The following is a 57,671-nucleotide window of genomic DNA, read 5'->3' as shown; positions in this document are numbered from 1 at the left end:
TAAAGATTTAACTTTTGAAGTGACTGGGGTAGATATCGATCCCCTTCATATGATTGTTTATTATAACATCAAGAATGAGAAGCGAGACATTGACATGAATAATAGCAGTGACTTTGATTTTTATGAGACTACTGCCGTGCGAATTGAAGACGAAGATGGGAATATTTATCCTGTAGAGGTATCACACCCTCTAACTGGTTTGTATAATGGTATGCGGCAGCCAACGGGAGATCAGAAGGAAGATGAAGCATTAAATCGTCCATCCTTTGCAGTTAAGGCGGTAAAGGAAGAAGAATTGCCGGACAGGTTTACGCTTCGATTTCAATTCAGAAGAATACAAAACACATCTGGTAATTGGGAAGTTGAAGTGCCGATTCGTTATGACAAAATAAATAAAAGTTTAGAAATAGTAGAACTAGATGAGGTAATGGTAATCGATGATAAGATTGAAATCGAATTCCTATCGATGGCTTACGGTAGCAATGGCAGTCGTTTGACTTATCAGGTGCGATTTAGAGAAGAAGAAAAGGAGAGGTTGGGCAAAATTCGGGAAGAAGCAGAAGAAGTAGAAGAACATCTTGCTGGATATTGGTCCCAGGGTAATTTTATTCATGCTGGGATTCTAGCTGTGAACCAGGATGGTGACTATATGATGCCAATTTACTATCAATCTTATATGATGGAGCCTGATTCAGAAAAACCGATCCACCAAGATTTTTCGAGGTATTATTTTGATTACCACTCCTATGAGCTGAAAGGAAAGGAAGAAGCGGTAGGAAAGTATAGTGCAGAGGTCAGAAATGTTCAATACGAAGAACCAACATTTATTTCTTTGAAGCTCCCTTTAGAAGAAACAGAAGATAAACTGCTCGATATGGATTTAGATGATATTAAGGAAGTTCGTTTAACTGTAGAAAAGCTAGATCACAGCAATGAAAATAAAAATAAGTACAAAGTGACAGTGAAAGGAACGAAAGTAGAGGGTCTTTCCCACAGACAGTACCATTGGAATGTGGTTGGCGAAAATGATGAGTATCTGGAAGTTAGCTATATGGGCCATATGGAAGAAAGCTCAAACGGAGAAGTTGAGATGGTGAATTTAGAAGTTGTTACGAGCTTGGACGAAACAAATATTTTATTACAATCATATGGTGCTTATAACTATTACGAATTTGAAGAGGGAGAAAAAGTTATTCCGTTGTTTGAGGAGGAGGAAGAATAGCATGCGATAAAGAGGTGTCATATCCGATAAGGTATGACACCTCTATTTATTTCGTTTCCATTTCCAGTACAAAAATATTCAAAGAAGCAAAAAAGTGGTTTAACAACAGCGGAAAGAAGGAATTCTACTATAATAAATAGACAATTTAGGAGGTTGTAAAATGCAGAAACTCACGATTTTCCTAGTAATCTCCTTTTTACTAGCTGCATGTGGTAATGAATCCAATAATACTACCCCATCTGTTCCGGAAGATCCTCATGTTACAAGTGATACTGATGAAGAAGACAAGAGCGGAATGGGTGAGGAAGATGAAAAACAAATTGATGATCTTGAAGTAGGGGAAGAACTTCATAGTGACTTAGAGTTAACAGATGATACGTTTGTATTTACAGTGGAAAGCAAGCAAGAAGGAAATGTTGAGCTATCCTTCACATCAGGATTCGAATACGATTATGTGGTATATGATGAAGAAGGAAATGTTGTGAAAAAATTGTCTGATGAGAGAGAGGAAGAAAATGAATCAAAGGAAATGACTTTACTTGAGGGAGAAACCGTCTCCTTTTCTGAAAACTATCAAGATGTAATTTCAGGACTTTCATCAGGAACGTATTCTATTGAGTTTGTTCTTCAGGACAATAGAAATCATGCGACAGCAGAAACGAAATTTGAGGTAGAGTAGTATTAAACATTATCATATCCACCACTTTTAATTATCGCTCTAAGGGATCCGAAGGGATAAGTGAGTCAACAGAGGTTTATTCTGCGGGCTTTATCACTTCGGTTTTCCCTTATGATTTTAATACTTGCACTCCAATTACAACTTAAGAGGTTATTTGTCCTTAATATCCTTTAACAGAAACTATTAATTGAAAGGCCCCACAGGAAAATGGGAATGTTGCATTATATATTTTACCTATTTCTCTTGTGGGATAAAGGAGAACCTCAAGATAACTTCAATTTTCCTCTGGAAAGTGAGAATAATCTATATATACTATGTATATTTATTTACGCCTGAGCGATAGTTGATAAACTATCAGAGGATGTTGCAATTTCTTCAAAAGCCTTACCTAATTCGTTGATGACTTTTACAAAGGAGACCAATTCATTGCTAATTTTATTATTCTGTTCCTTTGTTTCAACCATCACTTTAAGGATCTCGTCAAAATGAGAATTCGTTTCCGATATACTTTCAGTCCCCTCATCTACTTCAATTCGAATTTTATCTAGAGAAGTGCCAAGCTTTTCAACTTGTTTATTCGTATTTTTAATTAAATCAGCTACACTAGTTACGGATTTCTTTGTTTCTTCGGACAACTTTCTAACTTCCCCGGCTACTACTGCGAAACCTTTACCTTGTTCACCAGCTCTTGCAGCTTCTATGGCGGCATTTAAAGCTAACAGATTTGTTTGATCAGCAATACCAGTAACAATATTAACTATGTCATTCATCTGTTTAGATATTTCTAACAGGACTTTCACATCTTTTGAAATATCATTTACAGTTAGCCTAATATTAGACATGTTTTTTTCTTGATTATGTATCTGTATTTTCCCATTTTGTGAGCGTTCTTCTGCAAGGTTGGATAAATCGCTAGCAACATAAGCAATGGAAGTAATTTCATCTGACTGAGCAATTAATTCTTGAAAAGAAGCATTCGTCTCTTCTGAAACAGCAGCCAAGCGTTGTGATGCATCAGCTATTTCATAACTGATTTTAATTTTATGGTTTTCAATTTCTTGTTTTAATCTTACTGTCTCTTTATCATAGGCTTCCAGTACGACCTGTTGTTCAAGACTAAGAAGCTTTGATACAGCTCTCACGGCAGTAAATTGTTCATTAAAATTTAGATTCTGTTCAATAATTTTCATTAACGATAATAATAAATCTTGAAAGGCGCACATATACCATTTAGTTTGCAGTCCGATTTTTACATGAACATGTGCAATTCTGTTTCTCTTTTCGAAATAAGCCGAATCGATTACACCTTCAAACATTTCAATTATATGGATTTTTAGCGTCTTTTTTAGCCTTAGTATGGTACTTTGATCATTTATTATTTTCAATAGAGCAGGTTCATTTTCAAGATTTTTATAAAATTGATTCACTATGGTATCTAAGTTCTTTTCGACAAAAGGTTGAATTTGTTTTGCAATAGCCAAGTCTCCTACTGTTAAGCCAATCATTTTCAATTGCCTATCAATATCGCTGCCAGGTTTAAATTTAATTAGAGTTTCTACATTATTAGGTAATAAATTATTTTTAGTTGCAGGTAGCTTTTTCTTAAATAGCATCGTGTTCTCTCCCTTTATATCCCGATAATATCTCTATTGATGAAGACTCTTCTCCAAGTTTAATACTATAGTAATTATCTAGTATGGTATGTGATTAATGTCACATCAAGTTATCTGATGAAAGTGTATACTATAACATCCCATTTTCTTCAGCTAGGGCCAAAGATCCTCTCTTCTTTAGCTAGTTTTTAATCTATCGTTACAAAAGAAAATATAAGCTTTATAATAAATATTAAAGGCTGTTTTCGCATGGATTGTAGCTTAGATTAAACGATAATTATTTAGTAAGAAGGGAAAGAAAATGAATGAAAAATTTATTAATATTAATTGTTATTGGAATTACGATTGGAATTGTATTAGGCTTCATGAATCTTCAGTTTAATTTTTGGATATTTGTAATACTGCTCATCTTTGCCTTTTTTGTTTTCTCCTATAAAGACATAAGGTATATGTTCTTATCTAAAGATGTAGATAAGATTGAAAATTATTTGGTACATAAGAAGCATGAACCATACTATGGTTTTATTTTAGAACTAGCAAAAGGAAACATGCCTGAGGCAAAACGGCAGCTTGATGAACTCGAGAAGAAATGGAAAGGGAAAAAAACAGCCATTTTTCGAGCGCAATATTACTTAAGAGTGGACCTAGTTGAGAAGGCAAAAGAGGAAGTAGCTTTGATTGATCAGGAAGAGCTTAAGAATTATGTGTTGGCAGCTATTGCAACAATTGAAAAAGATGATAAAAGCGTAGAAGAGTTTAAGGTAAAATTAAAGAAAAAGTGGATGGTGCTTGCAATTGAAACAGAGCAGGCAAAACGAAAAAAAAATTATTCTTTAGCTCGGGAAAAGAAGGAGCAGGCTCTAGCTGCAACAAAAGGCATTCAATATTTTATGATCTATAAGGAATATGAAAAAATCTAGTGTTTTTCTTTCTTGACAGATAGGCATGTGCAAATTTAAACTTAAGATAGTTGATAGTTATTAGAAAATTTATATTATTGAGGAAAATGCGGATGGTATTAGCTGTAGAACGTCGAATTGGTAAGTTTGCCGTGCTGTTGGCAATGAGCAATGTACAGGATGAAATTACGTTTTCCCTGCCCGAACATTGGCAGACTTGTGTTGGTAAAGTTGGATCAATGGATTCTCAAAAAGTGGTGGCAGCAGTTGAAACAGCGGCCAAAAGAGAGAACATTATTAAGTCGGATGGATATCGGGAAACGCATGCATTGTATCATGCAATCATGGATGCAATGAGTGGAGTAACCCGTGGTCAGGTTCAGCTTGGCTCCTTAATGCGTACGGTAGGACTTCGGTTTGCTGTTGTCAGAGGCAATCCATACGAAGAGGTCGAAGAGGGCGACTGGATTGCAGTTGCACTTTATGGAACGATTGGAGCTCCAGTTCGGGGTTCTGAACATGAAACAATTGGACTGGGAATTAATCATATCTAAATATTGCAATGCCCATAGTTGCTGAATAATAGGGGGCTGTACTTTAATGAACGTTTGTTAAAGTATGGCCCTCTTTTGTTTTGATAATTTTCGTATAGATTGTTGCTTGGCGAAAGTCGGTATTAGCTGTCACAATCAGTGCTATTGTGCATTTTTCTATGAAATTTGAAAAAGTTGAATAGAGCAGTAAAAAGTGTTTTTTATCGGAGTTATAAGAGGAGAGGAAGGAATTTCATGATTATTCTTAATGGAGAGTCGTTAACCCTAGAGGAAATGGGTAAGATTTTATTTGATAATGTCAAAGTTACTTCTTGTAAAAAAGCAATGCAAAAAGTGACAGGTAGTCGTGCGGCCGTTGAGAATATTGTCTTGGAGGGTCAAGTGATTTATGGAATTACAACTGGTTTTGGAAAGTTTAGTGATGTATTAATTCCTGTGGAAGAAACAGAAATACTACAGCGTCATCTTATTCATTCCCACGCGTGCGGGGTGGGTGAACCTTTTTCAGAGACAATCAGTAAAGCAATGCTCGTTCTGAGGGCAAATGCATTATTAAAAGGATATTCGGGTGTTAGACCGATTATCATTGAGCGTCTTCTTGAATATGTCAATGAGGGAATCTATCCAGTCGTACCACAACAAGGTTCACTAGGAGCAAGTGGCGACCTTGCTCCGTTATCTCATTTAGCTTTAACGTTGCTTGGGGAGGGGGAAGTTTTTTATAGGGGAGACCTGGTTTCAACTGGTGTTGTCCTCGATAAGAAAGGGATATCACCGATTGAGTTAAAAGCAAAAGAAGGTTTAGCATTAATCAATGGTACTCAAGCAATGACAGCTGTTGGGGTAGTTGCCTACTTGGAAGCAGAAAAAATTGCTTATCAGGCCGAATCTATTGCAGCACTTACCTTTGAAGGCTTAGAGGGAGTTATAGATGCACTAGATGAGGATATCCACCTTGTTAGGGGTTATCCTGAACAGGTTGCAGTAGCACGGAGAGTCCGTAAGCTTCTTGAAGGAAGTAGGCTAGTGACTAAACAGGGTGAAAAAAGAGTGCAAGATGCCTATTCACTACGATGTGTTCCACAGGTGCATGGAGCTTCCTGGCAAGTTCTTGGGTACGTGAGGGAAAAGCTTGAGATTGAAATTAATGCGGCGACAGATAACCCATTAATATTTGGTGAAGGTGAAAAGGTGATTTCAGGAGGAAATTTTCATGGACAGCCGATTGCTTTTGCCATGGATTTCCTTAAGCTTGGCATGGCAGAGCTTGCTAATATATCAGAACGTAGAATTGAGCGATTAGTAAATCCTCAGTTGAACGATCTACCGCCCTTTCTAAGTTCTAAGCCAGGACTTCAATCCGGAGCGATGATTATGCAGTATTGTGCAGCTTCGCTGGTGTCAGAGAATAAAACCCTTGCTCATCCGGCGAGCGTTGACTCCATTCCATCCTCTGCAAATCAAGAAGATCATGTAAGTATGGGAACAATTGGAGCAAGGCATGCACACCAAATTATTGGAAATGTTAGAAGAGTGCTGGCAATAGAATGGATATGTGCGATGCAGGCAGTCGAATATCGTGGAATCATTCTCGCCTCACCACATATGCAAAAATGGCATCAAGAAGGTAGAAATGTTGTACCAAGCATCACCGAAGACCGCATCTTCTCCAAAGACATCGAAGCCCTAACATCATGGATGAAAGAAGGTAGTAGCATTCTGTGCAGAGCGTGATATTCCTGCTGGGGTCTGGCCCCAAAAATTAATTTAATATATCTGTAATAACTCTGTAACAATATGGTAGTCCGTTGTGGGATGAATTTATCTAATGAGGAGATGTTGAGGGATGGAAAAAGTGAATGTGATTCGAGCGCCTAGGGGCAGTAAGTTGAATACTAAGGGTTGGGTTCAAGAGGCTGCATTGCGTATGTTAATGAATAATCTGGATCCGGAGGTTGCGGAAAATCCGGAAGAACTTGTTGTGTATGGTGGAATCGGAAAAGCAGCAAGAAACTGGGAAAGCTATGATGCGATTATAGCTTCCTTGAAACAGTTAAACAATGACGAAACGCTGCTTATCCAATCAGGGAAACCTGTAGCGGTCTTTCGGAGTCATGAAGATGCTCCGCGAGTTCTGCTAGCCAATTCTAATTTAGTTCCTAAGTGGGCAAATTGGGAGCATTTCCATGAGTTGGATAAGAAAGGACTCATGATGTATGGCCAAATGACAGCGGGTAGCTGGATCTATATTGGAACACAGGGGATACTACAAGGCACATATGAAACCTTTGCAGAAGCAGCCAAACAACATTTCAACAATACACTAAAAGGGACAATTACAGTCACTGCTGGATTAGGCGGAATGGGTGGAGCACAACCACTTGCTGTCACGATGAATGGCGGAGTGTGTATTGCGATTGAAGTGGATGAGCATCATATTGACCGCAGGTTGGAAACAAAATATTGTGATATAAAAATGACTAGATTAGAAGAGGCAATCAACAAGGCTGAAGAATATAAAAAGCTAGGAAAACCTCTTTCTATCGGTCTATTAGGTAATGCTGCTGAAATCTTACCGCAGCTTGTAGATAGAGGGTTTATACCAGATCTTTTAACCGATCAAACTTCCGCACATGACCCATTAAATGGCTATATCCCGATAAATACAACTTTAAAAGAGGCTTCCTTTTTAAGAAAAAATGAACCTGAGCGCCTTATTAGTTTAGCGAAACAGAGCATGGCTGAGCATGTTAAAGCGATGCTTGCGCTCAAACAAAGAGGAGCAGTAACTTTTGATTATGGGAATAATATACGCCAAGTTGCCTTGGATGAGGGAGTAATCAATGCATTTGATTTTCCTGGATTTGTTCCAGCATTCATTCGTCCACAATTTTGTGAAGGTAAAGGTCCCTTCCGTTGGGTAGCATTATCCGGTGATCCTGAGGATATATACAAAACCGACAATGTAATTTTAAAGGAATTCGCAGACAACGAGCATCTTTGCAATTGGATTAGAATGGCACAGGAAAAGGTTACATTCCAGGGTCTTCCCTCCAGGATCTGCTGGTTAGGTTATGGAGAGAGAGCTCGTTTTGGGAAAATTATAAATCAAATGGTAGCAAGTGGAGAGCTTTCAGCTCCGATTGTGATTGGCCGGGATCATTTAGATTGCGGTTCCGTTGCATCTCCTAACAGAGAAACAGAAGCAATGCTTGACGGTAGTGACGCAGTGGCAGATTGGCCAATATTAAATGCGCTTATCAATGGAGTGAATGGAGCTAGCTGGGTATCTGTTCATCATGGTGGTGGAGTTGGTATGGGGTATTCGTTGCATGCAGGAATGGTTATTGTAGCAGACGGAACAGAAGCCGCGGGACGAAGAATAGAAAGAGTCTTAACTTCTGACCCTGGTATGGGTGTGGCCCGTCATGCGGATGCTGGATATGAGCTTGCTAGAAAAGTAGCAAAAGAAAAAGGAGTACAAATTCCATTACTAAAGGAGAGTGAGTAACTGATGCTACTAGATATCCTCTTAATTAATTGCAAGGAGCTTTTAACAATGGACCATGAAACAAAGATGGTCCGGGGGGAGCAAATGAACAGTTTGCCACATGTAAAAGATGGTGCGATAGGATGGAAGGATGGGGTAATTGCATTTGTAGGAACATCTACGGAAGCAAAAAGTATTAAAAGTAAGAAAATTATAGATTGTAATGGTAAGCTCGTATCACCAGGTTTGGTTGATCCACATACACATCTTGTATTCGGTGGTTCGAGAGAACATGAAATCGCATTAAAGCAACAAGGTACCCCATATCTGGAGATTCTTAAACAAGGCGGAGGCATCCATTCCACCGTGAAGGCAACACGGGAAGCTAGTTTTGAACAGCTGTATGCAAAAGCTCAATTTCATTTAAAGAGATTAATAAGCTATGGCATAACAACCATCGAAGCAAAAAGTGGCTATGGGTTAGAGAGGGAGACTGAATTGAAGCAGCTTCAAGTGGTAAAGGAGCTTGCAAAAAATATGGATATGACTATTGCCTCCACCTTTTTGGGGGCCCATGCCATACCAATGCAATATAAAGAAAATCCAGAGGTGTTTTTGGGAAACATGGCAGAGCTTTTTCAAGAAATTAAAGACCAGGAGTTAGCCGAATTTGTCGATATTTTCTGTGAGGAAGGCGTATTTTCCTTAGACCAATCTAAAGCGTACCTCTCACTAGCAAAAGAAGCTGGCTTTTCAGTTAAAATACATGCAGATGAAATTGTAACTCTTGGTGGAACTGAATTGGCCATACAAATTGGCGCGGCATCGGCAGATCATTTAATCGCTGCATCCGACTTGGCGGTTGATATGTTTGGTTCATCTAATACCGTTGCAGTTCTATTGCCAGGTACTACGTTTTACTTAAACAAAGAATTTTATGCGAAAGCGCGCAGCATTATTGATAAAGGGGGATCAGTCGCTTTGGCAACAGATTTTAACCCTGGTAGCTCTCCGACAGAAAATATACAATTTATTATGAATTTAGCAATGCTGAAGCTTAAAATGACATGCGAGGAAATATGGAATGCTGTCACAATTAACGCTGCAAAAGCAATTAAAAAAGAAAATACCTCTGGTAGATTGAAAGTGGGAAGACGTGCGGATGTTGTTATTTGGAACGCTCCAAACTATCAATATATTCCTTATCATTATGGAATAAACCATGTTCACACTGTATTTTTAAACGGTCAAGAAGTCGCAAAGGGAGGGGCATATATTGATGAATAACAAGCCAGAATACTTGCGAAAAGCAGGTGCCCCCTTATTTGTGGACCGTCATTATCCAAAAGCAGCTGAACTTTTATTAGAATGGAAGGAAGGTGAAAGGATAAATGGACCGGGTCTTATTGGAGTTCCACTTTCTAAACCATCGATCAGCCATTCTGGGGCGAGTTTTACACCAGGAGTAGTAAGGAAGCTTCTTCAATCCTATTCTACCTATGCAATTGAGGATGAAAAGGAATTATTAAATGGTACACCGATAATAGATATAGGGGATATATTTATGCACGCTACAGATATAGAAGAATCCTATATAAGAATCGAAGAAACGGTGTCTTCTCTCTTGAAAGAACAACCTTCATGCATTCCGCTTTTTATAGGCGGTGACCATTCTATCACTTACTCCACCTTAAAAGGAATGTGTAAGAGAAAAGGTCAGATCGGTGTCATCCAATTTGATGCACATCATGACCTGCGAAACACCGAAGATGGTGGACCAACGAATGGCACACCCTTTCGGAGATTATTGGAGGCAGATGTGCTAAAAGGAGAGAACTTGGTTCAAATTGGAATACGTAATTACACTAATAGTTCTTTCTACCACCAATATGCCAAAGATAAAGGGATTCGAATTTTCACAATGGGTGATGTGAAAAAACAGGGAATCGTTCCAATTGTTCAGCAAGCAATCCAATATCTAACAGATAAAGTGGACTTTATATATATTTCTCTAGATATAGATGTATTAGATCAATCCTTTGCACCAGGGTGTCCTGCTATAGGACCTGGTGGGATGACAAGTGATGATCTTTTAGAGGCGGTTCATTTACTAGGCGGGGAAAAGTCTGTATGCGGGTTAGATATAGTGGAGATTGATCCTTCCATAGATTTTCGCGATATGACAAGCAGAGTTGCTGTTTATTGTTTATTGGAATTTTTGCGGGGACGTAACGCAGTAAATTAAGTATCGGCCGCTTATATTTGAGCGGCCGATATCATTTTATAGTTGTGGATAATTTATTCTAAGGTAAGCAGCGTCCAGCTCCAGGCGTCAGAGACTATCAAACTTCCCTTGCCTCTGATGCGTAAGCTCAACATCGAATCGTTAGCGCTCTTCGTGTTTCCTTATTCTCTGGGCTCAGTCCAGTTTATACTTCTCTAAGCGGGCGCCTTGCGCTTTTGTTACTAGCAAGCTTTAATTCTCTTTCCACAGTTTATACAACGCCTGTGTTCCACTATTCTCTTCGCCGCCTTCAGCTAGTTTCACGTACATTTCCTTTGCAAGTGCCAATCCGGGAACGTTCAATGACATACGCTCAGCCTCATCAAGTGCGATGCTCATGTCCTTGATAAAATGCTTTACATAAAAACCAGGTTCAAAGTTATCTGCTATTATACGAGGTGCAAGGTTACTAAGAGACCAACTTCCTGCTGCACCACTCGAAATGCTCTTTAGCACCTGTTCAGGATCTAAACCTGCTGCATCTGCATATGCAAGTGCTTCGCATACCCCAATCATGTTAGTCGCAATCGCAATTTGATTACACATCTTCGTATGCTGTCCTGCTCCTGCATCACCTTGGTGAATGACGTTTGTCCCCAATGCTTGAAAGACTGGGAGGCAGGACTCAAAATCATTCTTCTCTGCACCAACCATTATCGTTAATTTTGCCTCTTTCGCTCCAATATCTCCACCAGAAACAGGAGCATCTAGACTATGTATATTTTTTTCTTTTGCTTTAAGATAAATCTGTTTTGCAAGGGTTGGCGTAGAAGTAGTCATGTCTATAACATAGCACCCCTCAGGAGCATTTGAAATAATGCCATTCTCCCCAAGATAAACTTCTTCTACATCCTTAGGATAACCCACCATTGTAATGACATAGTCAGCTTGTTTTACTGCCTCCCCTACACTATTCGCCCAACGAGCGCCCCGACCTAAAAGACCAGCAGCTTTTTCCTTGGAACGAGTAAAAACCACCACATCCCAACCCTTCTCCAACAAATGCTGTGCCATACTACTTCCCATCACACCAGTCCCAACAAACGCAACCGTTTTCTCTTCTACATTCATCATCGAATTCCTCCCGGGGTCTGGCCCCTAATCAAAATTTAATATTTGTTAATGATATTTTATAATTATAGCAAATCTTAGGGTAGTGGTTGGGTTGTGAATCTTATTTTGGCAAGAAAGTTTTTGTTAAATCTGTTTGCTGCAGGTTCAAAGTTGTGAGAAAGAAAGGTGTTTATATTATGGTATAATTGTTATAATATTTAGAAAATAAAAATGATAGAGAAGCAATGTAGGAGGGGAGGGAACTAAGGTATTGCAACTGAAGAACTGGAGTAGAATGAAGTGCAAATTAGTATAACAGACAGATGAGGGTCGGGGTATAACGGAAGAAATAATCGAAACATTAGGTGAGCCCTCTTTTCAACAAATCAACTGGAACCAGCTTAGGGTTGATGATTACATTCAATATTATTAAAAATAATCATGGGTAGGTTAGTGCAAAAAGTGAAGAGAATAGGGGAACGAAGATTATAGTGAAATTCCCGAAGGTCCTAGATAGTAAATAATACTTATGTACTAGTTCTTTATATCTTTATACTAATAGATTCTGATAGACACATTAGTTTATGATAGAAGAGTACTCACCTAAGGGTATGAAGAACTCCAGTTGGGAAGTGACTGTTCATTGTGCCAGCTGGGGTTCTTTTTGTCTACAGAAAGCTATTTTGGCATTGATTATTACTTTTAGGTCAGAGCTAAAACAAAAAATCACTCTTAATTTTGAGTGAATTGGACAGTAAAAAAAGAGCCTTACAAAAATAAAAACTATTCGGAATGGTATGATGGATATGATACATAAAACAACTGATTTTCACATATCTCAGATATATATGGTGTTTATCTCCGTAATTGGCTGGATTGTCGTTTTTTCTCAATTTTTTTCACTTGAAGGGTTTTCCTTTTCTTTAAATCTGTTCCTATTAGTAGTTTTTTTAGGAATATGTGAATACTACCCAATGCCTGTCCCAAGAGGACAAACTACACTTACCTTTCCAATCATTTATATGATTTATGTAGTTTTTGGAATTGACCAGGTAATTATTCTTTATGCCTTTATTGTATTAGGAGTAAATATATTACACCAACGGCCAAGTAGGATCATGTTTTTTAATCCTGCACAATTAGTGATCAGTTTTTACTTAGCTCACCTTATCCATTTGGCTGTAATGGAAAAGATATCAGATTCCTTAGTTTCACCTCTTTTTCTGGGAATGTTAGGATTTATCCTAATGATTTCACTTTTTTACTTTATTAATAATATTATTGTAGATATTGTCCTCTGGTTAAGGCCAGAAAACTATCCCTTCCGGTTCTGGTGGGGGAAAACACAAGGAGAACTGATTAGTTTTATTATCGCTTTTATTTATGGATGTTTGATACATATACTTGGAAGTCAGAATCGTGGAGAAATAGATTCCTTTTCTTTCTTTTTCTTTTTTTCACCTCTTGTAGGACTTTCTTTACTAAGCTCCATCATCGCAAGGCTTAAAACAGAGAAAAGTCGGATTCGCGCCTTATTCGATTTTTCATCTGAATTAAATAAATCTATACCTACAAGTGATTGGGTAAAGATAATCAGAAATCTCTTAAAGGAAGTAATGCAATATGAAGATTGCCTCCTTTTATTGAAAGAAAAGCATCAATGGGAAATCACTGTGGTTGAGGGAGAGTTGAATACTCCTATACTTGATAAACAGATGGTACTTGAGCTAGAAAGCTTAAAACAATTGCGTGTTTACGATGATAAAAAAACCGGTAAAGGGCCATTATTATCCTTACTAAGACAATCTACCCGTTCCGTAGTATATGCTCCCATGCTATTTGAAGACCAAGTAATTGGGTGCTTTGTGGTAACAAGAGCAAGAACTAAGGGCTTCACTATTGAAGACACCAGGGCAATCGCAACCATCTCCAACCAGCTGGCAGGTTTTTTCAAAACAAAACAACTTGTGAGTGAACAAGAGAGGCGAATCATTTTAGAAGAACGGAATCGAATTGCTCATGACATTCACGACGGAATTGCCCAAAGTTTGGCTGGTGCAGTTATGAAGCTCGACACCTCCTATAAAAAGCTTGATACAAATCCTGCAGATGCCAAACTACTTATTTCTGATAGTACTAAAAAACTTCGGGAAAGCTTGAAGGAAGTAAGAGATTCTATTTATGCTTTACGCCCATATCCAACAGAACAATTAGGATTTCATTTAGCTGTAGAAAGGAAGATAGCAGATTTGAAAAAGGATACATCCTTTCAAATTAACATACAGCTAGAAGAAAGAGGGAAACGTGGGCCGATAAGTCCTATGACTGAAAAAGTCATGTTCAGTGTATTTCAGGAAAGTATACAAAATTGCATAAAGCATGCCAAGGCAAGTGAGCTACAGATTTTAATTAGTTACCAGACCGATCATATTGTGCTGAAAATGACAGACAACGGGCAGGGGTTCTCGCTCTATCATGCGATGATAAAGGCAATGAACAATCCGCATTACGGTATCCTCCAAATGAACGAAGCCGCAGAGAAAATAGGGGCTGCCTTGCAGATTGAAAGTAAAACGAATAAAGGGACAGAGATTACTTTAACTGTTCCTAAATTAGGGTTAGAGGGGGAAGCGAACAATGATTAATGTGATGCTTGTCGACGACCATGCTATCCTGAGAGATGGTTTAAAATCCATTGTCTCTTTAGAAGATGATATGGACGTTATTGGAGAAGCAACAGGTGGGAAGGAAATGCTTGCCCTCTTAGGGAATACTATTCCAGATGTTATTGTAATGGATATTAACATGCCGGAACAAAATGGAATTGAACTTACTAAAATAGTTAAAAATGAACATCCGGACATCAAGGTTCTAATTCTTACCATGTATAAGCATGATGAATATTTTATGACTGCTTTAAAAGAAGGCGCAGATGGATATTTGCTGAAGGATTCCCCTTCAGAACACGTGATTGACGCAATAAGGACGGTTTTCAGAGGAGAATCAATCATCCATCCTGCTATGACGAAAAAATTAATAAGCTATCATCAGCAAGAATCGCAAATCAAAGAAGAATCCTCCCTAACGGAAAGGGAGAAAGAAGTATTAATCTGCCTCGTAGAAGGACTATCCAATAAAGAAATAGCTCAGCGACTCTTTATAAGTGATAAAACCGTTAAAATCCATGTTAGTAAAATTTTTAAGAAGCTAGACGTAAAAAGTCGATCGCAGGTGGTTATCTATGCGGTTCAAAATAGGCTGGTGCCTCTCCCATAGATTCGAATTTCATTAACATGCGATTTACAGAATATTCCCTATACAAAATATATAATCGATAGTAATATAGGAGATTAATCTTTGGAATAGGAGCATTTAAAAATGAAACAGCATGAGCAATGGACATCAAAACTTGGTTTTATTTTAGCAGCAGCAGGTTCTGCAATCGGTCTTGGAGCTATTTGGAAATTCCCTTATATGGCTGGGACCAACGGAGGCGGCATATTTTTGCTTCTTTTTATCTTATTTACTTTGCTCATTGGAGCGCCAATGATCTTAGCGGAGTTTATTATAGGGAGGTCTACCCAGAAGGATGCTATTACTTCCTATAAAGTTCTTGCGAAAAATTCGAAGTGGCATTACATAGGGGTTTTAGGTGTAGTGGCATCTTTTATCCTTTTGTCCTTTTATAGCGTTGTCGGAGGATGGATTGTGGCCTACCTTGGAAAAAGCTTTATAGGTGGACTCGCCCATTTATCTTTAGAAGAATATGGCGAGCTATTTGGACAGACAATCTCCAGTCCTTACCAGATTCTTCTCGCACAGTTTATTTTCCTGTTAATTACTGTCTATGTAGTCCAAGCAGGAGTTCAAAGTGGAATCGAAAAAGCTAGTAAGATTTTAATGCCATTATTATTTATCATATTTATGATCCTTTTAGCTCGGTCGATAACTTTGGAAGGAGCTGCCGAAGGAGTTCGCTTTTTTCTTCAGCCGAACTTTTCACTCATCACTCCTAACACTTTCTTAATGGCCTTGGGACAAGCTTTGTTCTCTTTAAGTGTCGGAATATCCATTATGGTCACTTATAGCTCCTATCTCTCCAAAGGGGAAAACTTAGTAAAATCTGCAGGGTCAGTAGTAGGGTTAAACATATTAATTTCCCTTTTATCGGGACTTGTAATTTTTCCTGCGGTTTTTGCATTGGGATTACAACCGGATGAAGGACCGGGGCTTGTGTTTGTTATTCTTCCAGCTGTCTTTGATCAATTGCCATTTGGTACGATTTTTTTAGCGATGTTTTTAATTCTCTTACTATTTGCGACACTCACCTCCGCATTTTCTATCCTTGAAATCATCGTGGCTGTTATAGTAAAGGATAATCAAGGGAAAAGAAGGAAAACGGCTTGGATTACCGGATTAATCATTTTCCTTCTGGGTATCCCGTCTGCCTTATCATTTGGTGTACTATCGAACATCAGAATTGCGGATTTGGGAATTTTTGATATGGCGGATTTTTTAGTCAGCAATATCGCCTTACCGCTAGGTGCATTTATGATATCCATCTTTGTTGGCTACCGAATACCGAAAAATATTTTACAGGATGAATTTTTCCAAGGATCCACTCTGAAAAAAAGTGTTTTCCAAGTTTGGTACTATCTTATAAGATACCTTATTCCAGTCGCAATTTTAATTGTGTTTATTCAGTCACTAGGGATTTTCAAGTGGATTCAGTCGTTAGGAAATCTATAGGATATAAAAGAATGCCGAAGAGAACTTCTCTTCGGTGTTTTTTTTTAACTATTCTAGGAGGATAAATATCTCTTTATGGTTGGTCACTCGCAAATTTTTTCATTTTCTACTACCAAAGTAGTAACAAGGATAGTACATATACTCTGTTTTTTATAACGTATGACTAATTGGTAGAGCTTAAAGGGTATGAGAAGATATAGTAAGTTAACTTACTATTCAAAAATTTTAGAAAGGGGAAATTTTATGAGAAAAAAGGTTTCATTATTATTTGTGGGGGTTCTTCTTTTCAGCATGCTCCTTTCATCTTTAGGGGTTCAAAATTACAAAACAACAGCTGCAACTAGTAAAACTGCATTACTGGATAAGGTTTTGGAAAATGTTCTTCAAGCTGTAAACGGACCTGTGGAGGTTATTATCACATTTGACCATGATGGTGGTGTAGAGGAAGCGGAAGTCAATCTTCTAAAGGCCATCGGAATTAATAAAGCTATTACCTTTCAGAGCTTACCAATTGTTGGTGCATTAGCTACGAAACAACAGGTGGAGCAACTCTTAGAGATGGAGAGTGTAGTCTCCGTTTATTATAATCAAAAACTTCAATATGAAAACGAAGGATCTACCTCTATTACAGGAGTTGACAGAGTAAGGACGGATGAAAACCTACGTTCTAAAAATGGCGGCTTTCCGATAAGTGGAAAAGGAATTGGTGTGGTAATTAATGATAGTGGAGTGGATGGAACTCATAACGATATTAAACTGGGGCGAAATTTAATCCAAAACGTATTTGCCAGCTCTAACTTAAATGCATTAACTGGAATCTTGCCTATTACTTACTTAGAAAATGTACCAAACACGGATAGTGATTCAGGACATGGAACACATGTTGCAGGAACAGTCGGTGGCACAGGTGCAATGTCTGGAGGGAAGTATGAAGGTGTAGCTCCAGGTGCTAACTTAATCGGGTACGGATCAGGAGCAGTTGTTGCCATGCTTGATACTATTGGTGGCTTTGATTACGCCTTAACACATCAGCAAGAATATAACATTCGCATTATCACGAATTCCTGGGGAGCTACAAGTGATGCAGGTACAGACTTTGATCCGAACGATCCAATTAATATCGCAACAAAAAAGCTTTATGACCGCGGTATTATAACTGTATTTTCAGCGGGTAACTCGGGTTCAGCAGAAGCAACCATTTCAGGTAACTATAAAAAAGCACCTTGGGTTGTTACAGTAGCAGCAGGGTCAAAAGAAGGAGATTTAGCAGACTTTTCTTCCAGAGGAGTGAAAGGGAAGGGAGGAAGTGTGGAGGTAGATGGTGCTACTTTCACCTGGCAGGACAGTCCCACCATAACGGCACCGGGAGTGGATATTATATCGACAAGAGTTTTCTCCCCTCTTTCAGCATTAAGTACGCAGAAGGATTTAGAATTTATATCTCCGGCACACCTTCCATATTATACAACGTTTAGTGGTACTTCCATGGCAGCGCCACATGTTGCCGGTATTATAGCGTTACTTTTGGAAGTAAATCCACAACTCGATTCTATGGAAGTAAAAGAGATTTTACAAAATACAGCTACAGAAATGAAGGGCTACGAAGACTGGGAAGTAGGAGCAGGCTACGTTAATGCCTATGAAGCTGTAAAACTAGCTTATAGTTATTAAAAAACTATTATATTTTGTGAATAAAGGATTTGTTGTATCCAGTTGTTTCTTGCCGGTGATTGGAGCCGGTGGTGTTTAATAGTGCTTATATGTAAAGGAAAATAAAAAAACGGAAAGAGGTTACTAAATGAAAAAAGTGTTTGCTATTTTCTGTGCGATGTCCCTGATCCTATCGATGTTTTCTGTGGTTGGTGCCCAATCCCTACAGTCGACTGTTTCTGTCGTAAATGAGAAGGTTTGGTCTGAATTAGAGAATGCTACTAGCACTGCCCAAGTTATCATCACTTTTAAAGGGGAAGAAAAACCAACGGATGTTCAGCTCGGTCTTCTTAATGAATTGGGTATTACCTCAGCTGTCACCATGAACTCTTTACCCATAGTAGGGGTGCTTGCGACAAAGAGGCAAATAGAAGCTTTAGAAAGCTCTCCTGAAGTTTTATCCATTTATTTAAATGAAGAAGTAGAATACTATAATGCAGAATCTACTGATGTTACAGGTGTAACTAAACTGCGTACCGATAATGAGTTTAGAAAATTGAATGAAGGTCTACCTGTTTCTGGTAAAGGGGTAGGGGTTGTAGTGAACGATAGTGGTGTAGATGGTACACATAAAGACCATGAATTAGGCCGCAATTTAGTTCAAAATGTATTAGGCTCTACTAACCTGCAAAGTATCACTGGGATTGTCCCGATTTCCTATACCGAAAACATTCCAAATACTGATTCTAATTCGGGACATGGTACGCATGTAGCGGGAACAGTAGGAGGAACTGGTGCAATGTCTAGTGGTAAATACGAAGGAGCAGCTCCTGGAGCAAGCTTGATTGGCTATGGATCTGGGGGAGCACTCTTTGTTTTGGATGGAATTGGTGGCTTTGATTATGCCATAACCCATCAGCAGGAATATGATATCCGAGTTATAACAAATTCTTGGGGCTCTAGTGGAGATTTTGATCCAAACCACCCTATTAATATTGCCAGTAAAAAAGCATATGATCGAGGAATTGTCGTTTTATTTGCCGCTGGTAATGAAGGTCCTGCAGAAAATACACATAATCCTTATGCGAAAGCTCCTTGGGTTATTTCGGTTGCAGCGGGTGTAAAGGATGGAACGTTGGCTGACTTTTCTTCACGGGGAACGAAAGGTGTCGGTGGAACTTTTACAATGGAAGGAAAAGAGTATACATGGGAAGACCGCCCGACTTTAACTGCACCGGGTGTAGACATTGTTTCTACGAAAGTGGTATCACCATTAACTGCACTTTCAGCTGAAAAAGATTTGGAGCTTATTGAAACAGCACACCTCCCATACTATACAACAATGAGTGGTACTTCCATGGCAACTCCACATGTAGCAGGAATTGTGGCACTTATGCTTGAAGCAAATCAAAGTTTGTCACCAGACGATGTGAAAAACATACTGCAGGCTACTTCGACAAATATGCCTGGATACGAAGCGTGGGAAGCAGGAGCTGGCTATGTTAATGCTTATGCAGCAGTGGACGCAGCATTTCAAAATAAAAACTATGGCTCCACATTAAATAAGAACCAAACATTCAACTCGAGCGTTGAAACAGCCACTTCTAGAGAAGATTTTGAGATTAACAGTTCTCTTTTAACAGAGGGTTACTATGAGTTTCAAGTAGAAAGTGATTTGACTAGCTTACTAGCAAGGGTTGATGGAAAAGGTCTTCTTGAATTGACAGGAAATCCAATAAACCTTGTTTTAGTTGGTCCCGATGGAACAGAATACAGCTCGGGAGTAAGTTTATTGTTTCCCCTTTATACAGATCGGGTAGTTATGGTGGATAATCCGATACCAGGACAGTGGAAGGCAGAGATTCGCGGATTAAAAGGGGACCCATTGAATCCAATTGGAATCTCCCTCCCGGAAAGCGTAAAAGGATCTCTTGCCTTTACAAAAATTAGTGGATTTTCGGGTCTGAACGATTTAAGTGGCCACCCAGCAGAAGCGGCAATCCAGCTAGGTATCCAAGAGCGTTTATTTGACGGTAATAAAGATGGACGCTTTAAACCGGATTCTAAATTGAGCAGATTAGATCTTGCGAAATCTTTATTAATGGGAGCAGAAATTCGCCAAAGTCTACCAAACCAGGCAAGTTTCGAGGATGTTTCTGAAGAAGCGTTCCCTTTTGTTGAAGCAGTAATAGCTAAAGGAGCAGCATTCCGTGATCAGTCACACCAGTTTAGGGGCGTGATGCTTCCATTGGCATCCGGAAAATTCTCTCCAAAAGGGGATGTATCAAAAGCAGAACTTGCTTACTCCCTTGTTCAAAGCCTAGGATTGGAAAAAGAAGCAATGGCACACAGTGGTGATGTAAAAGTTACTTACAAGGATGAGCGGATAACATTAAAGGATCAAGCGAGCATCCCTCAGGAGCTTAAAGGTTATGTTCAAGTTGCCCTTGATTTGAATATCTTAAATGCGAAATTTTCTGTTACACAGGGAAAATACGATTTGAAACCGAAAGTAGAAGCGGAATTTGGACCTGGTGAAACGGTCACAAGAGGCGACTTTGCCGTAGCATTTACAAGATACTACCACGCATTTTTTAATTAGAATTTTACAGGAGGAAGAGTGGGAAACCCTCTTCCTTTTTTGAAGGCGAAACTTTTATAGTATTACTCGGAAAAAATTTCTTTTAAATTATAGTATTACAATTTTTTCTATTGGGAAAGCGCATCTATAATTTGAGTTTTTAACACGCAATTCGTAACCAACTTTCCCAATATAAAATTCATAAAGTGAGTGGTAGACTTATGTTAATAATTCTTAATATTAGGAATTATAAAAAAACAAAAGGAGTGGAGTTTATTGAAAAAGTGGTTAAAAGGTTTTTCTGTAATCATTGTAGCAATCATGGCTTTCACATTAGCATTCGGTTCTGCCGAAGCTGGTGCGTATGGATCTAGTGCAAATGAAAAGAAGGAATACTTAATCGGCTTTAACAATAAAGCTAGTGCAACATCTTCCAAGAATCTGGTTACGGCTGCTGGTGGCGATGTCGAACATGAATTTCAATATATGAAAGTTCTGCACGTTACCTTACCAGAGAAAGCTGCAGAGGCACTAAAGAAAAATCCCAACATCGCTTTTGTTGAAGAAAACCTTGTTTACCAAGCTACAGCTCAAACTACTCCATGGGGAGTAACACATATTAAGGCAGACAAAGCCCATGCTTCAAATATTACAGGAACTGGTGTGAAGGTAGCCATTTTGGATACTGGAATTGATGCGAGTCATTCTGATTTAAATGTAAAAGGGGGAGCTAGTTTTGTATCGGGTGAACCTAATGCTCTAACCGATGGTAATGGGCATGGAACACATGTGGCTGGAACGGTAGCCGCCTTAAATAATACAACAGGTGTATTAGGGGTTGCTTACAACGCAGACCTTTATGCAGTAAAAGTATTAAGTGAATCTGGCAGTGGTACATTAAGTGGAATCGCACAAGGAATTGAATGGTCCATTGCTAATAACATGGATGTTATTAATATGAGTTTAGGCGGAAGCTCAGGTTCAACAGCGCTGCAACAGGCTTGTGATAATGCTTATGCAAATGGAATTGTGGTAGTTGCGGCTGCAGGAAATTCGGGTTCACGCGGAAAAAGAAACACTATTGGTTACCCTGCTAAGTACAGTTCCGTTATAGCAGTGGGTGCTGTTGATTCGAATAACAATAGAGCATCTTTCTCTAGTGTAGGTGGAGAGCTGGAAGTAATGGCTCCAGGTGTAAGTATTTTAAGTACAACTCCTGGTAATACCTATTCGTCTTTTAATGGTACATCAATGGCATCTCCTCATGTTGCAGGAGCAGCAGCATTAATTAAAGCGAAATATCCTAGCTTATCAAATGTACAAATTCGTGAGCGCTTAAAAAACACAACAACATACTTAGGTGATTCCTTCTATTACGGTAGTGGTGTCATTAATGTAGAAAAGGCTTTGCAATAATCCAAGAATGATATAAACACCCCACTTGCAGTCTTTAGGCATGTAGGGTGTTTGGTTATCTTTCCTATCGGCTTTTTAAACTTTGTTAGATTAGCTTAATAGAGTTTAAATTTCCGCTTTCAAAAAGGTAGGCTGGAGACCTCGTAGCAGAGGCTCCAGCACCGCCCCATGGAACGAGTAGCCTATTTCGGAAATCAATAGCAGCGTTTAACACAGCCCCCAAAAAAAGAAAGGATTGATTCTAAAATGAAAAAGTTTTTATCAGTTTTATTAGCAATTGCACTAGTGCTCTCGTTTTCTTTTTCACCTGGAGAGGCAAATGCAACTAACAAACCTTTATTCAAAGATTACCTTATTGGTCTAAAAAGTCCTGCTTCTAAACAAACCAACAAAATAGTGTCCACTCTCGGGGGATCGGTTAATCATCAATTTAAGCATATGAATGTACTTCAAGTATCCTTGCCAGAAGCAGCAGTAACTGCATTAAAGAAAAATCCTTTAGTGTCTTATATTGAAGAAGACATCGAGTATCATATTGACGCTCAAACAGTCCCTTACGGAATACCTCACATTAAAGCGGATACCGCTCACGCTCAAAATGTTACAGGTTCTGGGGTGAAGGTGGCGGTGTTGGACACAGGAATTGATGCAAGTCATGAGGACTTAAATGTTGTAGGAGGAGCAAGCTTTGTTGCAGAGGAGCCCGATGCACTTTCAGATGGAAACGGGCATGGTACACATGTTGCAGGAACAATTGCAGCTCTTAACAATAACTTAGGTGTATTAGGTGTTTCCTATGATGTTGATTTATATGCAGTGAAAGTTTTAAGCGGTGGTGGAAGCGGAACATTAAGCGGTATTGCTCAAGGAATCGAATGGGCGATTGATAACGATATGGATGTTATCAATATGAGTTTAGGTGGGAGCACGGGTTCAACGACTCTAAAACAAGCAAGCGATAACGCCTACAATAGTGGAATTGTTGTCGTGGCAGCCGCAGGTAATAGTGGGTCCTTCTTTGGACTAATCAATACTATCGGCTATCCTGCACGTTATGACTCTGTCATCGCGGTAGGTGCAGTAGATTCCAATAACAATCGTGCTTCCTTTTCTAGTGTTGGCAGTCAATTAGAAGTGATGGCTCCAGGGGTAGACATCAATAGTACATTGCCTGGAAACCAATATGGATCCCTTAATGGGACATCCATGGCATCCCCTCATGTAGCAGGTGCAGCAGCGTTGATCCTTGCAAAGAATCCTGGCTTATCAAATGTAGAGGTAAGACAAAAACTGCGCGATACAGCTACAAATTTAGGTTCTGCCTTTAATTACGGTCATGGAGTTATTAATGTGGAAGCTGCATTACAATAAAGTAAAGCGATGAAATCTTCTTTTAATATGAGGATAGTAGTAGATGATTGATGAAAACAGAACTTCGTTAGTTGATAATTGAAGCAAAAGACGTATACTACGGTGTTCGCCCGCGGTAGGCTGGAGACCACGCAGGCTAGTCGAGGAGGCTCCAGCACCCCCGTGAAACACGTAGCCTTTTGCGGAAATCAACAGCGGCGTTTAACAAAACCTAATTTAAAAGAAAAAGAGCACGACAGCAACGATTGTAATGAGCGGGACCCGCTTACGTAAAAGCAACAATCGATGCAAAATGAAAATTACGTTTTTTTATATAGGTGTTTGCCCCGATTAATCGGGGCGGATGTCTATTTTTTTCCCATTTAAGTCAAAATGCTCGTGATTATGAGGATTATAGCTAATATATTCAGGTTAGAGGCTTATTTAGGGTGAAAATTCGATAGCTGGGCAAATTTTTTAGTTAATCTGATATGATTTGTGGTTTCATCTAACACATATTTGTCTATCATCTAACAATTTTTGTAATTCATCTAACAACTTATGAAATTCATCTAACAACTTTCAATACCCTTCTAACAAATTTCCAAATGTATCTAACAAACCCTGTAATTTATCTACCTTTAAAGTTAACCTAAAAACTCCACAGGCTAACACAAACTAAACAATAGCAACAATCTATGGGAAAACTGCCATTAAGAAAGAATAAGTTTCTGTACTTTGCAGATATCAAGTTCTAGAGCTATTATTTTTGACTTCACTCGTATAGCAAATCGAGAACTGCCGGACAGCTCTTCGACGTAAAGTAGGTGTTATTATCCATTTATCGGGTGAAGGGGCAGGGGAGATAAATAAAAGTATAAGGATAGAGCAGGATGATGTACCAGAAAAAGTTAGCTCGGTTTAATGTTCTGAACAATTTTGTAATAAAAAAAGCGACATACTCTGTATGTCGCTCTTCCTCTTTTAATAGGACAAATCTTTCAAATACTTCTCCATCCGATCCATCGCTTTTTCTAAAGTTTCCATATTATAAGCATAAGAAATTCTTACATACCCTTCTCCAAGAGTAGAAAAGGCACTACCAGGTACCACAGCGACCCCTGCTTGTTCAACCATTTTAAGTGCAAATTCGAAAGAGGATATCTTATATTTTTTTATAGAAGGAAACAAGTAAAAGGCTCCGTTAGGTTTTACAACGTCCAATCCCATCTTTACTAGTCGACCATAAACATATTCCATCCTATGCTGGTATTGAATTTTCATTTCATTTGCATCATCTTTTCCGTGTGTTAATGCTTCAAGTGCAGCATGCTGGGAAATGGAAGTGGCACATGAAACATTGTATTGATGCACTTTTAACATTTGCTTCATGAGGTATTCTGGTCCAAAAACCAGACCAATTCTCCAGCCTGTCATCGAGTGAGATTTAGAAACACCGTTTACCACAATGGTTTTGTCTCTCATCCCAGGTAAGTTAGCAATGGAAGTATGCTCACCATTAAAAACAAGTTCACTGTATATTTCATCTGACAGGACAAAAATATCCTTATCATTCAAAAGATTAGCGATTTTTTGCAACTCTTCCTTAGAAAGTGAAACTCCAGTAGGGTTGGAAGGGTAGGGGAGGACTATACACCGCGTTTTTGATGTTAGATGTTTTTCCAATAAGTCTGCTGTAAGCAAGAAATTCGTCTCACAAGTGTCGATATGTATGGGAGTAGCACCACAAAGCTTTATAATAGGCTCATATCCAGGGTAAACGGGCCCTGGTAGGATAACCTCTGAACCTGGTTCTAAAATCGTGCGAAAAGTAATATCGATCCCTTGGCTTGCACCTACAGATACAATAACCTCGGACTCCGGATGATAGGTTAAGCCGTATTTTTCGAATACAAATTCGGTAGCTGCTTCTCGTAGTTCTATAATACCAGCGTTTTGTGTATAAGTAGTTTGATTTACTTGAATTGCTCTAACTCCAACTTCTTTTACATGAGCAGGAGTAGGAAAATCAGGTTGTCCTATTGTTAAGCTAATAACATCTTCATATTTTGCCACTAAATTAAAAAATTTACGAATCCCTGATATTTCTATACCTCGGACATTTTTATTGATTAAGTGTTCCATAATTGGCTCCTTTTTTTCCGGATAGTCTATGTACAGAATAGTATAAGCCAGTTTATTTGTCCTGTCCAAAGGATTATTTAAGTTAGGTGTTGTATATGTAATAATAGTTATTATTTGTCTGGGGGAGTGACATTGATTAAAATTTGGTTTGTTCTTCTTGCATTTTTTGGTGGTATCTTAGGGGGAATACAGGCACCAATAAACAGTCAGCTTGGTAAAAGAATTGGCAGTCTAGAAGCATCATTTGTTTCTTTTTTTATTGGTACTTTATTTTTATTATTGTTAACTGCCTTTTTTGGAAAAGGCAATTTACTTCATTTACCTACTGTTCCTAAATGGCAGTTAGCTGGTGGGTTCCTTGGTGCATGCTTTGTCACTTTTGTCATTATAGCCGTTCCTAAAATTGGTGTAGCGTTGACGATTATTTCTCTTATAGTTGGCCAGATGATTGTCAGTACCGTTATTGATCACTTTGGACTATTTGGAGGGGCGAAAATTCCAATGAATAGCCAGCGGTTGATTGGAATCTCTTTAATGGTTATCGCTCTACTTTTTATTTATAGGGGAACCATGCCTGTAAAATAACTTTAACGAGACTAGGTATCTAGAGGGGCTCCTTGTTACCTAGTTAAAGGCATAGAGCGCTTATTGTTTACATGTTTACGAGGGAAGTCCTATAAAAATATGTAACAAGTAGGATAGGAAAAAAATAACATGTAAGTTAAAATAATATTAATCACAGAATATTCACACAAATGTAAAAATCGTTGCCTCCATTGCCTTTCATACAGTTACTCCTTTCATCTTAGTTTTGCTGAGATTTTGGTGTCTGTTGGAATCCGTCTGAGAGGGGATAGTGTAATGGAAATTGTATTTGAGATTTGGTTAAGGCTGTTTGAAGTTTATGCCGGAGAAATGTTTTTTCAAGAATCAACATCGGGGGTCTTTTCTTTTATGATTATTGGAGTGCTAGCGTATTTGTACAAGCAAGAGAAGAGTGGGAAGAAGGAAAGATGCTCTTGTTGCCGCATGAGAGAATTGGAAAGAGAAAAACAAGACAAACTTGGATGAACCCCAATAATCAGAGAGAAGCGGAGTATCATTTCCGCTTCTCTTCATTGTCTACGGTTTTAACATTTTTTAAAAGGCTGTTCCTGCATTCATTATTCCTTTTACGTAAGAGAGCCTTAAAGAAATCTTAACTGGCAAATGCATGTCCAGTGTAACCATTATTTTCTCAATACTAACTTAATCTCTAATGAAGATGGGCGAATCTGTCAACTAATTCATTATATTGTGTAGAAAACTTGGTGAATTTTTCCTTATTTCTTGTGCTCAAAGCGTGATCTATTTCGCTCATAAGCCTTTTTTTGTGAAATTGAAGTACAGAGGAATCGACGATGATTTGGGCCATTTTCTCCTCGTCTGTCATATCTAAGCTTTGAAGATTGGATACGGAATGTTCAGGTTGAAAAGCAAAATGTTTATTCATAATTTCTACCCCCTGTGTGCAATTTGATTTCGGAAAAGGCTTATTTTGAAAGATATAGTGAAAAAATCCCTCATCCTTTTTCTTATTATCTGATACTTTGTGGAATTTGTGAAGTGTTATTATCGGAAAATTTAGATATATCAGAAAAAATAATGGTGTTTTTACCAAAAACTATCTTTTATATTAACGATTTAATTTATGTATACCCAAAAGTAGAGAGGAAAAAACAGGTTAGATATAAACGGAGTTGTACAAAAATAAAGCAGGTACTGATGTATTTGGAAGAAGAACTGAATAGGGAAATTCGTAATTATTCCTTTTAATATCAACTTATACGATTTTTACACTTGAATTAATCTGTAAAAACGAATAGTATTATAAAGGTTTCATAATTACATTCGTCTTTGGAGGATTAAATACTAATGGAAAACTTTTTTAAATTTAAGGAACATAGAACTACTTTTAAAACCGAAGTGTTAGCTGGTGTTACTACCTTTTTGACAATGGTCTACATAGTAATTGTAAATCCAGCCATTCTTTCAGCTGCTGGAATACCTTTTGACCAGGTTTTCATGGCTACTATTATTGCCGCAGTTATTGGTACTCTAATTATGGGCGTATTTGCAAAATACCCAATAGCTGTTGCACCAGGGATGGGGCTTAATGCATATTTTACAAGTATAGTAGCGACACAGGGTTTAACGTACCAGGCTGTTCTTGGTACAGTTTTTTTAGCAGGTTTAATTATCATTCTATTAAGTTTAACAAGCTTGCGTAGAAGGTTAATTGAAGCCATACCTGCTCCACTTAAATTCGGAATTACTGCAGGTATAGGGTTATTTATTGCTTTTCTCGGCTTGAAAATGGCTGGAATTGTGCAACCAAATACTGACACCTTAGTAACAATGGGGGATCTCACTCAACCGGTAACGGCACTTGCAATTGGAGGACTGGTTATTACTCTGGTTTTAATGGCGAGAAAAGTAACTGGTGCTTTATTTTTTGGAATGGTTATAACTGCAGTTGGCGGGATTTTCTTTGAATTATTACATTTTGAGTCTATATTTTCGGCTCCACCTGTTCCGACCCTCATTGATTTAGGGGAGTCTGTTAGGGGCGTTGTTGGAAACAGTTTATATACCGTAGTATTTGCTTTTATCCTTGTAACAATCTTTGATTCTACTGGAACACTTGTTGGGGTATCAGAACAAGGTGGCTTCATGAAACAAGGGAAGCTTGCACGAACCAAATCAGCTACCCTCTCGGATGCTTTTGCTACAACGATTGGTGCAACATTAGGTACAAGTCCTTCTTGTGCTTATATTGAATCATCAGCTGGTGTTGCTGCAGGAGGAAGAACAGGTTTAACTTCTGTTGTAGTGGCTTTTTTATTTTTAGTTTCAATGTTCTTTTCTCCAGCAATCGGTGCAATAGCTTCCTTGCCAGCAATAACAGCCCCGATTCTTATCATAGTCGGGTGCTTTATGATGGAAGGTCTAGCAAAAATAAATTGGCGAAACTTTGATGATGCTTTCCCGGCGTTTATCATTATTTTAACCATGCCACTAACATCAAGTATAGCGACAGGAATTGCATTAGGGTTTATCTCCTATCCAATCTTAAAAATAGCAACAGGTAAATGGAAAGAAGTACATCCTCTAATTTTTATATTTGCGGTTATCTTTCTGGTTCAAATAATCTTTTTCCCGATGCATTAAAAATAAAAAGAACCTGGGAAAATATTATAGGCGCTTTTCTTAAAGATTGTTGCTATAAGCCCGAAAAAAATCGGCAATTGGATTTTTTTCTGTCCGATTCACTCAAAATAAAGAGTAATTTCTTAATTTAAAAGGAAAAGAGCACGATAGCAATGTTTGTAATGAGTGGTATGAGTGGTATCAAATTACACAAAAGCAACAATCAATATGAAACAGCCTTTAAATAGAAAGTGGCTGAGACAAGAGTGTTTTAGCTTAAGAAAAACCCGAACTAATTTGAGTTATAAGATCAAATTAGTTTGGGTTTTTAATGTGTTCAAATATACGTTAGTTTTAAGGTTACTCAAGCGGTTGATTGGAGTGCAAGACGAAGACTCCTGCGGGAGAAGTGGCCAATGTGAGACCCCGCAGGCGAAGCCGAGGAGGCTCACGGGTCACCCGCGGAAAGCGAAGTCTTGCACGGAAATCAATAGCGTCTGTTAGAGTAGGCACTAAAATTGTTCGTCTTTTGTAAGAGTTATTTCAGTTTTGTCCCAACCTCTTTCCACACAAAAAAATCCTATTGTCCCAACCACTTTTTATTTATCTAGTTTCCTTGCGAATAATCCTTTTTTTGCATCTTCATAGAGCTGTTTGAGCCATTTTAGTTCAACTTCGCATAGTTCATGGGCATTTTCCATGATTGCAACAGAGCCATGGGAGGCACCTTTGCCGTAAAGGTTATACACTCTTTTAAGCATTTCCAACTGATATTTAGTGTGTTCAATACGAGCACTTAATAACTCAAGAATTGAAGATGATTCACCATGGTGGATAAATGCTAATGCAGTATAGAGAGGGTGGTAATAAGTGGTTTCTGATTTAAATTGTTTTTTTAGCAGATCGTGAAATGCAGCTTTTCCTTCTTCTGTAATATAGTATATGGTCTTATCTGGTCGTGTTTGATCTTTAATAACCTCTCGAATGGCTATATGTTCAAGCTCCACCAGCTTATCTACAGCGTAGTATAAAGAACCCTTTGCAAGTTTAATATAATGCTCCATATGACGTTCCTGTATTATTTGCTGTATTTCATAGGGGTGTTTATCCCCCTCCATTAATAATCCCAGTATGACAAGTTTAGTAGCCAATTTACTATCCACCTTCTTGAGAAATCTGTTCTATAACGTTTTCTCTTTTTTACTATTATATAGGAAAAGCAGAAAAGATTCATTTTGTAAGGTAAGCCCAAATGGAAGTCATGAAAGTATACAATTTAAACATAGTGTAGTATGGGAAGGGTTTATATTATTTATGGAAGAAAAAATGGTTCAAGGGGGCTTATAGTATGTCTTACATTATGTATCCGCATCACCAAGGAACGTACCCTGCATACCCTAGTAATTATTTTCGGCAAGCGCAGCAACCCTATTATTACACATCATCTTACTATCCAAGAAACCAGCAAGGTTCATTTAATTCCTCGTTTGAAAAGACCTGGAGAGCGATGCAAGAAGATCTTGAACCTATATATGCTAAGCTAGAAGAATTTAATATGAATCGGGCAACTTCCATGTTTCTTGTTCAAAGACTGGCGGTATATACGACTAATAATAGCACTGGAGTTACAGGATCCTTCAGTCAAAAGGTTAACCAGTTATGGGATCTATTTGTTCAACAAAATATTTGGATCATGAATTTAGTAGCCGCGTATCGAATTCCATTATCGGAAGCGGAAAGACTAGGGAAGAAGGTTATACGTATTACTTTGGAAACTTCAGGTTTTTCTCCAAGTCTAGAATGGAATGGCTGGGGGAATCTTGGGGGACAATTATCATCCGGGCCAAGTGTAGCTTTTTGGGATCGTAATCGATTAGACGTTTTTGCTCGCGGGAGTAACCGAGAACTTATTCATACATTCTGGAATGGTACTAAATGGAGTGAGTGGGAATCGCATGAAGGTAATATTTCATCATCCCCAGCTGCTGTTTCATGGGGCCCTAACAGAATAGATGTGTTCGCACGTGGTGAGAATCAAGAACTTATTCATAAATGGTGGGATGGTTCTAAGTGGAATGAGTGGGAAAATATGGGTGGTGTGCTAACATCATCCCCCTCGGTAACCTCTAGAGGAGCTGAGAGACTTGATGTTTTTGTAAGAGGGACTGATCGTGCATTGTATCAAAAATATTGGAATGGTCAAAAATGGAGTGAGTGGATTAACCTTAATGGAAATTTAACATCTGCTCCAGGAGTAGTATCGTACGGACCTGATAGAATTGATGTCTTTTCAAGAGGGGAACGACAACAATTGATTCATAAATATTGGAATGGGCAACAGTGGAGTGATTGGGAAAACCTAGGTGGGATATTAACTTCTAGCCCTACAGCAGCATCTTTTGGTCCCAATAGGTTATACGTATTTGCCCGAGGAGACAAATTTCAATTAGTTAATAAATATTGGAACGGTAGACGGTGGAGTGATTGGGAGGAAGTTCATGGTCAGATAACCTCAGAGCCTTCAGCGGTATCATGTGGAAGGAATCGCATCGATGTGTTTGCTCGTGGCGAAAACAATCAACTGCTGCACCTATGGAAAGGATAAATTCTATATTATCATGTATGTCATTTAAGCCGATTCATTATATCGGCTTTTTGCTGTCACTTATTATCAGTAGACACGATTAAAGTAGGGCACCTATAATGGATAAGGATGCATTTATAATTTGTAAAGTGATTTTTGGAGGAAACAACAACAATGATTTATTTGATAAAGCCCTTAATTGTTAACATAACCATAATCTTTTCCTTACTTTTTAACCTGAATATGTTTTTTCCCTTTAGGAAAAGGAAGCCATTAAGCAAGAAAGAACAGACAATTTTTGCTCTTTTCGGAGCATTTGCTGCATTGTTATGTATGCTCTACCCAATTGAAACCCTTAAAGATACTCATTTTGATTTACGCACGATCCCTATTTTAGTTGTCACTCTTTATGGAGGTCTTTATCCAGGCCTACTATGTACTGTGATAGTAGCGACTGTTCGTTATTTCATAGGAGGCGAATTTTTATATGTTGGAATCGTTATTTCAGTTTTAGCATTAATAATTGCTCTAACTTTTCGGACTATATTCTTAAAGAGTAATAATAAGATTGTAATAGGTCTAATAATTCTTGCTTTTTACTACTTAGGTTATATTTTTCTTTTATATCATACTGTTCCGTTTTTAGATATACAATTTTATATAGTTTATTTTTTATCTTTTTTCGTTACTTTTATAAGTATCATCATAGTAGTGGAACGACTAATCGTTGCTAACAGACAATTTGATGAAACTTTATATTTGGAAAAATTATCAACTATCGGTCAAATGGCGGCTGCCTTTGCACATGAAATTAGAAACCCAATAACTACAGTACGCGGTTTTATACAGTTTATCTCCACAGAAACCAAAGATGAAAAGTTAAAGCAATTCGCTCCTCTTATTTTAGAGGAATTAGATCGGACGAATAAGATTATCACCAATTACCTTACAGTGGCAAAGCCAACACCTTTTTCCTTGGAATATGTAGATGTTAACAAAGTACTAATGGATTCGATAGAGTTGTTGCGACCTTTCGGCTCTTACCGGAATGTCTCACTTGATCTTGATCTTGTGGGAACACACTATATATACAGTGACGAACAACATCTTAAGCAAGCACTAATGAATATTTTGAAGAATGGAATAGAGTCGATAAAAGTGGAAAATGGCGGATATGTAAAAATAAAAAAGCAAGAGGGAGCAGTGAAGGGAACGATTGAAATCACCTTCGTAGATAATGGGATTGGAATGACAAAACAAGAGCTCGAAAAAATAGGACTGCCCTTTTACACAACTAAAACAAAAGGAACAGGACTTGGAAGCATGATTACAAATAGATTGATTCACGAGATGAAAGGCAGAATTTATTATGAGAGCAAAGAAAATAAAGGCACAAATGTCACTGTTATATTACCGATAGCTAGCAAATATTTATAAACCTAAGATTAAAAGGCAGGCTTTAGACAAGTGTCATAAAGCTTGCCTTTGTTATAGATCCGCTTGATTAATTGTTAATATTAAAAGAAATCCAAAACTTTAAGAATCTTTTTTTACAGCAGAAATTTTCCCGCTTTCTGGACTTACCCTATACCACCCACGGGTTAATTTTTCAGGCTTATTATTAAAATGCACTAGATCATAAACACGGAATAGGTAGTGATTATCTTTGAATCCTTCAAAAGAAATAGTGGAGCTATCATTTTTTTGTCGGTTTAAATGTTTTTCTACCAATAGTTTAGCTTCTTCTTTAGAGTAATACTCTTTGTCCTCAAGTTGGTCTTCGAGATTAAGTGTGATCTGGTTCCTTGCTCCAATAATCATATCCTCATCTGATGGAATTTCTTCATTAAAATGTGTTTGTGTAAGGGTTGGTGGATTTTCTCTAGATTCGGTTTCTTGGCCATTTGTTCCACAGCCACTTAAAACCATTATTACCGATAAAGTAAATAAAAGTTTTGTCACTCTGTACTACTCCCCCCTTCAGAATTATTATTTTCCTTAGTATGAAGCACGCTGTATGCAACTATTCAATTTTTTAAGTAAAGCAATATTAAAAGCCTACATTCACACTATTAAGGAGTTATATTTTGTATCCTATTTCTTCCGGTTAGATCTCAGGAATGACTAAGTAAGGAAACTGTATAAAAACACTTTATTAAGGTTTTGTTAAATGTAGGTGAATTAGCAGGATTAGGGAAAATGTTGAAGAATATTTAATTTTATATTATTTATACTGGAGGGAAAGTTAATGGCTAAGATAGAAAATAGGGTAGAACCAGCTGCTTACCGTAACAATAAACCCAGATCCCCCTGGAAACTGTATTTTTCACTACCGATTCTCTCGTGGGCACTATATGATTTTGCCAACACTATTTTCTCTTCTAATATTATTACGATTTTTTTCCCGTTTTACTTACAAGAAGTTATTGGGACTAATGAACAAATGGATCAGATTGCAAGCACTTTCCTCTCCTACGCGAATGCTACAGCGAGTCTTTTCTTAGTTTTATTTTCTCCGTTGTTTGGTGTATTAATTGATCGAACTGGTAAAAGAAAGGGCTTTATAATTCCTTTTACTCTCCTGGCAGTTTTGTGTACTATCTTAATGGGTGTGTTTGCTTCTTTAGGTTCAAGTCAACAATTATTTGGACTACCGTTAACTTTTATAGCGGTTTTAATTTTATTTGTTGTGGCAAAGTTCTTTTTCCATTCCTCATTGATTTTTTACGATACAATGATGCCTGATTTAGGTTCGAAAAAAGAATTACCTCTGATTTCAGGCTTTGGAATTGCAGTTGGTTATTTAGGCACTTTGGTTGGTTTGACAGTTTATTTATATGTAGGAAACAGCGATTTTCACCGAGCATTTATTCCAACTGGCATCTTATTTTTTCTATTCTCGCTGCCGTTATTCTTCGTTTTCAAAGATAAGCCTAAAGAAATAATAGAGAAAAAATCGTTTGTTAGTGGATATAAAGAGATCCTCCAGACTTTTAAAGAAATGCGTTCATACCGACCGGTTTTTCTATTTATGATTGCTTATTTTTTTATTAATGATGCAATTGCCACGGCAATTGCGATGATGGCTATTTATGCCCGTGCAATTGGAGGCTTTACAGCTTCGGAGTTTATCTTGCTTTACTTGGTTTCAACCGTTTCAAGTATTATTGGTTCTTTTATCTATGGTTATATTTCCAAAGCAATTGGATCCAAATATGCTGTTGCTTCTGTCGCAGCACTCTTAATTGTTGCACTGCTTTTTGCAGTTTTCGCTATGGCGCCGTGGATGCTTTGGACCGCAGGCAGTTTGTTTGGAATAGCATTGGGAGCAACGTGGGTGACTTCGCGAACATTTATCATTGAATTGACACCTGAAGGTAAGAGGGGGCAGTTTTTCGGTTTATTTGCTTTTTCAGGGAAGGTTTCTTCTATAGTAGGACCATTAATCTACGGAACCATTACCCTGTTATTAGCTAGTTACGGAAACATCGCAAGCCGTACAGCCTTGGGCTCTTTAATTATTTTAGCCTTTATTGGACTAATCATTACTCTCAAAGTACCGTATAAAAAAGAAGTTTAAATAGGAACTAAGAAAAAAGCTGTCATATTGGCAGCTTTTTTGGGGCAAACAAACTCTCGGGAAATTGAATATTTAATACGATTGATGATAATTGGTTTGATTATTTTTTTATAATTACTATAATCTGTTGACAAGCTATAATAGAATCAATATAATATAAAACATATTATATAGTAATTATTATAAAGAAGTAATAAATTTAATTACTTAAAAAGGGGAGTATTTAATATGAGGTTAAGAGAGCAAATGCCTGAGTTAACAGGAGCAACCGAATGGATAAATGAAGCAGTAACGAAAGAAGAACTTCTTGGTAAACCAACACTTATACATTTTTGGTCAGTTAGCTGCCATTTATGTAAAGAGGCTATGCCAGAAGTCAATGAATTGCGTGACGAATATGATGATGAACTAAATGTAATAGCAGTTCACATGCCTCGTTCAGAGGACGACTTGGATCTAGGTGTAATCCGCTCTATGGCAATGGGACATGACATCACACAACCTGTTTATGTAGATAGTGACCACAAATTAACAGAAGCCTTTGAAAATAAATATGTTCCTGCCTACTATGTTTTCGATGAAGAAGGTAACCTTCGCCACTTTCAAGCGGGTGGTAGCGGGATGAACATGCTAAAAAAACGTATCAACAGAGTGTTGGGAGTAGAAAGCAAATAATGGAAAATGGGGCCAGGCCCCTCTTTAACACAGTAAAGTAGCAGGGCTAATTCGCCCTGCTACTTTCTTTTTAAATACTATTATTCCGCTTTATTGAGAATTACCATAATACTTGAATAATTTCCTGCTTTGTTCTCATATACATGTTGTAATATAGGTTTTGATTTGGAGGAGAAGGGAGATGAAAAAAAACCATAAGCATGCTAACCCCTGGGGGAATATGAATGAGAAGATTGACGAGGTATTAGGGGAGAAGTTTTGGAAGGACGTACTGCCGGTAATACCTAGAAGAGTTCCTCTAGTTGATATAGTTGAAACTAAAACACATGGCATCATCATGCTTGAACTTCCCGGGTTACGTTCTACAGAAGATGTTCAGATAATGGTAAAGAACAATTTACTTAATATAAAGGGCATTATACCTTATTCTTATCCGGTGGAAAAAGAGAACCTGATACAACTAGAAAGGTTCTTTGGAACTTTTCAACGAACCATTCAAATTCCATTTCCTTTTCATCCTCAAAAATTGGTGGCTCAATATAAACAAGGGATTCTTTCTTTGACTTTTCAAAAAGCAGAACTAGAGAACTTTAATGTAGAGATCGACTTTGAGGATTAATAATAAATGCTTTTAAGGTGGAGGTTGTGAGGTGAAGTTTGAATTTAAATCATTTAAAATTGATGTTTTTATGAATTCCTCGTCCTTAAATAAAGGAGAAAATTTTATAATGAATGTAAACTCTAAAAAAAGCGAAAATGAGGGAATGGGTACGATTGCAGGTGACGGAAATCAAATTAAAGAAAATACGAATCTGGTAAAAAACCAAAGTAAGGATGATTAAAAAATAATGGTAGCTGGTTGTGATGGTCAATGATAGAACATAATCATCTCGAGAAGCGGATAGAAAAATTAGAAAATCAACTTATTATTATGACTAGATTGCTCGAAAAATCCTACATGAAAGAAATCATTCATTATCATATTAAGCACTTGGAGATTAAGGAAGCTTCGATTGAGCAACTGCATTATCATTTGGATTCAATTGATATTGAGCAGTTAACGGGCACTTTGAATATTGGAAATAACTTTGGACCAAAAGAAGGGAGGAAGGCAACAGAAAAGAGTAGCGCTGGACTTTCAAAGGTCGCCTCTAAACTAGACGAAGTGAAACCTTCTGAAAAAAACGAAAAAACTCCTCTTATTCCTGAAAGATTAAAAGAAGAAAGAAGGCATAACCATTCTCCTATTACTACTATGAAGTCAAATCCAAAAGGATATACGATAAGTCTTAACAAAAAGGAGGAAGAAAGATGACCTCACCATATTCCCCCAATTTTTTTATCGGTAGCATAAGGATTGGTGTAGTAGAAAGTGCTTCTTGCATAAATATGGGAAACAATTACCCAACCCAATTTCAAAGTAACAAAAAACACAATCAAGGGCTAGGCAACATAAGTGGAGATGATAATGATATACATGAAACTAAAAGCATGGTGAGTGATTCTTCCTTTATTGATATGCTTAATCAACTCGAGGATCAAGAATTGCCGCAGTGGCTACAGGATGTCTTAAAGAGAAAACAAACTGATCAGAGAGAAGAGGAGCAGGAACAGGAAGAGCACCATGAATCGAATCTTTAATTACTAGAAGCTGTCTTGATAGGCATATCCATTACATCAGGGTCATAAACAATATTCATATTAGAAGAAGAATGATTATCGGTACCTACAATCAGCCCTAACCCCATATTAACTTTCTGGTTGGTGCTCCAATTCGATTGTGTATTTTCCCCCGTAAATACCCCAGAGTTATTCATTATAGAATTAATTTCAATACGATCAAGTAGGAAATGGATAGGTGAGGTTTTTGACATGAATAGCACCCTTTCTAGAATTGAGCATTTGGTTGAGGATTTATTAGTTCTGGATTTGAAATAGTTGTGTCGACACCATCTGCGTCAATTACTACATTAAATAGCCCTGTAACAGCAACCACTCCAATTTCAATACCATTGCCCATATTTATTTTTCCTTGAGTAGACCAGTCGGGCTGATTGTTCTGACCAGTAATTATAGCTGAAGTTTTACTCAAGGAATTAACATTTATTTGGTTGAAAATAATCGAAACCGGCATAATGTTTCCTCCTTCAAATTCCCGTGCATCTATCTTTCTTTGTTACAGTATTCATGGAAACATTAGAAGGTGAGAGGACTAGTTGCTACTAGCGAAGCTTCGGTAAAGTGATTGAAAATGGAATGACAAGTCAGGGATTCTTCGGGTTTTTTCGGGATAATTTTCATCTTCCGTTGAAGGTGTAAAAAATTGTGGATTATATCAAGTGACCTTAATCTCAATCAGATATTTAAGATTGCCTTGGGCTATCTAACTATTTTATGAAAGTTCTTCATGTTTTTAATTCCTAAACATACAGTATATAAATTACAATGGATAGGTTGGAGGAATAAAAATTGGTAACAAAACAAATAGTTGTTATGCTTAAAAATGGTCTTCACTCCAAAACAGCACAAGATTTTATTAAAAAAGCAAGTTGTTTTACATCAGAAATAAATGTTATTAGACATAATAAAATAGTAGATGGTAAGAGTCTTTTAGGGTTACTTTCGTTAGGAATTGTGAATGGAAGTGTTGTCGCGGTGAGTGCTGAAGGCTCCGATGAAAAGGAGGCAGTAGAGCTCCTTACATCATATTTAAAAAGTAAAGATAGTTAATTGATTTATAGATACGAAGAAAAAAACGGCCTGGGGTAAGTGGAAGCAACCCTTGAGGTGATATAGATTGCCTCCTAGAATGATGAAGCAACACCTCTTTCTGATAGGCTTGAAAGAATTCCCCTTCCAAACGGACAAGTTTCTTTTCTATTATGCGAATATATATGTTGCTTAGGTTTATCATGTTTATAAATCTGGGTAATGACTTCGTGTAATAAAGAATGGGGGAAATACATCATGAATATTCGCGATTCCTTTTTTGATAATGCGAAGTTTATTTTAATCTTTCTAGTCGTGTTTGGGCATATCATCTCCCCATATCGAACAGATCATGAGTGGTTAGTATCTATTTACCACTTCATTTTTATTTTTCATATGCCTGCATTTATTTTATTGGCAGGTCACTTTAGTACGAATTTCAATAAAAAAGGATACTATGTAAAGATTTTTACAAGATTATTAGTTCCATATATTATTTTGCAAACTATCTATACATTGTTTTATAGTCAGCTTTATCTTTCTTCCAATTATACTTTGCAATATTTCACGCCAAGGTGGGCTATGTGGTTCCTCTTGAGTATGATTGCTTGGAAAATCTTGTTGCCGATATTTGCAAAGTTAAAAGCGATCCATAGTATTCCCTTAGCCATCGCTCTTGGAATTGGTATTGGGTTTATTGAAATACCTGAACGTTTTTTAAGCCTGGATCGAACATTTTACTTTTTTCCATTCTTTTTAATTGGGTACTATTTAACGAAAACCGATTTCTTTGAAAGAATTAAAATTGGAACACATCGCACTTTAGCAGCTTCCTTTTTGGTCCTTCTGTTTATTGGGATTCATTTATTATTAGGAGGAATAGATGCATCAAGTATTTTATATGGCACTTATACTTTTTCCTCCGCTCTAGATATACTAAGCCGTACTGGAATTTATATAGGTAGCTTTCTTGTAACTATTGCGTTCTTTTCCCTTGTACCAAAGCAGAAATATATATTCACAGGAATTGGAAAAAGGTCCTTTTATGTATATATTTTACACGGGTTTATTATAAAATGGTTTTTTGAAACGAGCTTAAGTCAAGCTGTTAATTCTCCTTCTGGTTATATTCTACTTGTACTACTCAGTGGGTTAGTCACTGTGATTACTGGAAATAGGTATGTTGTTAAAGCGATTCAAACTCCTTTTGGATATATGAAAGAAGGTTTATCATTTAGGCTCTTTTCGTAAATTATGTTGTAAGCTGTTAAAAATAAAGGGAAAGAGCACGGTAGCAACGATTTAAACGGGTTATCTGTGCTTAGGTTATAGACGAATTAATCCAAAAACTATCTCCATTAAAGAATAGGGATTGAAGAACCGCCTGAGATTTTAGTCTCTGGCGGTTTTTTATAGGCAACTTATTCTAATCTGTTGTTTGATTTGAAGGCCAAGTGGGTGCGGGTCTCCATCCTAGGGATTTAGTATTTTATTTTAAGGTTTGTACGTCCTTTCAAAAGGGAAAATCAATCATAGAGTAAAAGAAACAGAGGTGTTTTAATGTTTTTTAATGGTTTCGAGACCATCGGGAGAACTTTATTGGTTGGGTTTATGGCATATATAGGATTAATTCTAGTTTTAAGAATCTCCGGAAAGAGAACTCTTACTAAAATGAACGCATTTGATCTTGTTGTTACAGTTGCAATCGGTTCTACCTTGGCAACAATTCTTCTTAGTAAGGACGTAGCCTTAGCGGAAGGTATGACTGCATTCATTCTTTTAATTGGAATGCAATATATCATAACATGGTTGTCAGTACGATCTGACTTTTTTAGTAGCATGATAAAATCAAGTCCAGAACTTTTGTACTATAATGGAATATTTCTAAAAAAAGTTATGAAAAAAGCAAGAGTATTGGAGGAAGAGGTGCTACAGGCAGCAAGATCTAGTGGTATTTATTCAATGAATGATGTAGAAGCAGTAGTACTAGAAACAGACGGAAGAATATCGGTTATTAAGAAGTCTGAAGAAAACGAACATACAACATTGACGAATCTGAAAAGAGATAATTGACATTCCGACCCCCTTTTAAGATTTTTCGAAAGCATTATATTTATTTAAAATTCACTTGGTTATCGTTTTAACGTTTAGAAAACTGAGTTGATTGGAGTGGAAGGCACGTAGACTCCTGCGGGAGGAAGGTGAGGCCACTGAAGAAGTACATAATTTTAAGTTTGGGTTAAACACCGCTGTTACTTTCCGCAAATGGCTTCGCTTTCCGCGGGGCGACCTTGAGCCTCCTCGGGCTATGCCCTGCGGGGTCTCAAGTTTGTCGCTCCTCCCCCGCTGGAGTCTACGCCAGGTGCTCCAATCCACAGCTAGAAGCCACCAAAAACTATATGTTTTCAGTTTTTCAGTGGCCTCGAGGAAGGTACAAGGGAGACCCCGCATACGCGCAGCGTCCAGAAGGCTTCCGGACCGCCTAAGGATAACCGAAGTGCCGGAACGGAAATCAACGGGCTTTATTAAACAAGTACGCAAAAAAACTGTAGACAACCTCGAAATACCTCGAGTTTGTCTACAGTCTGATAGATAATAGAATTTTATTATTTCTTAAAATCAGGAAAATATCTGGAACCCAGTGATATTAAACCATATATTCTCTAACAATACCAGAACAATAAAAGCGCTAATAAAGGCAGTTATAGAAAGTGCTATTTTGATCTTCAGATTGATTGAAGTATAAGTTTTATACAACTTATTTATCAGAATGAAAACACCAATGAATATAGGAGCACTAATTAACACCGCAGTAAGATCTACTAGTGTAAACGGTCTGCCAAGGTATTTATCAGTAAAAACGTTTGTTACTAGAATCACACAAAACAATATAACTTGAAAAATAAAAAACTTCATATAGGACATAGTCGTAAAGCTCCATTCTAAATAGATAGGCAAAGTAATTAAGTGGCTGCGATATTATTTCGAGCATTCTGTCTTTTTTTCATTTCATTCATTCCCATCACAACCGCAACGAGCTCTTCAATACTTAACTCTGAACAAAGGTAAACCAATTCAAATGCTGCCGATAAGTTCCGAAATTTATCAATTATGAGAAGACAAAAATTAATAGAGGCACGAAGAAATCGACGTATTATACCACGTCACAATCACTGCTTTCGTGCCCTTTTCTCCAAATTTGTAAAATTTCCTGTTCTTTTTCTTTAAGTAAGCCAGCTTTTGGCTTCTCATTTACTCTTGAGCTAGCCCAATCTAAAGTGTCTTTAATAGTTTCTTCGATAGGCCTTACAGTAAGTCTGTTATCCACCGCTTTTTTAATATTGATTGAACTGGCTCCTTTCCATGGCTCTCCGTCTTCAGTCAATGGAAAACTTTCCGGTATCCACAAAGGCATTTCTGACCATGGAGCAATATTATGTTGGAGTAGAAAACTTTCATCTGCCCATATAAGTTCTGCATCTGAATCTGATATTCTTTTGCACGCTAATAAAAAGTCCTCCATTGTTAAAGGAGTGTTTGGTCCTGTTACATTGAAAGTACCTGTCATTCTTTCATCCGCCATTTTTAAAATCCATAGTGCCATATCCCTGGCATCTATTAATTGGATAGTGCGGTTCCTTCTTCCTGGAGCTAAAACCTCCCCACCTTCCGCTATTCTTGAAACCCAATAAGAAAATCTATCAGAATAATCGTGTGGGCCAACAAGTAATCCTGATCGAACATGCAACACTTTACCAGGCATTATTTGTTCTGCAGCTTTCTCACTTAAAGCTTTTAAAGCACCATAATTAGCATTTATTTCCTCAGAGGTACCGTATCCGATTTTTTCGACTTCTTCATCCGATAGTGAAAGGACAGGATAGTTTTCTTTAATACCATATGGGATCCAATCCTTGTAAACGGAAATACTGGAAATGAAAGTATAGTGTTCTACTTTGTCCGCTAATATTTTGGTTGTTTCACTCAATGCAAGGGGAGTAAATCCACAAGTGTCAATTGCTACATCCCATTTACCTGTTTCAAGTAGAGCTAAATCTTTATGGCGATCTCCCACAATACACTCTACTTGAGGGAAAAGTTCATTATGATTTCCTCGGTTGAACAGTGTTATTTCATGGCCTTGCTTTAACGCTTCTTCCACAATAAATCTACCTAAAAACCGTGTGCCGCCAATCACTAGAATTTTCATAATATGCCTCCAGAAATAGTTTATCCTTATTAAATTCTATTAACCTATACTGTATTCCTGTTATAGGTGAAAAAATAAGATGATTGCCACCTTATACTCATTAAAAAGACTCGGACAACGATGTCCGAGTCAATCTACTGACTTATTAAGCGGTATTTGCTTTTAACTTTCTACCAAAATACCATTTCAGTACTGGAGGGACAACAATAATGATGAAAAGCAATCGTACTAATTGAAGAGCACTTACGACTGCTGGGTCCCCCCCAACAGAAGTTGCAGTTAGTACCATTTCAATCAATCCTCCTGGCGCTACGCTTAATATTGCAGTAGGAAGACTAAGGGAGGTGAAGGCAGCTAATGCCACTCCCAATCCAAAGGAAACAAAGATAAGCGCGACAGTCAGTCCGAAATATACGAAGCAGTATTTACCACCCAACTTTAAGTCAGCAAAGGAGATTCCTTTACCCATCCCAATTCCGACTGTTATCTGAGCTGCAATAAGCAACAATGGAGGGAGTGTCGGCATAGGGACAAACATGATATTTAAAATTGCTGTAAAGACGAGAGGGATGATGACAATTCCGGCTGGGATTCTTTTGCGTAATAGAACACCAAAAATTGCAGGAATGATAAACCATATGTACTGGAAGCCCCCAAATATAAAGCTGGAATCACTAATAGAAGATCCTACACCTGTCCCAGTGTTGGTAAAGGTTTGAATAACAATAAAAGGTACTAAAAACAAAACAGTTAATAAACGTACTGTTTGAAAAATGACAACAAGAGAAGACCTGGCGTTTAAAGCTTCACTGGCTATTACCATTTCCGAGAGCCCGCCTGGAATTGAACCAAAAACACTGGTAATTTTATCAACAGGTATCCACCTTGTAACTAGCATACTATTAAGAATACTAACAATAATTAAAACAACCGTTGCAAGTACATAAGGGATAACATAGGGTGCAACTGTCGCCAAAGTGTCAGCAGTAAAATACAACCCAAAAAACATGCCTAATATAAGAAATCCACTCTGCTTAATGGGATCTGGGCAATACATAAACCGCTTTGTAGTTCCTTGATAAACCATTACAAAGGTCAATGCACCTAGTACCCAGGGCAAGGGTAAACTTAATAGAAAGAATAAATAGCCTCCAATAGTACCTACCAAATATGTTTCAGCTAATCTGCCGAAAGGAATATTTCGCATATCTAAACACTCCTTTACTTCAATGAAGTAATTGTAGCATAAACTTCTCCAAAAGATGTGTTTTTTTCGGAAGACGAAGTAAAATATACATAATCCAATCTAATTAAGAGAGTTGTTGTCTTTCCAAAGATATAAATGTATCGTATGGTAAGAAAGGTGCACAACTAATTTCACGTGTTCTCCTACACTTTTATGATTTGGAACTATAATATAACAAAGCAATATAAGGAAAGTTGGATACAAAAATGGATAAATATAAAAATAAATTACTTTTAAATATAAAAGAACAGTTTAATACATGGTTAGAGGAAGAAGGTCAAATACCTTTCGAAGAGGTTTATCGGTTTGTACACTCCTTGGCTGGTACTGCTCACACGCTTGGAATTACTGAATTAGGTGATATAGCTTCTACACTGTATGAGAAAATAAAAAAAATGGAAAAAACGGACTGGTCAAAAAAAGAAATACAGGTTTTTTTTATTGATATTATTCAATATTGCTACAGAGACGAATGGGAGGACAATACAGAAAATCTTGAATTTAGCCCCGAAGATGGACAATCTATTATCCTGATTTTGGATGATGATACATCCATGTTAATCTTTTTAAAAGAGATGCTTGAAAGAGAAGGGTTCCAAGTGTTAGTGGCTTCGTCTGTGCAAAAAGCAATATCTATTTTTTATGAAGTTAAGCCGGATTGTTTTATTCTTGGGGTTCACATGCAAAGAGAAGAGGGTTTGGAAGTATTAGAATTTTTGAGTGAGAACTTGCATCAGTTGTTTATCCCTACTATTATGATGAGTTTAGCTGATACAAAAGCGATACGTATAAAGTCTTACCAGCTTGGGGCAGATGACTTTATTAAAAAGCCTTTTGACATAGAAGAATTTATTGTTAGAGTGAAACGCCAATTGGAAAGAAAAAAGCAGATTGAGAATGTCCTTCTCCTAGATGAGCTGACCCAGGTTTACAATCGGAGGTTTTTTCGGAAATCTTTTACCCAACAGATGGGTGAAATAGGTCGCTCAGGCGAAGTTTTTTGCATCGCAATGCTTGACCTCGATTTTTTTAAGAAAGTGAATGATACATATGGTCATGTAATAGGTGATCAAGTGTTAAAAGGTTTTGCCACCTTTATGAAAAACAATCTACGATCTGGGGATGTTTTTGCAAGGTATGGGGGAGAAGAATTTGCAGTTATACTTCCTAAAACAGATCGCGCTCAAAGCGTTACTTTATTAAATAGAATTCTGAAAGGGTTTTCTTCTATGGTCTTTAATGTGGAATCAGAGGAATTTTCCTGTACCTTTTCAGGTGGTGTAGTTGAAGTATCTGAGGACACTTTTCCGCTTGAGTACTGGTTAGAAAAAGCGGATCAAGCTTTATATGAAGCTAAAGATAAAGGAAGAGCGCGAGTGGTGGAGGCTTCTCTAAACTTAACTTCACAAAAGAAATTGTTGAAGTTAGCTATTGTCGATGATGATCCCATTATACGTACAATGCTTCAAGAGGTATTATCAAAGCTTCCAAATGCTAATATTCTTATAGAGGTGAAAACATTTCCTGATGGTTTGAGTTTCCTTCAATCGGAATGGCTAAAACAAGATGGTCCAATTTTGGTTGTTTTAGACGGTATGATGCCTAAAATGGATGGATTGGAGGTCTTGCAACGTCTGCGGAAAAATAAACGCTACGATCAAGTGAAAGTGATTATGTTAACTTCTAGAAAAAGCGAGCAAGATATTCAGAAAGCATTAGAGTTTGGTGCAGATGATTATATAACAAAACCTTTTAAACTTTTAGAATTGGAAGCTAGAGTTCGCCACTTGATGAAGAGGGTGAAATAAGTGTTTGCTAATGAGGTTACCGCTTTATGGACGATTATAATAGGCTTCTTTATCCTGTTGAGCATTTTGTTCTTATATTTAGTCTTTTCAAAATTAATCTACAACTCAAGACGTATTTCAATTGAAAATTATAAAGATGAATTAAGAGATAAACTCTTTCAGTATCTGTATAAGGGAGATAACACTTTAGATAATTTATTCTTGAATGCAAATAAATACCTTGCTATGGAAGAACTTTTAAGTAACTTTACGGATGTAGTAGATGGAGAAGAGATAAAGGGACGCATAGAGGAAATTGCTGAAAAATATTTCGCAGGAAAGTATCGTAAAGCGTTAAAACATCGTCGCTGGAGTATACGAATGAATGCTTTGTATGCTATCAAAGATTTCAGAATGACTTCTATGCTGCCGGATATTTTTGCATACTATAAAAAACGCAACTTGTCACCAGCAGAAGAAAGCCAAATTCTAAAAATTTTCATTATCTTCCAAATCCCGGGAGTAGTAGAATATATGACGAAAAGAAATAAACCACTTTCAGAATTTGTCTATCGGTCATTGATAGGTACAATGAGTGAAACACAATTTGAAAATTTCATTATTAAATATGAAGAACTACCAAACTATTTACAACTCCCAATCCTTGACATGATAGGGATAAAACAAAAAAGAGAGTATGACAGCTTTTTAATCGCACAGTTATCTTCCATTTCGAAAGAGATAAGAATCCGGACACTAAAAGCCTTGAATGAATTAGGTCAACCATTAGCACTTGAGATACTTTCACCACATATTATAGCTGTTGCTTGGCAAGAGAGAATGATGGCAGCCAAGCTACTGGGAAATACAAAAGATGAAAGTGCTTTAGTTAAACTGGCTACTTTGCTTCAAGACGATCACTTCTCAGTACGGTCTAATGCTGCTCAAGCGATATTGAAAATTCGGTCTGGTAAAGAGTTCTTATGGAATTTCTACCAAACTACTGAGGACCGTTATGCAAAAGACATGGCACGAGAATGGTTAGAAAGAGGAGGAAAGAAGCTTGTGGAATAATGAGGTGTGGCAATCAGTCATCCAAGGGATTGGATGGATAGTTATCGTATATATGTCTGCAGTTGTAGGGTTTTATTTGTTTATGCTTCTGATTTCTCTTTTTAAGGTGAGGAAACAGTATCAGTTAGATAACAATGAACCCTACGAAGATTTACTAGAGGTAAGCTATACAAGACCTCTTTCCATACTTGTTCCGGCATACAATGAATCGTTGGGGATTTCAGCAAGTGTAAGGTCTTTATTAAGTATAAAATATCCCCAATATGAAATTATTGTCATAAATGATGGTTCGTCAGATAACACTTTAGACAAATTAGTGGAAGAGTACGAACTGGTCAAAATAAACCGAGTAATAAAAAAAGCCATTCAGACGAAAGAAGTGAAGGCTATCTACCAGTCCAAAATTTATGATTATCTGTATGTAATTGATAAAGAAAACGGCGGGAAGTCTGATGCGTTGAATATTGGAATCAACCTGGCACATTATCCTTATTTTTGCTCTATTGATGGAGATTCAGTATTAGAAAGGGATGCCTTTTTAAAGGTGATGAAACCTATTATTGATTCTGATGGAGAAGTGATAGCTTCAGGAGGAAGTATCAGAATTGCTAACGGAAGTAGAATAGAAAATGGCTCGCTTGTTTCGATTGGCTTATCAACAAAGCCAATAGTTATCATGCAGGTAATAGAATATTTAAGGGCTTTTCTTATGGGAAGGGTTGGTTTAAGCCACCACAACCTTTTATTAATTGTTTCCGGAGCATTTGGAGTGTTTTCAAAAAAGTGGGTGATTGATGCGGGCGGCTATTCTCATACCGTGGGAGAGGATATGGAACTTGTCGTCCGTTTGCATCGATTGGTAAAAGAAAAAAAGGCAAATAAAAAAATCGTATATATCCCGGATCCCGTTTGTTGGACCGAGGCGCCGGAAGAAATCACCTATTTAAAAAGGCAGAGAAACAGATGGCATCGAGGGCTTTTTGAAAGCTTATGGACACATAAATCCCTTTTATTCAATCCAAAATACGGTTCAATAGGAATGGTCTCGATGCCATACTTTGTTTTTATCGAATTTTTAGGGCCAGTGATTGAACTGATTGCTTACATTTATATGCTAGTGTCTTTCATAGTCGGTGGAATATATATCGAGTTTGCTTATTTATTATTTTTATTGCTTGTTCTTTATGGGTCTTTTTATTCAATGACTGCTGTCCTCTTGGAAGAATGGAGTCTGCGTCGTTTCCCAAAAGTTTCCCATATAATAAAGCTATTTTTCTTTTCTATGACAGAATCCTTATGGTATCGACCGATGACAGTACTTTGGCGCTGCCAAGGGATTGTAGATTTTCTGCGTAAAAAAAGAGGATGGGGAGACATGCAGCGAAAGGGAGTTTCACAATGAAAGATAGATTAAAATTAAGTGTATGGGTCTTACTTTTCCTTGTGTTTTTAGTTATATCAAGCGCTCCATTTTGGAGTTGGTATTTAAAAGAGTCTGCTACTCTAGATATGTTGATAATCGATAAAACAGTACCAGATGCAACATACAGAGAACATCAGGGGCTGGTATGGTTTTTAAATCAATCGAAAATAAAGAAAAGCGATGGAACTGCTTATAATGCTTCAGTGGATTATATCGGCTATAATCCTATTAAAGAAGAGGAACAGCGTGTAAGTGATCCAGAAAGCGAATATGATTTTATTTATATAGCAGATGGCTATGGTGTATATGAGGAAAACATGAATCAAAGTTCCCGAGAGCGTTCCGAGCTCATTTATGGTGGGATGACTAATGAGGATGTTTCCATGATTCGTTCACGATTATCTCAACATAGCTCCACATTAATCAGTGAATTTAATACCTTTGCAAGTCCAACACCGGAAGAGGTTAAACAGGAATTCTATGCACTACATAATTTGCATTGGGACGGATGGATAGGACGTTATTTTTCCAACTTGCAAAGTGATGAGATACCGAAGTGGATGAAAGATAATTATCAAAATCAATACGGAAAAGAATGGTCTCTGGAAGGAAAAGGATTCGTATACGTTCATGAATCGGATAAACTTATAGTTCTTACGGAAAATCAGTTAAATGAGGATGGAGTTGTTTTCTCTTATACAGATGAGGGCAAATCTCACTTTAATCTGAAAGGTGAATCCATTTACCAGTATTGGTTTGATATTGTTCAACCTGTTAATGAAGAGGAAGTTATGGCGAACTTTTCTATAGACGTAATCGAAGAAGCAGAAGAATTATTAGCAATGGAAGGGATATCAACCATAGTTCCTGCTGTCCTTTACCACCAAAATCCTCAATATGAGGCTTACTATTTTGCAGGAGACTTTGCCGACCAAGGAGATTTACCTTCCTTCTATAAAACAGAATTTTTTCCATGGTGGAAAAAGTTAGCGTCCTCATTTTCAACACAAAATAACACCTCCTTTTATTGGCGCGCCTATATTCCGATGATGAAGGAAATTGTAGAGAAAAAGCATATTCCTGTACCAACTAAGGTAGAGAGTAAACTTGAGTTCAAGGAGAGCGAAGGATATACTCTACATTCCAAGACTGGCGAGGAATATATTCAAATTTTTAAAGATGGCGAGTGGCAGGATATCCTTGTAAAAGGTGTGAACATGGGAATAGCAAAACCAGGTACATTCCCAGGGGAAACCGCTATTACTAAACAAGAATATGCAAGATGGTTTCAGCAGATTGGGGATATGAACGCTAACGCCATAAGAATCTATACCATTCATCCCCCGCATTTCTATGAAGCGTTAGCAGAGTATAATGTTATCTCGGACAAGCCACTCTATGTGTTCCATGGTGTCTGGCTGAATGAAGAAATATTTTATGAAGAGCAAGATGCTTTCTCTTCTAGGAATACTGAAGAATTTAAAGATGAAATTAAAAGAATTGTTGATTTGGTACATGGCAACGCGACTATTGAAGAGCGTCCGGGTCACGCCAGTGGAAACTTCACAAGTAATGTATCTCCTTATGTTATGGGGTGGGTGCTTGGTGTGGAGTGGGATCCTGAAGTGGTGCTTTCTACAAATGGAAAGCATAAAGGTATAGCAGATTTTAATGGAAACTATGTCTATACTACCAATGCAGAGCCTTTTGAAATATGGCTTGCGGAGATGATGGAATATACAATAGATTATGAACAAAGAAAATACGGTTGGCAAAGACCGATGAGCTTTACAAATTGGGTAACTACTGATTTATTAGAGCATCCAGCTGAGCCATCTGAAAAGGAAGATATGGTTTCCGTGAATCCTAATGTAATCTATGCAACGGAACAATTTGAAAGCGGTATGTTCGCCTCTTATCACATTTATCCTTATTATCCTGATTTTTTAAATTTTGAAGAACGTTATGTTGAGTATATTGATCATCGAGGGGAAAAGAATAACTATGCTGGTTACCTGCAACATATGAAAGAAGAGCATAGAATGCCACTTTTGGTTGCCGAGTTTGGAATTCCTGCATCGAGGGGGCTAACACATAACAATGTATACGGGTGGAACCAGGGGTTTCATACCGAAGAAGAACAAGGTCAAATATTACAACGTTTGTTCGAGGATATCGTAGAAGAAAAATGGGCAGGAGGGCTAGTCTTTTCCTGGCACGATGAGTGGTTTAAACGAACATGGAATACCATGGATTATGACAATCCAGACCGCCGTCCAAATTGGAGTAACGTGCAAACAAATGAACAACGATTTGGTCTGTTAAGTTTTGATCCTGGAGAAAGTATGAAAGTGCAGGTGGATGGTGAAATAGAAGATTGGAAAAAGATAGAGGGGAGCTCCTCGTACCCACCCTCCAGGATGTTAGAAGGTATGTTTGTAACAAGTGATGAGGCGTACGTTTATTTACGGATAGACGCAAAAAACATTGATAACTATAACCATTATTTTTTATTTAATACGATAGATAACCAAGGACAGACGGAAATCCCTGAAGTACCGAGCTTAACAACGGAGGGAATCGATTTTATTGTCGAATTGTCTGGTAAAGAATCTAGCAGGATTTTGGTAGATAGTTATTATGATACGTTCTATTATTCTTATGGTCATTCGCTAAATATGATAAAGCAGAACGACTATGCTTCACAAAAAGATAATGGCGTATTTCATCCTATTCGATTAACCTTAAATAAGGAAATTACAGTCCAAAATGAAAGTGGACAGAATTTAACTTTTCCATTTGAGTTCTACGAAACCGGTAAGTTGCTGCATGGCAATAGTGATTCAAGTGCAAATGACTATAATTCTCTCGCCGACTTTTATATAAACAAAGCACAAGGTGTTCTAGAAGTCCGAATTCCATGGGCCTTGTTAAATATTAAAGATCCTAGTACCCGCGAAGCAATGGGGGACATATGGAGTAAGGATGGTTTAGCTGCAAGTTCGTTTTTAGAAGGAATAAGAATGGGTGTTATTTCAGTTGATAAACAAACAAACAAGATAATCGATACCTATCCGAGCATAAATAATAATCATTTAGCAGTTTCGGAATTTTTTCAATATAAATGGGATCCATGGGACACACCAGCTTATCATGAACGATTAAAATCGTCTTATTATCTTATTCAACAAGTTTTTAGACAAACAGAAAAGTGAGGGAAAGTGAATGGCAAAAATTTTACTTGCGGAAGATGAAGCAGTACTCCGAATGCTTGTAGTAGATACATTAGAAGATGAAGGGCATGAAATTATAGAGGCAATAGACGGTCAAGAGGCATTCAATCTGCTAAGTACAGATGAAGTGTTTGATCTTATTATCCTCGATTATATGATGCCGGTTTTTACTGGATTAGAGGTTATTCAGAAAATAAAAGAGCAAAAATATCAGCCCAATGTTGGAATATTGATGCTTTCGGCAAAAAACCAAACAGCCGATAGGGAAAGGGTTCTCGAAGCAGGCGCTAATTACTTTATGTCTAAACCCTTTAGTCCCTTAGAGCTTGCAGTTAAAGTAGAGGAAGTTTTAAATGAAAAGAAATAAGAGCTTATCAAAACAATTTTTATTGTTGATGGGTACGTTTTTTACCCTATTTCTTATAGGGATAAGTTCGCTAGTTGGCTATGAACACTATCTAACAGATTCTTTTAGGGAAAAAAATAATGAATTGGAATATAAAGAGATGTTGGTAAGAAATATCGATGACTCTTTTAATTCAGCCATCTTACAATCAAGGGGCTATTTTGCATTTGGTAATGAAATGATGCTAGAAGATGCACTTGAGCAAGAGGAAATTATACTAGAATATATTGCGAGTCTAGAAGAAATGCTAGCTGATGGGGAGGAGCAGATATTCCCCATGAATTTAACTGATTTCCATCAAGTGTTTTTTGGAAGTTATCTTCCTGAAGCAACAAGGTATTATCAGGAGGGAGAGGTGGAAAACCTACAATCGTTAGTTTATGACCAAGGGGCATCGCAAGAAATTGCGGACTTTCGCACCTATTTAAAGGAGCAAAGACTCGCAGTGGATGAACAAATTGAAGATAACTTCAATCTATTAACAAGTAAACTTAATACAAGTCAATGGTTGTTTGTCTCCTACCTCCTATTTATCCTCCTAGTTTTGTTTTATATGACGGTAACAATGTTCAAAAAGGTTGGTAAGCCATTAAATGAGCTTGCTGTAACAGCACAGAAAATTGCCAGTGGAAAACTAGTAAGTTTACCAGAATGGAATAACCGTGAGGATGAGATTGGTACCCTTAGCTCTTCTTTCTCACAAATGGTGAGAAGTCTCCAAGCAAATGAAGAAGAGGTAGTGGCTCAAAATGAAGAGCTGCTTGCTCAGCAAGATGAACTACAAGCACAACAAGACGAACTGCAGAACAATTTGACGGTCATGGAAGAACGGAAAAATGAACTGGAAGCTCGTAACAAATTCATTCTCGATTTAACCGACACCCTTGATAAGCAAGAGCTATTAGTAAGTGTTGTAATAAACATGGGGAACGTTTTTCAAGCAAATCGAGGAGTTATAGTCTTACTAGATCATTCGAAGCTTCATGCTTCATTTGGGTTAACAGATAAGGCCGTAGCTCAATTTAAGAGCCATCTAGCAAATGGTTTTGTGCAACGGGCTAGAGAAACAACACAATCATATTCCATTAAAAGAATATGCACTCCCGAGGAAAAGCTTTATCATGAAAATGATATGTACGCATATGACCTAGTAGCTCCCATTTTCTCCACTAATAATGAGATGATAGCTTGTATGTTTTTCAGTCGCTATAATGCAGATTTTACTTCTTCTGACATTGAAACATGTGATGCGCTTTCTAAACAGGTTAATATAGCGCTTGGAAAATTATTAGCGTATGAAGAATCGGAACATGATCGTCTTCTTTATCAGGATATATTAAACTCAATCCATGAAGGAGCCCAATTGGTTAATAGATCAGGTAACATTTTACAAGTTAATACCAATATGTGCGAATTATTTGACTGCCCTTCATTTAAAAAAATGATTCAAGCACCGTTTGAAGAATGGATGGAAAAAATGATAGAGAAAGTGGAAAAGCATGAAAATCTAATTCTTTATATGAGAAACGTCCTGAAAGGTCAGACAGAGGAGGGACAAACTATCACATATGAAATAGTGGATCAAGAGAAAAGGAAAGTGATGAAGGTATACAGTGAAGAGGTATACCGGAATAATCAACATTTTGGGTTCATATTCATTCATAGAGATATAACAAAAGAGTACGAAGTGGATGAAATGAAATCTGAATTTGTAAGTACCGTTAGTCATGAACTTCGTACCCCGCTCGCTAGCGTTCTGGGGTTTACAGAATTGATGCTTAACAAAGTACTCTCAGAGGACCGACAAAAGAAATATTTAACGACTATCTATCAGGAAGCAAAGCGCTTAACCGCTTTAATAAATGACTTTTTAGATGTTCAACGGATGGAAGCCGGTAAGCAAACATACGAGAAAAAATTCGAGAATATTGTACCCATTTTAGAGGATGTTATTGAAACTCAAAAAGGTAGTACAAAAAAGCATGAGTTGACGTTAGTACTTCATACCCAAAAGACAACGATTATTGGTGATAAGGCTAAAATAACTCAGGTATTCAATAATATTATAAATAATGCTATTAAATACTCCCCAGACGGCGGGAGAATAGAGATATCTGTCCTTGATTCAGAAGAAAAACTCATTGTCGATGTAAAGGATGAAGGAATAGGAATACCAGCAGAAGCACAAAAGCAATTGTTTACTAAATTCTATCGAGTTGATAATTCTGACATGAGACAGATAGGAGGTACTGGCTTAGGTCTTGCAATCGTAAAGGAAATAATGAAAGGACATGAAGGAGATGTAGAACTATTTTCGAAGGTGAAAGAAGGAACCACCTTCAGATTGATATTTCCTTTGGCTACTCATCATGACGAGGTTCCTAATTCTCTCTCTCCGACTTCTCTTAAAGATAGACATGTTGTTATTATTGAAGATGACAAGAATTTAGCAACGTTAATGGAAATGGAACTTCAGGATAGTGGATTTGCAGTAAAACACTTTTCTAGTGCAATACATGCTTTGAAAGAAGTAGAAAGGAAAAAGCCTGATGCCATTGTTCTTGATATTATGCTAGAAGAAGGCAAAATGGACGGATGGGGTTTTTTGGAGAAAGTAAAGAGTAAGCCTAACTTAGCAGATATTCCAATTATTATCTCTTCAGCCTTAGAAGAAAAGGAAAAAGGGATTAAGCTAGGGGTCAAGGACTACCTGGTAAAACCGTATCAAACAAGTAAGCTTGTAAACACCATACTACAAACCCTTTTAGAGCAAAATCAGCGTGGGGAAATTTTAGTACCTTCAGAAGAATAAAACACGGGAAGGGCAGATGACATTTCTCGGTTATCTCACTGAGCCTAAACTTAGCAGTTATATGATGTAATTATTATCCATTAGCCTCTATTTATGAAATAGTGCTCAGTACAAAAATCAAACGTTCACTGTGAAGGAATCTAAAATTGGATAGGAAAAAGAAAGAGCGAAAGGGGGGGATCCCTTATCGCTCTTTTTCTTTATGCAGTAATTTGAATTTTATCTACTCGCTTCATAAAAGCAATCGCTAAATCATTAAATTTTTCGCTTTTTTCTATATTACAGACATGTCCGCAATTTTCAAATATTTCCATGGTAGCATTCTTTTCGTTTTTAACATAGTTGATGGTACTGGTTAAAAACATGTGGTCTTCAGAACCGGATATATATAGCTTTGGGATAGTATTTTCCGTTTCCGCTAACCTGTCATAGGTAGTATATCCTTTAAGCCCGGTTAGAACCCAACCTAAATAAGTTTCTTTAGATAATTTATATGCTTCCTTGATGAACGCTTTTCTTGAGTCTGCATGATTGTTTTTTGGCAAAAGTACTCTAGCAAAAATTTTATAAGGTACCATATGAGGAAGTATTTTTTTTAGTGGATAAAAAACAGAAAGTTTGCAAAGGAACTCTCCCCATTTTTTTAATTTTGGTGTTGCGCCACCTAATATCATGGATTTAATTATGGAAGGATACCGTAATGCAATTTCCTGCATGATGATGGTTCCTAATGAAATCCCGACAAAATGAGCAGACTTTATTTTTAACTCTTGAAGAATTTCAACTGTTTTACTAGTAGAATACTCAAAAAGATTCACTCCGTCCGGATATGGGGATTTCCCGTGGCCAGGCAGGTCTAATAAGAGTATATTATATTGAGAGCGGAAAGACTTTAGCTGTTTATAGAAAATCGAATGATTTCCTCCAAAGCCGTGAAACAGAACAATCCACTCTTTTGATGTAGGATGAATAAGTGTTTTATAAAACATAGGTTATCCTCACTTATCTTGCATATTTAAGAATCTTAAATCAATACCCCGTTGTAGCATAGAAAAAACTTGCAATTTTAAGTATACACACTAACCTACACTTAATTCAACCTTGTAATTCTTACTATTCTGTGACGAAAATCTAGAAGAAAAATAATGTATAAACCAAAATCTCATCACTTGTATAGTTATTTGCAGTTTTTATTGAGCTATAATTGGTGTTCCATGATAAAATGGGAGAGAATTCAGACCAATTTCATGAAGTAATTCCAAATAATAAAGATGTGCTCGCACTTAAAAGGGAATCTGGTGAGAATCCAGAACTGTACCCGCAACTGTAATGCTGACGAAATAAGTAACTCCACTATAACAAACGTGTTATGGGAAGGGCTTAAAGTAGGAGGAAGCTAAGTCAGGAGACCTGTCTTTTTATGATGTACTATCTTCTTCGGGAGGTGAGGGATAGAACGAGGAATGGAACTGTGACATTATTATAGGGGCTTTCACATGCATTTAGGGAAAGAACCTTATTTTAAAAGTCTTATTTAGCCAACTCGTCTTTCACTCATCCGATTTTAGGATGAGTTTTTTTATTTTATTGCCTGAGAAAGCAAAGATGAAAGCATAACAAGACCGATTGTCACGAGATGTTTTTTCTAATAAAATAACGCGAAAACTGTTTTTTATATAATGGAGGTATATGATGACCATAATAAGAATTTCATCTAATCAGTCTAGAACAATCCAAACTAAGCTAGTCCTTCCACCTGATACGAACCACATGGGAACTATATTTGGGGGAGTGATTTTATCGTATATTGATGAAATTGCAGCTATTTCAGCAATGAAGCATTCAAGAAATGTGGTGGTGACAGCTTCAATTGATCAAGTAACTTTTTTATCCTCTGCAGAAGTTGGAGATATCCTTACATTAGAAGCAGTAGTTACATCCACTGGAAGAACCTCAATGGAAGTCTTTGTGAAAGTGGAAAGTGAAAATTTGGAAACAAGTGAAAAGACTACTACGACTACATCCTTTTTGACGATGGTTGCTAAAAATAGAGAAGGAATACCGACTCCAGTACCAGGTGTTATACCTGAAACAGATGTGGAAAAAGAACTATTTAGAAACGCAGAAGAACGTAAGAAGAAACGGTTAGGAAAAAGATAGAAGAAAAACCCACTATTCTGGTAGAATATAGGGAAGGTTTAAGGAAAGGGGAAATTAGGTATGATTCCAGAAAAATTAGTATATGGCGACGAGATCCGCATTATAGCACCGTCTACCTCTCATTCAATCCTGTCGAAAGAGAATATTGACTTATCAACAAAAAGATTAGAAGAACTTGGATTTAAGGTGTCATTCGGTAGGAATATAGAGGAGAAGAATCGTTTTTTAACATCCTCCATTGAATCAAGAATAGAAGATCTACATGAAGCATTTAAGGATTCCAATGTAAAAATGATTTTAACAACAATTGGGGGGTATCAAGCAAATCAGCTGCTTTCATATATTGATTATGAACTAATTAAAAATAATCCAAAGCTTTTTTGCGGCTATTCTGACATTACTGCATTAAGTAATGCCATTTACGCTAAAACAGGTCTCATAACCTTTTCAGGTCCACATTTTTCTTCCTTTGGTATTGTCAAAGGTTTTGAATATTCCTTAGAATACTTTAAAAAAGCGTTTATGGAAGAACCAACTATTATTGATGTAAGACCTTCCCGGGAATGGAGTAATGATACATGGTATCTAGATCAAGAGGATCGAACTTTTTATAGTAATGATGGATATTTAGTAATTAATGAAGGAGACTGCAATGGTAGAATAATTGGTGGGAATCTTTGTACCTTGAACCTATTGCAAGGAACAGAATTTATGCCAAGCCTGAAGAACAGCATTCTTTTTCTAGAAGATGATAAGTTAACATGTCCAAAGACCTTTGACAGAGATCTGCAATCTCTTATCCACCAACCAGGATTTGAAGGAGTCAACGGAGTGGTAATAGGGCGATTTGAGAAAACTTCACAAGTAACCAATGAGGATATTGTAACTATAATTTCAT

The 57,671-nt window shown here is 37.3% G+C and carries 49 protein-coding genes and 1 riboswitch (2 of these 50 only partly in view); of the genes, 37 read left to right on the top strand and 12 right to left on the bottom strand.

The window, feature by feature from the left end:
* Both K9B36_RS03035 and K9B36_RS03030 read left to right on the top strand, forming a co-directional pair.
* Positions 1-1,222, top strand: the 3' portion of a protein-coding gene (locus K9B36_RS03035) for a zf-HC2 domain-containing protein (protein ID WP_223700522.1). Its footprint begins 914 nt before the window's first position; only the last 1,222 of its 2,136 coding nucleotides appear in the window; the start codon falls outside the window, past its left edge; its stop codon occupies positions 1,220-1,222.
* Between the two features lie 160 nt (positions 1,223-1,382).
* Positions 1,383-1,901: a BsuPI-related putative proteinase inhibitor gene (locus tag K9B36_RS03030; RefSeq protein ID WP_223700521.1), complete on the top strand. Its 519-nt coding sequence runs from the start codon at positions 1,383-1,385 to the stop codon at positions 1,899-1,901.
* Positions 1,902-2,227: 326 nt separating this feature from the next.
* Here K9B36_RS03030 and K9B36_RS03025 read toward each other — a convergent pair whose 3' ends face one another.
* Positions 2,228-3,514, bottom strand: coding sequence for a globin-coupled sensor protein (locus K9B36_RS03025; protein ID WP_223700520.1), 1,287 nt, complete (start codon positions 3,512-3,514; stop codon positions 2,228-2,230).
* Positions 3,515-3,819: 305 nt separating this feature from the next.
* Here K9B36_RS03025 and K9B36_RS03020 point away from each other — a divergent pair, with 305 nt between their 5' ends.
* From K9B36_RS03020 to hutG, 6 genes are all read left to right on the top strand, one after another.
* Positions 3,820-4,434, top strand: coding sequence for a hypothetical protein (locus tag K9B36_RS03020; RefSeq protein WP_223700519.1), 615 nt, complete (start codon positions 3,820-3,822; stop codon positions 4,432-4,434).
* Between the two features lie 92 nt (positions 4,435-4,526).
* Positions 4,527-4,967, top strand: coding sequence for a hut operon transcriptional regulator HutP (gene hutP / locus K9B36_RS03015; RefSeq protein ID WP_223700518.1), 441 nt, complete (start codon positions 4,527-4,529; stop codon positions 4,965-4,967).
* A 234-nt stretch (positions 4,968-5,201) separates the two neighbouring features.
* The gene (gene hutH / locus K9B36_RS03010; RefSeq protein WP_223700517.1) at positions 5,202-6,701 is read left to right on the top strand and encodes a histidine ammonia-lyase; all 1,500 of its coding nucleotides are present in this window, start codon (positions 5,202-5,204) and stop codon (positions 6,699-6,701) included.
* Between the two features lie 112 nt (positions 6,702-6,813).
* Complete coding sequence (gene hutU / locus K9B36_RS03005) at positions 6,814-8,478, top strand: urocanate hydratase (RefSeq protein WP_223700516.1); 1,665 nt, start codon at positions 6,814-6,816, stop codon at positions 8,476-8,478.
* Positions 8,479-8,481: 3 nt separating this feature from the next.
* Positions 8,482-9,744, top strand: coding sequence for an imidazolonepropionase (gene hutI / locus K9B36_RS03000; RefSeq protein ID WP_223700515.1), 1,263 nt, complete (start codon positions 8,482-8,484; stop codon positions 9,742-9,744).
* The gene (gene hutG, locus K9B36_RS02995; RefSeq protein ID WP_223700985.1) at positions 9,737-10,702 is read left to right on the top strand and encodes a formimidoylglutamase; all 966 of its coding nucleotides are present in this window, start codon (positions 9,737-9,739) and stop codon (positions 10,700-10,702) included. Before hutI ends, hutG begins: the two co-directional genes overlap by 8 nt.
* 231 nt (positions 10,703-10,933) lie before the next feature.
* Here the strand turns inward: hutG and K9B36_RS02990 are convergent, their stop codons facing one another.
* Positions 10,934-11,815, bottom strand: coding sequence for an NAD(P)-dependent oxidoreductase (locus K9B36_RS02990; protein ID WP_223700514.1), 882 nt, complete (start codon positions 11,813-11,815; stop codon positions 10,934-10,936).
* A gap of 785 nt (positions 11,816-12,600) precedes the next feature.
* On the opposite strand from K9B36_RS02990, the gene K9B36_RS02985 reads away from it, so the two are divergent.
* From K9B36_RS02985 to K9B36_RS02955, 7 genes are all read left to right on the top strand, one after another.
* On the top strand, positions 12,601-14,439 hold the full coding sequence (locus K9B36_RS02985; RefSeq protein ID WP_223700513.1) for a GAF domain-containing sensor histidine kinase: 1,839 nt from the start codon (positions 12,601-12,603) through the stop codon (positions 14,437-14,439).
* On the top strand, positions 14,432-15,070 hold the full coding sequence (locus tag K9B36_RS02980; RefSeq protein WP_223700512.1) for a response regulator: 639 nt from the start codon (positions 14,432-14,434) through the stop codon (positions 15,068-15,070). Before K9B36_RS02985 ends, K9B36_RS02980 begins: the two co-directional genes overlap by 8 nt.
* 102 nt (positions 15,071-15,172) lie before the next feature.
* A complete protein-coding gene (locus K9B36_RS02975; protein WP_223700511.1) occupies positions 15,173-16,543 on the top strand; it encodes a sodium-dependent transporter in 1,371 nt (456 codons plus the stop codon).
* Between the two features lie 243 nt (positions 16,544-16,786).
* Positions 16,787-18,214, top strand: a complete 1,428-nt coding sequence (locus K9B36_RS02970) for a S8 family serine peptidase (protein WP_223700510.1) — start codon at positions 16,787-16,789, stop codon at positions 18,212-18,214.
* A gap of 127 nt (positions 18,215-18,341) precedes the next feature.
* A complete protein-coding gene (locus tag K9B36_RS02965) occupies positions 18,342-20,795 on the top strand; it encodes a S8 family peptidase (protein ID WP_223700509.1) in 2,454 nt (817 codons plus the stop codon).
* Between the two features lie 300 nt (positions 20,796-21,095).
* Positions 21,096-22,190 (top strand): S8 family peptidase, encoded by a 1,095-nt coding sequence (locus K9B36_RS02960; RefSeq protein ID WP_223700984.1) that lies wholly within the window; start codon positions 21,096-21,098, stop codon positions 22,188-22,190.
* A 234-nt stretch (positions 22,191-22,424) separates the two neighbouring features.
* Positions 22,425-23,561, top strand: a complete 1,137-nt coding sequence (locus K9B36_RS02955; protein ID WP_399201372.1) for a S8 family peptidase — start codon at positions 22,425-22,427, stop codon at positions 23,559-23,561.
* A gap of 963 nt (positions 23,562-24,524) precedes the next feature.
* On the opposite strand, the gene K9B36_RS02950 is transcribed toward K9B36_RS02955, so the two are convergent.
* The gene (locus K9B36_RS02950; RefSeq protein WP_223700507.1) at positions 24,525-25,685 is read right to left on the bottom strand and encodes an aminotransferase A; all 1,161 of its coding nucleotides are present in this window, start codon (positions 25,683-25,685) and stop codon (positions 24,525-24,527) included.
* 132 nt (positions 25,686-25,817) lie between these two features.
* On the opposite strand from K9B36_RS02950, the gene K9B36_RS02945 reads away from it, so the two are divergent.
* Together K9B36_RS02945 and K9B36_RS02940 are read left to right on the top strand one after the other, a co-directional pair.
* Positions 25,818-26,270 (top strand): DMT family transporter, encoded by a 453-nt coding sequence (locus K9B36_RS02945; protein ID WP_263399249.1) that lies wholly within the window; start codon positions 25,818-25,820, stop codon positions 26,268-26,270.
* Between the two features lie 276 nt (positions 26,271-26,546).
* Positions 26,547-26,756, top strand: coding sequence for a hypothetical protein (locus K9B36_RS02940; protein WP_223700506.1), 210 nt, complete (start codon positions 26,547-26,549; stop codon positions 26,754-26,756).
* A 184-nt stretch (positions 26,757-26,940) separates the two neighbouring features.
* Here K9B36_RS02940 and K9B36_RS02935 read toward each other — a convergent pair whose 3' ends face one another.
* Entirely contained in the window at positions 26,941-27,177 is a 237-nt protein-coding gene (locus K9B36_RS02935; RefSeq protein WP_223700505.1) for an IDEAL domain-containing protein, read from the bottom strand.
* A gap of 422 nt (positions 27,178-27,599) precedes the next feature.
* Between K9B36_RS02935 and K9B36_RS02930 the strand changes: the two genes are divergently transcribed.
* Positions 27,600-28,895 (top strand): NCS2 family permease, encoded by a 1,296-nt coding sequence (locus K9B36_RS02930; RefSeq protein WP_223700504.1) that lies wholly within the window; start codon positions 27,600-27,602, stop codon positions 28,893-28,895.
* Between the two features lie 578 nt (positions 28,896-29,473).
* Here the strand turns inward: K9B36_RS02930 and K9B36_RS02925 are convergent.
* Positions 29,474-30,025, bottom strand: coding sequence for a PadR family transcriptional regulator (locus tag K9B36_RS02925; protein ID WP_223700503.1), 552 nt, complete (start codon positions 30,023-30,025; stop codon positions 29,474-29,476).
* A gap of 197 nt (positions 30,026-30,222) precedes the next feature.
* Here K9B36_RS02925 and K9B36_RS02920 point away from each other — a divergent pair, with 197 nt between their 5' ends.
* Together K9B36_RS02920 and K9B36_RS02915 are read left to right on the top strand one after the other, a co-directional pair.
* Positions 30,223-31,479 (top strand): DUF346 domain-containing protein, encoded by a 1,257-nt coding sequence (locus K9B36_RS02920; RefSeq protein ID WP_223700502.1) that lies wholly within the window; start codon positions 30,223-30,225, stop codon positions 31,477-31,479.
* 153 nt (positions 31,480-31,632) lie between these two features.
* Positions 31,633-32,895, top strand: coding sequence for an ATP-binding protein (locus K9B36_RS02915; protein ID WP_223700501.1), 1,263 nt, complete (start codon positions 31,633-31,635; stop codon positions 32,893-32,895).
* 99 nt (positions 32,896-32,994) lie between these two features.
* Here the strand turns inward: K9B36_RS02915 and K9B36_RS02910 are convergent, their stop codons facing one another.
* Positions 32,995-33,420, bottom strand: a complete 426-nt coding sequence (locus K9B36_RS02910; protein ID WP_223700500.1) for a hypothetical protein — start codon at positions 33,418-33,420, stop codon at positions 32,995-32,997.
* Between the two features lie 286 nt (positions 33,421-33,706).
* Between K9B36_RS02910 and K9B36_RS02905 the strand changes: the two genes are divergently transcribed.
* The 6 genes from K9B36_RS02905 (at position 33,707) to K9B36_RS02880 (ending at position 37,354) form a co-directional block, all read left to right on the top strand.
* Entirely contained in the window at positions 33,707-35,038 is a 1,332-nt protein-coding gene (locus K9B36_RS02905; protein WP_223700499.1) for an MFS transporter, read from the top strand.
* Positions 35,039-35,266: 228 nt separating this feature from the next.
* Positions 35,267-35,713: a TlpA family protein disulfide reductase gene (locus K9B36_RS02900; RefSeq protein WP_223700498.1), complete on the top strand. Its 447-nt coding sequence runs from the start codon at positions 35,267-35,269 to the stop codon at positions 35,711-35,713.
* A gap of 181 nt (positions 35,714-35,894) precedes the next feature.
* Positions 35,895-36,332 (top strand): Hsp20/alpha crystallin family protein, encoded by a 438-nt coding sequence (locus tag K9B36_RS02895; protein WP_223700497.1) that lies wholly within the window; start codon positions 35,895-35,897, stop codon positions 36,330-36,332.
* Positions 36,333-36,363: 31 nt separating this feature from the next.
* Positions 36,364-36,555, top strand: a complete 192-nt coding sequence (locus K9B36_RS02890; protein WP_223700496.1) for a hypothetical protein — start codon at positions 36,364-36,366, stop codon at positions 36,553-36,555.
* 29 nt (positions 36,556-36,584) lie between these two features.
* Positions 36,585-37,028 (top strand): spore germination protein GerPC, encoded by a 444-nt coding sequence (gene gerPC, locus K9B36_RS02885; RefSeq protein ID WP_223700495.1) that lies wholly within the window; start codon positions 36,585-36,587, stop codon positions 37,026-37,028.
* On the top strand, positions 37,025-37,354 hold the full coding sequence (locus K9B36_RS02880) for a hypothetical protein (protein ID WP_223700494.1): 330 nt from the start codon (positions 37,025-37,027) through the stop codon (positions 37,352-37,354). Before gerPC ends, K9B36_RS02880 begins: the two co-directional genes overlap by 4 nt.
* Here K9B36_RS02880 and K9B36_RS02875 read toward each other — a convergent pair.
* Positions 37,351-37,587 carry a hypothetical protein gene (locus tag K9B36_RS02875; protein WP_223700493.1) on the bottom strand — a complete coding sequence of 79 codons (237 nt, stop codon included), beginning with the start codon at positions 37,585-37,587 and terminating at the stop codon, positions 37,351-37,353. The genes K9B36_RS02880 and K9B36_RS02875 overlap by 4 nt on opposite strands.
* A gap of 14 nt (positions 37,588-37,601) precedes the next feature.
* Positions 37,602-37,847, bottom strand: a complete 246-nt coding sequence (locus K9B36_RS02870; protein ID WP_223700492.1) for a hypothetical protein — start codon at positions 37,845-37,847, stop codon at positions 37,602-37,604.
* A 335-nt stretch (positions 37,848-38,182) separates the two neighbouring features.
* Between K9B36_RS02870 and K9B36_RS02865 the strand changes: the two genes are divergently transcribed.
* The 3 genes from K9B36_RS02865 (at position 38,183) to K9B36_RS02855 (ending at position 40,495) form a co-directional block, all read left to right on the top strand.
* On the top strand, positions 38,183-38,443 hold the full coding sequence (locus K9B36_RS02865) for an HPr family phosphocarrier protein (protein ID WP_223700491.1): 261 nt from the start codon (positions 38,183-38,185) through the stop codon (positions 38,441-38,443).
* A 237-nt stretch (positions 38,444-38,680) separates the two neighbouring features.
* Entirely contained in the window at positions 38,681-39,673 is a 993-nt protein-coding gene (locus tag K9B36_RS02860) for an acyltransferase family protein (RefSeq protein WP_223700490.1), read from the top strand.
* A 309-nt stretch (positions 39,674-39,982) separates the two neighbouring features.
* The gene (locus K9B36_RS02855; RefSeq protein ID WP_223700489.1) at positions 39,983-40,495 is read left to right on the top strand and encodes a DUF421 domain-containing protein; all 513 of its coding nucleotides are present in this window, start codon (positions 39,983-39,985) and stop codon (positions 40,493-40,495) included.
* Positions 40,496-41,041: 546 nt separating this feature from the next.
* On the opposite strand, the gene K9B36_RS02850 is transcribed toward K9B36_RS02855, so the two are convergent.
* From K9B36_RS02850 to K9B36_RS02840, 3 genes are all read right to left on the bottom strand, one after another.
* Positions 41,042-41,347 carry a hypothetical protein gene (locus K9B36_RS02850; RefSeq protein ID WP_223700488.1) on the bottom strand — a complete coding sequence of 102 codons (306 nt, stop codon included), beginning with the start codon at positions 41,345-41,347 and terminating at the stop codon, positions 41,042-41,044.
* A 229-nt stretch (positions 41,348-41,576) separates the two neighbouring features.
* Positions 41,577-42,632, bottom strand: coding sequence for a Rossmann-fold NAD(P)-binding domain-containing protein (locus K9B36_RS02845; protein ID WP_223700487.1), 1,056 nt, complete (start codon positions 42,630-42,632; stop codon positions 41,577-41,579).
* A 145-nt stretch (positions 42,633-42,777) separates the two neighbouring features.
* Positions 42,778-43,839 (bottom strand): AbrB family transcriptional regulator, encoded by a 1,062-nt coding sequence (locus K9B36_RS02840; RefSeq protein WP_223700486.1) that lies wholly within the window; start codon positions 43,837-43,839, stop codon positions 42,778-42,780.
* A gap of 245 nt (positions 43,840-44,084) precedes the next feature.
* Here K9B36_RS02840 and K9B36_RS02835 point away from each other — a divergent pair, with 245 nt between their 5' ends.
* From K9B36_RS02835 to K9B36_RS02810, 6 genes are read left to right on the top strand one after another with little or no spacing between them, the layout of a single operon-like run.
* Complete coding sequence (locus K9B36_RS02835) at positions 44,085-45,686, top strand: GGDEF domain-containing response regulator (RefSeq protein WP_223700485.1); 1,602 nt, start codon at positions 44,085-44,087, stop codon at positions 45,684-45,686.
* Positions 45,687-46,739, top strand: a complete 1,053-nt coding sequence (locus tag K9B36_RS16950) for a HEAT repeat domain-containing protein (protein WP_223700484.1) — start codon at positions 45,687-45,689, stop codon at positions 46,737-46,739.
* A complete protein-coding gene (locus K9B36_RS02825; protein WP_223700483.1) occupies positions 46,729-48,141 on the top strand; it encodes a glycosyltransferase family 2 protein in 1,413 nt (470 codons plus the stop codon). Before K9B36_RS16950 ends, K9B36_RS02825 begins: the two co-directional genes overlap by 11 nt.
* Positions 48,138-51,377, top strand: coding sequence for a hypothetical protein (locus K9B36_RS02820; protein ID WP_223700482.1), 3,240 nt, complete (start codon positions 48,138-48,140; stop codon positions 51,375-51,377). Before K9B36_RS02825 ends, K9B36_RS02820 begins: the two co-directional genes overlap by 4 nt.
* A gap of 10 nt (positions 51,378-51,387) precedes the next feature.
* The gene (locus K9B36_RS02815; protein WP_223700481.1) at positions 51,388-51,762 is read left to right on the top strand and encodes a response regulator transcription factor; all 375 of its coding nucleotides are present in this window, start codon (positions 51,388-51,390) and stop codon (positions 51,760-51,762) included.
* Complete coding sequence (locus K9B36_RS02810) at positions 51,749-54,613, top strand: ATP-binding protein (RefSeq protein WP_223700480.1); 2,865 nt, start codon at positions 51,749-51,751, stop codon at positions 54,611-54,613. Before K9B36_RS02815 ends, K9B36_RS02810 begins: the two co-directional genes overlap by 14 nt.
* A 200-nt stretch (positions 54,614-54,813) precedes the next feature.
* Here the strand turns inward: K9B36_RS02810 and K9B36_RS02805 are convergent, their stop codons facing one another.
* On the bottom strand, positions 54,814-55,602 hold the full coding sequence (locus tag K9B36_RS02805) for an alpha/beta fold hydrolase (protein ID WP_223700479.1): 789 nt from the start codon (positions 55,600-55,602) through the stop codon (positions 54,814-54,816).
* Between the two features lie 263 nt (positions 55,603-55,865).
* Positions 55,866-56,045: riboswitch (cobalamin riboswitch) on the top strand.
* A 260-nt stretch (positions 56,046-56,305) separates the two neighbouring features.
* On the opposite strand from K9B36_RS02805, the gene K9B36_RS02800 reads away from it, so the two are divergent.
* Positions 56,306-56,773 (top strand): acyl-CoA thioesterase, encoded by a 468-nt coding sequence (locus tag K9B36_RS02800; RefSeq protein WP_223700478.1) that lies wholly within the window; start codon positions 56,306-56,308, stop codon positions 56,771-56,773.
* 60 nt (positions 56,774-56,833) lie between these two features.
* On the top strand, positions 56,834-57,671 hold the 5' portion of the coding sequence (locus K9B36_RS02795) for a S66 family peptidase (RefSeq protein ID WP_223700477.1). Its footprint extends 143 nt past the window's final position; 838 of the gene's 981 nt are visible here — the first part of the coding sequence; the start codon lies at positions 56,834-56,836; its stop codon lies beyond the right edge, outside the window.

This window comes from Sutcliffiella deserti (genome assembly GCF_020037475.1).
GTDB classification, from domain to species: Bacteria; Bacillota; Bacilli; order Bacillales; family Bacillaceae_I; genus Sutcliffiella_A; species Sutcliffiella_A deserti.
This window is presented reverse-complemented; position numbering and strand designations above follow the sequence as displayed.

Bases quoted from the DNA above. Each gene is read 5' to 3' on its own strand.
- K9B36_RS03030 (WP_223700521.1), top strand. From the start codon at position 1,383: ATGCAGAAACTCACGATTTTCCTAGTAATCTCCTTTTTACTAGCTGCA.
- K9B36_RS03025 (WP_223700520.1), bottom strand. From the start codon at position 3,514: ATGCTATTTAAGAAAAAGCTACCTGCAACTAAAAATAATTTATTACCT.
- K9B36_RS03020 (WP_223700519.1), top strand. From the start codon at position 3,820: ATGAAAAATTTATTAATATTAATTGTTATTGGAATTACGATTGGAATT.
- hutP (WP_223700518.1), top strand. From the start codon at position 4,527: ATGGTATTAGCTGTAGAACGTCGAATTGGTAAGTTTGCCGTGCTGTTG.
- hutH (WP_223700517.1), top strand. From the start codon at position 5,202: ATGATTATTCTTAATGGAGAGTCGTTAACCCTAGAGGAAATGGGTAAG.
- hutU (WP_223700516.1), top strand. From the start codon at position 6,814: ATGGAAAAAGTGAATGTGATTCGAGCGCCTAGGGGCAGTAAGTTGAAT.
- hutI (WP_223700515.1), top strand. From the start codon at position 8,482: ATGCTACTAGATATCCTCTTAATTAATTGCAAGGAGCTTTTAACAATG.
- hutG (WP_223700985.1), top strand. From the start codon at position 9,737: ATGAATAACAAGCCAGAATACTTGCGAAAAGCAGGTGCCCCCTTATTT.
- K9B36_RS02990 (WP_223700514.1), bottom strand. From the start codon at position 11,815: ATGATGAATGTAGAAGAGAAAACGGTTGCGTTTGTTGGGACTGGTGTG.
- K9B36_RS02985 (WP_223700513.1), top strand. From the start codon at position 12,601: ATGATACATAAAACAACTGATTTTCACATATCTCAGATATATATGGTG.
- K9B36_RS02980 (WP_223700512.1), top strand. From the start codon at position 14,432: ATGATTAATGTGATGCTTGTCGACGACCATGCTATCCTGAGAGATGGT.
- K9B36_RS02975 (WP_223700511.1), top strand. From the start codon at position 15,173: ATGAAACAGCATGAGCAATGGACATCAAAACTTGGTTTTATTTTAGCA.
- K9B36_RS02970 (WP_223700510.1), top strand. From the start codon at position 16,787: ATGAGAAAAAAGGTTTCATTATTATTTGTGGGGGTTCTTCTTTTCAGC.
- K9B36_RS02965 (WP_223700509.1), top strand. From the start codon at position 18,342: ATGAAAAAAGTGTTTGCTATTTTCTGTGCGATGTCCCTGATCCTATCG.
- K9B36_RS02960 (WP_223700984.1), top strand. From the start codon at position 21,096: ATGGCTTTCACATTAGCATTCGGTTCTGCCGAAGCTGGTGCGTATGGA.
- K9B36_RS02950 (WP_223700507.1), bottom strand. From the start codon at position 25,685: ATGGAACACTTAATCAATAAAAATGTCCGAGGTATAGAAATATCAGGG.
- K9B36_RS02940 (WP_223700506.1), top strand. From the start codon at position 26,547: ATGGAAATTGTATTTGAGATTTGGTTAAGGCTGTTTGAAGTTTATGCC.
- K9B36_RS02935 (WP_223700505.1), bottom strand. From the start codon at position 27,177: ATGAATAAACATTTTGCTTTTCAACCTGAACATTCCGTATCCAATCTT.
- K9B36_RS02930 (WP_223700504.1), top strand. From the start codon at position 27,600: ATGGAAAACTTTTTTAAATTTAAGGAACATAGAACTACTTTTAAAACC.
- K9B36_RS02920 (WP_223700502.1), top strand. From the start codon at position 30,223: ATGTCTTACATTATGTATCCGCATCACCAAGGAACGTACCCTGCATAC.
- K9B36_RS02915 (WP_223700501.1), top strand. From the start codon at position 31,633: ATGATTTATTTGATAAAGCCCTTAATTGTTAACATAACCATAATCTTT.
- K9B36_RS02905 (WP_223700499.1), top strand. From the start codon at position 33,707: ATGGCTAAGATAGAAAATAGGGTAGAACCAGCTGCTTACCGTAACAAT.
- K9B36_RS02900 (WP_223700498.1), top strand. From the start codon at position 35,267: ATGAGGTTAAGAGAGCAAATGCCTGAGTTAACAGGAGCAACCGAATGG.
- K9B36_RS02895 (WP_223700497.1), top strand. From the start codon at position 35,895: ATGAAAAAAAACCATAAGCATGCTAACCCCTGGGGGAATATGAATGAG.
- gerPC (WP_223700495.1), top strand. From the start codon at position 36,585: ATGATAGAACATAATCATCTCGAGAAGCGGATAGAAAAATTAGAAAAT.
- K9B36_RS02880 (WP_223700494.1), top strand. From the start codon at position 37,025: ATGACCTCACCATATTCCCCCAATTTTTTTATCGGTAGCATAAGGATT.
- K9B36_RS02875 (WP_223700493.1), bottom strand. From the start codon at position 37,587: ATGTCAAAAACCTCACCTATCCATTTCCTACTTGATCGTATTGAAATT.
- K9B36_RS02870 (WP_223700492.1), bottom strand. From the start codon at position 37,847: ATGCCGGTTTCGATTATTTTCAACCAAATAAATGTTAATTCCTTGAGT.
- K9B36_RS02860 (WP_223700490.1), top strand. From the start codon at position 38,681: ATGAATATTCGCGATTCCTTTTTTGATAATGCGAAGTTTATTTTAATC.
- K9B36_RS02855 (WP_223700489.1), top strand. From the start codon at position 39,983: ATGTTTTTTAATGGTTTCGAGACCATCGGGAGAACTTTATTGGTTGGG.
- K9B36_RS02850 (WP_223700488.1), bottom strand. From the start codon at position 41,347: ATGTCCTATATGAAGTTTTTTATTTTTCAAGTTATATTGTTTTGTGTG.
- K9B36_RS02845 (WP_223700487.1), bottom strand. From the start codon at position 42,632: ATGAAAATTCTAGTGATTGGCGGCACACGGTTTTTAGGTAGATTTATT.
- K9B36_RS02840 (WP_223700486.1), bottom strand. From the start codon at position 43,839: ATGCGAAATATTCCTTTCGGCAGATTAGCTGAAACATATTTGGTAGGT.
- K9B36_RS02835 (WP_223700485.1), top strand. From the start codon at position 44,085: ATGGATAAATATAAAAATAAATTACTTTTAAATATAAAAGAACAGTTT.
- K9B36_RS02820 (WP_223700482.1), top strand. From the start codon at position 48,138: ATGAAAGATAGATTAAAATTAAGTGTATGGGTCTTACTTTTCCTTGTG.
- K9B36_RS02815 (WP_223700481.1), top strand. From the start codon at position 51,388: ATGGCAAAAATTTTACTTGCGGAAGATGAAGCAGTACTCCGAATGCTT.
- K9B36_RS02810 (WP_223700480.1), top strand. From the start codon at position 51,749: ATGAAAAGAAATAAGAGCTTATCAAAACAATTTTTATTGTTGATGGGT.
- K9B36_RS02805 (WP_223700479.1), bottom strand. From the start codon at position 55,602: ATGTTTTATAAAACACTTATTCATCCTACATCAAAAGAGTGGATTGTT.
- K9B36_RS02800 (WP_223700478.1), top strand. From the start codon at position 56,306: ATGACCATAATAAGAATTTCATCTAATCAGTCTAGAACAATCCAAACT.